Genomic DNA, 55,844 nt, shown 5'->3' on the forward strand with positions numbered 1-55,844 from the left:
GCCCGGGTGCAGGCGAGCAGCCCCTCGACGTTGGTCTGGATCATCGTGTGCCAGTCGGCGGGGTCGCCGTCGTCGAACGGGCCGAGGCCCAGCGACAACCCGGCGTTGTTGACCAGCAGGTCGATGGCCGACCCGTCGGCGGTCAGCGCACCGGCGGCGGCGGCGACGGCGGCCGGGTCCCGGACGTCGACCGCGGTGGCGCGCACCAGGTCGCCGTGCCGGTCCGCGAGCTCCGCGAGCCGGTCCTCACGGCGTGCCCAGACGGCCACGCGGTGCCCCTCCTTGAGGAGCCGGTCGGCGACCGCCCGGCCGATGCCGGCGGAGGCGCCGGTCACCACGGCCCATCCCGCGGTCATCGCACGGCCCCCTCGGTCATACCGGCGTGTCGTCCGGTCATTTCGGCGTGCGGCCGGAAAGGGCATTTCCAGCCGGCGTCGACGGCCCGGCCCGAGTACTGCGCCGCTTCCGAGAACTCACCGAACTCCGCGAGATTGGGATTGACCGAACCCTGGATCTCGATCTCTCGGGCCCGTGTCTCCTGTTGCAGACGCTGGTAGATGCCGCGTTCTTTGAGACGTTCGAACTGCACGTGCGAATTGAACGCCAGGGCCGGGAACGGAAAACGCCGGGTGATCCGTTCCGCGTTCGGGTGAAGTCCCACGACGAAGAACGGATGGCCTCCCACGCTGAAACCGAAACGCGGCGAGGACGGGTCCGGATCGACCTCGTCCGACCATGCGCAGAGGTCCGAATCGAGGTCGTGCAGCCGTTGCAGCTGGTGCCAGAGTTCCTCCTCGAACTCCATCTCGCTCAGTTCCGCCGGCCCGTCGAAGGTCGCCACGAACGACGCCAGCAGAAGATCGATCTCGTCCTTGCGGCCGGCGAACCCGGCCAGGTCGGCGTGCAGGGTCTCGGTGGTGCCCTCGTCCCCCATCACGCCGTAGTGGCGGTGCACGATGGTGCCCCGCCGCCATGCGGTCTTGGCGGCGACGCACGAGAACGACCCGCCCGTCACCTTGCCGCCGAACGACCTCAAGACGTCGTCGTCCCCCGGTCTCCTGTCCCTGCTCTCCACGAACTCCCCCGTCGCAGTAGTGGTGCTCACGCTCGAATCCCGTCGGTGGTCCCCCATGGATCGGCCGTGGCCCCCCTCGGGTGGCCACGGCCGATCGACCGGTCTCAGATCTCGGCGAGCGCGCGCTCCGCCGTCGCCCCCGCGGCGTCCCGGCGTCCCGCGGTCGCCTCGTACAACTCCGCGAAGTAGTCGCCGATCAGGTCGATGTAGGTCGCCAGGTCCCGGTAGGCCTGCTCGGAGCTGCCGAAGCCCTCGACCGCGAGCGACACCGTCTTGAACATCAGCTCGTCGTGGTCGTGGTCCTCGTCGAAGTCCAGATGGGACTGCGAGCCGCGGGTGTTCTCACGCCCGAACTCGGCGGTGGCCCGGTCGAGGATCGTCTGGTTGTAGCGGTCGGAGTACCACTCGACGAACCAGTCCCACACCGTCGTCGGCGCCGGGCCGCGCGAGTCGGCGGCGAGCCGCAGGTACCCCATCAGCTTCGCGGTCGACGGGAACACCGGCGTGGCGTTCAGGGCCTCGAGGCTGAGCCCGAACTTGACCAGGTCGCGCGTGAACATGTTCTCGTGGCCGTACTCCTCGGCCAGGTACTGCGCGAGCTTGGCCGCGAGGGCGTCGTCCTTGGAGCCCACCTTGAACAGGGCGTAGGAGTCGACCTCGTTGTTGAGGCGGATCCGCAGCACCGTCTCGGTCTTGTGCCGGATGAAGTACTCCCGGTCGGTCCATTCTCCGGCGTGGAAGTCGCGCATCCGCGGAACGCGTGCGAACTGCCGTTCCATGCATTCCTCGGCGAGGCCCTGGAGGAACTGCCGATCCAGCTTTGCCACCTTTGATCTCCCCTTGCGTTCTGTCGTTCTCGGGTCGTACGGGTCCTACGAACGCATCCTTCGGGAACGCGGGCGGCGGCTGACAGAGCCAATCGGGAGCGCTTGGCCCCATGCCCGCCGGCTGAATGGCCGTATCCGGCCGTCCAACCGCGAGGTGACCCGAAGGGTCGGGAGAAGTGAGAAACCGGGTCGCTCGTGGTGCGAACCACTTCCCGAGCAGCGTGACGGGCATCACATCCGGAGGCCCGACCGCCGTTGGACAGCCGCCGAATCCACCTTGTGAGCCGTGCGGGGGGCTGCGACCCTGTCCAGGTTCTGGCACGGCTCCCGCGCTCCACAAGGGCTGACGGCAGCCGACGCGACAGAGAAGGGAACCCCTCCACCCCATGGCTGGTTCCAGGGTGAATCGATCATTCAACTCGATCAGTGCGGAACAACTCGCCAGGGTCCTCGGCCCCTGGTCACACTCGGGGGCGATCTACGAGGACCTCGCCTCGGCCATCCGTCACGTCATCACCGACGGCCGGCTCCAGCCCGACACCCGCGTGCCCGCCGAACGGGTGCTGGCCCGCCACCTGGGCGTGAGCCGCAACTCGGTGGCGGCGGCGTACGACCTGCTCCGCGAGGAGGGCTACCTGCACAGCCGCCGCGGCGCGGGCAGCTATGTCTCGCTCCCGACGCGGGCGGGCACGCCGCGCGTCGTGACCTGGGCGGCCGACGGCACCCCGGCGGAGATCGACTTCGCCCTGGCCGCCCTCCCGGCGCCGGAGCCGCTGTTCACCGAGGCCATGGTGGGCACCGCCGCCGAGCTGGCGCAGCACACCGGCCAGACCGGCTACGACCTGACCGGCGTGCCCTCGCTGCGCAAGGCCATCGCGGACCGGTACACCCTGCGCGGGCTGCCCACCCGGCCCGAAGAGATCATGGTGACGAACGGGGCGCAGCAGTCCTGGGCACTGCTGCTCCGGCTGCTGTCCGGGAACGGCGACCGGGTCCTGATGGAGTCGCCGGGCCATCCCACCGTCCACAACGCCGTCCGGCTGGCCGGCGGGCGGCCGGTCTCGGTGTCCGTCGGTCCCGCGGGATGGGACGTCGACATGATCCGGACGACCCTCCAGCGTGCCCGGCCGGTGCTGGGCTACCTCATGCCGGACTTCCAGAACCCCACCGGCCACGTGATGCCGGCCGCCGCCCGGCGCGCCGTCGCCGTGGCCGCCCGCGAGGCCGGCACCCGGCTGGTGGTCGAGGACACCGTCGCCGAGCTCGGCATCGGGCCCGGCCTCCTCCCGGCCCCGCTCGCGGCCTACGGCACCCCGGCGCGCGTCATCACGATCGGCTCCATGAGCAAGGTCTGCTGGGGCGGTCTGCGGGTCGGCTGGATCCGCACGACCGCCTCGATGATCGCCCGGCTGGCCCGGGTGCGCGAGTCGATGGACGCGGGTAACCCGATCGTCCAGCAGTTCATGACCGTGCGCCTCCTCGCCGGCTACGACGGGCTGATCGTGGCCCGGCGGCGGCTGCTCGCCGAACGGCTGCGGGTGCTGGCCGGCGCGCTCCGCGACCAGCTCCCCGCCTGGTCGTTCACCGAGCCGCCCGGCGGGCTGGTCCTGTGGGCCCGCCTCGACCGGCCCGTCAGCACGCGCCTGGCGCGGGCGGCGGCCGACCACGGCGTGCGCGTCCCCGCCGGGCCGCGCTTCGGGCTGGGCGGGACGTTCGAGAACTACCTGCGCGTTCCGTTCGTCCAGCCGCCGGAGACGCTGGTCGAGGGCGTGCGGCGGCTCGCCCAGGCCGAGCGCGACCTCGGCGGGCGCGATCCCGGGGACGCTCCGGGGGACGGCCCGGGGGACGGTGCCAAGCCCTCCCGATTGGCCCTGCACTCCGTCTGACGCCGGGTGACACGCTCGGACGCGTGCTCAGCCCTACATATCGAGTCTCAGAGTTGTGGCGTTATCCGGTGAAGTCGATGGGCGGCCAGCGCGTGACCGGCCTGGACCTTGGCCCGCACGGCGCCGCCGGGGACCGCGCCTTCGCCCTGGCCGACGCCCGTACCGGCAAGGTCCTGACCGCCAAGCGCCTGCCCGTGCTGCTGCTCGCCCGCGCCCGCCTCGTCGCGGGCGGCGGGACGGCGCACGGGGAGGCGGACCCGGCGGCGTACGAGGCGGCGTACGAGGCGGAGATCGTCCTGCCCACCGGCGTCCGCGTGCGCAGTTCCGACCCCGCCGTCGACCTGGTGCTGAGCGCCTGGCTGGAACGTCCCGTCCATCTGCTCCGCGCGGCGGCCCGGGACACCCGGGCCGAGGAGTGGGGGAAGGACCGGGTGGAGGACTACGACCAGGACGGGACGCCCGGTTCCTTCGAGCTTCCCGGCTGGGGCCTGGTGGACGAGGCGCCGCTGCACATCGTCAGCCGCGACGTCCTGCGCGCCGCCCGGCGACGGCACCCGGAGGGCGCCTGGGAGGTCCGCCGTTTCCGTCCCAACATCGTCCTGGAGGGGCCGGGCGACCGGCGGCTCATCGGCCACGACCTGGCCCTGGGCACCGCCCGCGTCCAGGTGACCGGGGACTGCCGGCGCTGCGTCATGATCACTCAGCCGCAGCACGGCCTGGCGGCCGACCGCGGGCTGCTCCGGGCGGTCACCGCCGGCTTCGCCGCCGCCCTCGGCGTCTATGCCGACGTCACCCGCCAGGGCACGGTCTCCCTGGGCGACCCCACGGCCCCGGACGCACCTGCCCAGAACACGGCGGCCCAGAACACGGCGGGGGCGGCCGGTCCCGCTCTCGCGGAGCCGGCCGCCCCCGTCACGTGACCCGCGGGCCTGCCCGCCGGTGCGATCAGAACCCGGTGGGCTTCTTGAACTCGCCGGCCTCGCCGGCGGACAGGCCGTCCGCCTTCTCGAAGTCGGACAGCCCGCTGACCTCCACGTGGGTGGGATCGAGGACGCGCCGCAGGAAGAGCTTGGTGCGCTCGTTCTGCGGGTCGCCGATGACCTGGTCCGGCGGGCCCTCCTCGACGATGACGCCGTCGTCCATGAAGACGACGTGGTCGGCCACGTCGCGGGCGAACGCCATCTCGTGCGTGACCACGAGCATGGTCATGCCGTCCTGGGCGAGCTTGCGCATGACCGTGAGCACGTCGCCGACCAGTTCGGGGTCGAGCGCCGAGGTGGGCTCGTCGAACAACATCAGCGCCGGGTCCATGGCCAGGGCACGCGCGATGGCCACCCGCTGCTGCTGCCCGCCCGACAGCTGCGCCGGGTAGCTGGTCTCCTTCTCGGCGAGCCCGACGCGCTCGAGGTTGGCCCGCGCGGTCTTCTCCGCCTCGCCCTTGCCGCGCTTGAGGACGCGCCGCTGGGCGATCGTGATGTTGTCCAGCACCTTCAGGTGCGGGAACAGGTTGAACTGCTGGAAGACCATGCCGACCTTGCGGCGGGCCTTGTCGATGTCGACGTCGGTGTCGGTGACCTCCTCGCCCTCGACGAAGACCTTGCCGCTGGTGGGCTCCTCCAGCAGGTTGACGCAGCGCAGCAGCGTGGACTTGCCGGAGCCGGACGGGCCGATGATGCAGATGACCTGGCCGCGCTCGACGGTGAAGTCGATGCCCTTGAGGACCTCGTTGTCGCCGAACGACTTGTACAGGTCGCGGATCTCCACCATGTGGGTCATCGGATCACCGTGCCTTCGCCTGCCGCGCTTCCAGGCGGCGCACCAGGAAGCCCAGCGGGATCGTGATGGTCAGGTACGCGGCGCCGGCGACGATGTACGGCGTGGAGTTGGCGGTGGTGTTGGACAGGCTCTCGCCGAACTTGGTCAGCTCGTACTGGTCGGCGGTGAAGCCGAGGATGAAGACCAGCGAGGAGTCCTTGAACAGCAGCACCAGCTCGTTGGTCATCGGCGGGATCACGATCCGGAACGCCTGCGGGATGACGATCGAGATCATCGCGCGGGACCGTGACATGCCGAGCGAGCGCGCGGCCTCCAGCTGCCCCTTGGGCACGGCCTGGATGCCCGCCCTGATCGTCTCCGCCATGTAGGCGGCGGCGACCAGGCCGAGCCCGACCGAGACGTTGAAGAACACCCCGCCCGGCGGGTTGGCCATGTCGGGGAACGCGATCGGCACGCCGAAGCCGACCAGCAGCAGGATCAGCAGGGCCGGCAGGCCCCGGAAGATCTCGATGAAGACCAGGGCGAACCAGCGGTACGGCAGCACCGACGACAACCGCATCAGGCCGACGATCAGACCGAGCGCCAAGCCGACCACGTAGGCGGCCAGGGTGTAGAGGATGGTGTTGACCAGGGCGGTGCCGAACAGCCTCCCCCACTGGCCGTCCATCTTGCTGAAATCGAGGAAGTACTTGCTGATCGCGGCCCAGTCGGCGCCCAGGATCACGGCCAGCGCGAGCAGTACGAAGATCACGTACTGCGCGTAGAGGGTGACCTGGCGCTTCCGGCGGGGGCTGAGCCCGGTCCTGGCAGGGGCGCCGCCCCCGGCAGGACCGGGCTCTTGCAGGGTTGTCGTCATCGCGACGTATCAGCTCTCTGCGGGCTTGGACTTCGGCTCGGACCCGACCCACTGCTTGTAGAGCGCGGCCCACTGGCCGTTCCCCACCGTCTCAGTGATCGTCTCGTTGATGGTCTTCAGCAGGACCGGGTTGCCGCCCTTCTTGACCGCGAAGCCGTACTGGGCGCCGGTCGCGATGTCGGCCGCGATGGCGAACCCGTTGGAGACGTCGCTCTTCTTCAGCCAGTCGTTGACGACCGGGGTGTCCTGGAGGACGGCGTCGATCTGGCCGGAGACCAGGGCGAGGCGCTGCTTCTCGGAGTCCTTGTACTCGCGGGGCTTGAGGCCCTTGGCCTTGGCCATCTCCAGGCTCGTGGTGTCGGCCTGGACGCCCAGCTTGAGGTTCTGCGACTTGACGTCGTCGAGCGACTTGGCCGTGCCGCCCTTCTTGATCAGCAGGGTGATGTACTCGGGGAAGTAGGGCCGGGAGAAGTCCAGGCTCGCCTTGCGCTCGTCGGTGATCGTCATGCCGGCCGCGGCCACGTCGCAGCGGCCCGCGTTCAGCGCCGAGCCGCCCTTGATCGCGGCGAAGTCGATGTTGACGATCTCCTGGGTCACGTTGAGCTTCTTCGCCACCAGGTCGATCATGGAAACGTCGAACCCGACCGTCTTGCCGCCCTGGTCGAACTGGAACGGCGGGTACGGCAGGTTGGTGCAGACGGAGATCTTGCCGGCCTTGACCGGCTTGAACGCGGCGGCACCGCCCGCGTTGTTTCCGTCACCCTTCTCGTCGGCCGACTCGCCACAGGCGCTCAGCGCCAGGAGACCGGTCAGGGCAAGCGCAGCCGTGGCGACGACGCCACGACGCAGAGAACCAGTGATCACGGGTCCCCCTCCAGTTCAGATCTTGTTCGGACCCTGTACAGATCCAAAGGTCAAAGGCACATTTTGGCCTACACCGGGCGCGATCTGGATTAAGGCTCCGAAACAATCGGACAACAAGGCAGCCCGGCCTGGCGGATCGCCGGATTTCCAGTGACGATGAGTAAGATTGTTATCACGTTCCGGGGTGGACGTGATGCCTGCCACCTCACAGCCCCGGAGTCGGCGTCGTCAGATGTGGCACAATCGGACAACGGGTGACCCCCGTACGTCGCGAGATGCCCAACAAGGTGACGGCCAACAGACCGCACCTACGCGGCGGCATCGCCCGCAAACCCAATTCTCTGACAGGGGTCGCTGTGGCTGCTGAGCCCATTCCCAACGAACCACTCTCCTTCGACGACGATCCGGCCTTCCCGCTGCACCGCGGCGGCAAGCTCGAGGTGCGCTCGACCATTCCGGTGCGCGACAAGGACGACCTTTCCCTTGCGTACACTCCCGGAGTCGCGCGGGTCTGCACCGCCATCGCCGACAACCCCGAACTGGCCTACGACTACACCTGGACCTCCAGGGTGGTGGCGGTCGTCACCGACGGCACCGCGGTGCTCGGTCTCGGCGACATCGGCCCCGCCGCCTCCATGCCGGTCATGGAGGGCAAGTCGCTGCTGTTCAAGGAGTTCGCCGGAGTGGACTCGGTGCCGATCGCACTGAGCACGACCGACGTCGACGAGATCGTCGACACCGTCATCCGGATGGCCCCGAGCTTCGGCGGCATCAACCTCGAGGACATCAGCGCGCCGCGCTGCTTCGAGATCGAGGACCGGCTGCGCGAGGCCCTGGACATCCCGGTCTTCCACGACGACCAGCACGGCACCGCCATCGTGGCGCTGGCGGCGCTGACCAACGCGGCGCGGCTGATCGGCAAGCCGCTGAGCAGCCTGCGCGCGGTCGTGGCCGGCGCCGGCGCCTCGGGCATCGCCGTCTCGCAGATCCTGATCAACGCCGGCATCGGCGACATCGCGCTGTCGGACAGCAAGGGCCTGATCTACGAGGGCCGCGACGGCCTCAACCCGATCAAGGAGCGGATCGCCGCGATCACCAACCGGTCGCACCTCAAGGGCTCGACCGAGGAGGCGCTGCGCGGGGCCGACGTGTTCATCGGGCTGTCGGGCAGCACGGTCCAGGAGTCGTGCATCGCGACGATGAGCGAGGACGCGATCGTGTTCGCGCTCTCCAACCCGACGCCCGAGGTGCACCCCGACATCGCCCGCCGGCACGCCCGGGTGGTCGCGACCGGCCGCAGCGACTTCCCCAACCAGATCAACAACGTGCTGGCGTTCCCCGGCATCTTCAAGGGCGCGTTCGACGTGCGCGCGCACTCGATCACCGAGAACATGAAGCTGGCCGCGGCCGACGCGATCGCCGGCATCGTCGGTGACGCCCTGTCCCCCGACTACGTGATCCCGAGCCCGTTCGACGACCGGGTGGCCCCGGCCGTCACCGCCGCGGTGGCCGCGCGGGCGCGCGAGGACGGCGTCGCCCGCCTCTGACCCGAGGCACCCGAGCCGCACGGCCCGTGGTCCCCGATCCGGGATCACGGGCCGTCATCGTCCGCGGGGCCGGCTGACGACCTTGAAAACTCCGCCCGGAACGCACCAAAGCCAGCAAATTGCCTGTGATCAGTTCCGAGTACCGCACAATATTTCATGTTCCGTCATGACCGCTTCTGTCGAGACGGCCGCCGAAGGTGTAATACTCGGCGTGGGGGAATCACACACAGACGATTCATACGATCAGGTCGACTCCGTCAGGAGCGAACGTGGACCTCGCCTCTTACGCGGACCTGGCGATCGAACTCGTGAACACGCAGGGCCCGAACGGCGACAGGCTGCGTGATCTCGACGGGTTGCGCGATCTGCTGGAGATCCGGCCCCACCTGGGCGGCCGGCTCGCCCACCGCGACCTCGACGCCATGCGCGATCTGCGCGCCCAGCTTCGCGCGATCTTCGTCTCCGCCGCGACCGGAGACGACGAGGACGCGATCGAACGCATCAACTCCCTGCTGATCCAGCATCCGGTGCATCCGCAGCTGACCGACCACGACGCCCAGCGCTGGCATCTGCATCTCAACGAGGGCGGCTCGATCTACGACCGTTACGCGGCGTGGGCGGCGATGGGCCTGGCCGTCAAGATCAGTGACCGGGGCCTGGACCGGCTGGGGATCTGCCGTGCGGACGACTGCGCGCGGGTGTTCTTCGACGCCACCGCCAACCACTCGCAGCGCTACTGCTCCGACCGTTGCGCCGGGCGCCCCAGCAGCGTGGCCGCGGCCCAGCATCCGCCGCGGACGACCGCCAGCGCGACGCTCGGGCCCGACACGCCCGTCGCGGCCCGGATCGGGGCTCAGGAGGGCGGCCTGCCGCGGCGCGCGGCGAAGACCGAGACCCGCGAGGGCGGCCAGTAGCGGGCGACGACCCGCCCGAGCACCAGCTCGTCCGGCACCGCGCCCCAGTTCCAGCTGTCCTGGCGCCCGCGCGCCTCCTGGTTGTCGCTCTCCAGCCACCAGCCGTCGCCGTCCCTGAACGCGACGCGCTTCACGACCACGGTCCCGCTCTCGCGCGGGTGCCGCGCGACGACGACGTCGCCGACCGCGACCCGGCCGCCCCTGCGCACGACCAGCGCGTCTCCCGGCCGCAGCGCGGGCGTCATCGAGTCGCCGGCCACGGCGACGGCGCGCCACGGAATCCGGATCACACTTTTGCCCTTCGCTGTGCAACGACCCGCATGACCCGCTCCTTGGCGGATATGACAGCCCTGGGAGAACGCTTCACGGGCGATATCGGGCGATTCGCCAGGATCCGGTCCTAGGGCCAAAGTCCGAGTGCCCTGCCCGTACGCCCTCCTGGCCACAAGAGTAATGTCGATGACCTGAGCATGATCCGAAACGAGGGAAGGGAAACGCAGGTGCTCCGCAACCTTCTGCGTCCGAAGACCACGGTCTCCGCGCACTGCGACCTGCCGTGCGGTGTCTACGACCCGGCGCAGGCCCGGATCGAGGCCGAGTCGGTCAAGGCGATCATTGAGAAGTACGAGGCCAACGAGGACCCGGCCTTCCGGGCCCGCGCGATCGTCATCAAGGAGCAGCGCTCCAACCTGGTGAAGGAGCACCTGTGGGTGCTCTGGACCGACTACTTCAAGCCGCCGCACTTCGAGAAGTACCCGCAGCTGCACCAGCTGTTCAACGAGGCGACCAAGCTGGCCGGCGCGGCCGGCACCAAGGGCAGCCTCGACGTCAAGGTGGCCGAGGACCTGCTCGGCAAGATCGCCGAGATCGACAAGATCTTCTGGGAGACCAAGCAGGGCTGACCGCCCACGGCCCGCGCCCGGCAGGGCGCGGCGCGGCTCGACCAGCATGCGGGGGCCGGCCGGACGCACGACGTCCGCCCGGCCCCCGGCACGTTCCGGCGCCTCGCTAGCCTGTCAGGCATGATCCGCCCTGCGACTCCTGACGACGTTCCCTCGATCCTGCGCCTCGTCCACGACCTCGCGGCCTACGAGAAGGCCCCCGACGAGGTGAAGGCCACCGAGGACGACCTGCGCACCGCCCTCTTCGGCGCGGACCCGAAGGCCTTCGCCCACGTGGCCGAGCACGAGGGCGAGGTCGTCGGCTTCGCGTTGTGGTTCCTCAACTTCTCCACCTGGCTCGGCAAGCACGGCATCTACCTCGAAGACCTCTACGTCGATCCCGCGATGCGCGGCCACGGCTACGGCAGGGCACTGCTCACCCGGCTGGCGCGGATCGCCGTCGAGCGCGGGTACGGCCGGGTGGAGTGGTCGGTCCTCGACTGGAACACCCCGGCCATCGGCTTCTACGAGTCGCTCGGCGCGGGGGCGCAGGACGAGTGGACCGTCCACCGCCTCACCGGTGACGCGCTGCGCCGCCTCGGCGCGGAGAGCGCCTGACGGCCGCGGCTCAGAGAGCGCCCAGCGGCACGGCGGGGTCGGCCCAGCGTTCGTTCGGCACGAGCGGATACCAGCCGGGCCGGCCCGGGTCGCGGTCGTAGGGGTAGCCGCCCAGCTCGCGGTAGAGCTCGACGTACTCGGCGACCTTGTCACGGTCCAGCCTCACGCCGAGGCCCGGCCCGGACGGCACCGCGATCCGCCCGCCGTCGTAGGGCAGCTTCCCGCCCTCGATCACGTCGCCCGCGAGGTGGTGGTAGTGGGCGTCGGCGGCGTACGTGAGGTTCGGCAGCACCGCGCCCAGGTGCAACATCGTGGCAAGCTGGATGCCGAGCTCGCCGGACGAGTGCACCGAGACCCCCACCTGGAACGTCTCGCAGATCCCTGCCGCCTTGACGCACGCCCGGATGCCGCCCCAGAACGTGGTGTCGAGCAGGACGACGTCCGCGCTGCGCCGCAGCACGTTGGCGGCGAGCTGCTCGAAGTTGACCACGACGGTGTTGGTGGCGAGCGGCACGTCCACCCGTTCCCGGACGAGCCGCAGCCCCTCCAGCCCCCAGACGGGGTCCTCGAGGTAGTCGTTGGCGACGTGCTCGATCGCCTTCCCGAACCGCACGCCCTCGTCCATGCTCAGCACGGCGTTCGGGTCGTACCGCAGCCGGTCGCCGGGGAACGCCTCGGCCAGGGCCAGGTAACACTCCAGCTCGTAGTCCGGCGGGAACACCCCGCCCTTGAGCTTGTGGACCGTGAACCCGTGCTCGGCCTTGAGCGCGCGGGCGTGCTCGACGAGCTGCCCGGGCGTGCGCACCTCCGGGACACCGCTGGCGCCCGGATACCGGTAGAAGAGGTACGAGGCGAACGGCACCGAGTCGCGGATCCTGCCGCCGAGCAGGTCGTACGCGGGGACGCCGAGGTGCTGCCCGAGCAGGTCGATGCAGGCGAACTCGATGGCCGCCAGCATCTGCGTGCGGTTGTTGTAGAGGCTGGCCGTCGGGTTGGCGATCTTGAACCGGAGCGCCTCCAGCTCGAAGGGGTCGTGCCCCTCCAGGTAGGGCGCCAGCGCGCGGAACGCGGCCTCGGCGCTCTCGCCCCCGCCGCCCATCTCGCCCAGGCCGACCAGCCCGTTGTCGGCCTCGACCTCGACGATCGTGCGGACGAACCGCCCCCAGTGCGCCCCGTTGCTGTGCAGCAGCGGGGCTTCGAGCGGCACCGCGACGGTGGTCGCCCGGATGTCGGTGATCTTCATCTACTGGTTCCCCTTCACCGTGACGGCGACGATCCCGCACGCGGGCAGGCGGACGATCGCGGCGCCGTCCCGGACGGGCGCCTCCTCGGCGTCGCGGCCGAGACCGGAGTCGACGACGGCGCCGCGCAGCCCGGGCGCCCGCAGCCCGGCCTCCACCGGCCCGTCGGCCAGTGACCGCAGCCGGACGACCAGATCACCGTCCGGATCCCGCCCGATCGAGCTGATCAGCACGTCCGGGTCGTCCACGCTGACGAACGTCGAGGTCGCGGGGGCCGCGCCCGCAGCCGCCGTCCCGTCGCCGGTCAGCAGGGTCGCGACGAACGTGTCGGTGAGCCCGGCCGCGGTGGCCGCGCCGAGCCGCCGCCCGGGCACGCCGCCCGCCGCGGACCCGACGGCGTAGTGGAACGTGGTCTCGCCCGACTGCTGCGACGGGAAGTTGGTGTCCCAGATGTTGTTGAGCGCCCACGAGTAGACCGTGGCGGGCTCGACGTCCAGCGTCGGCGGGAACGGCGCGTACGGCATGTGGATCGAGCCGAACTGCACCAGCGGCGCCTCCAGCGTCGCCCACGCCACCGTCAGGCCGGCGTCCTCGAACGCGGTCCAGTGCCTGATCGGCCGCATGTGCTCGGCCGAGCCCGGCACGCTGGGCACGTGGGTGCCGCCGACGCCGCCGGTCAGCTCCCAGACCGAGGGCGGACCGCCGACCGCGAACGGGAAGGAGAAGAACACCGCCTCCTTGGCCGCCGTCGGCTGCTTGCCCAGCTGGAAGCGGATGTCCAGGCGGGGCACGCCCGCGTACAGGTCGATCGTGGTCCGCAGCCAGTCGACGCCCTTGCCGGTCAGCTCCACGACCAGCCGCTCCCCCGCCGGGGTGCGTTCACACCTCACCACTCCGGCGTGCCGGCCGATGGCCCGGTCGCCCAGCAGCGTCTTGTCGTGCACGAGCATGTGCCCGGACAGGTGGTTGAAGTGCGGGGCGGTCGCGTAGCGGTCGTAGATGTACTGCCCGAATCCCGCCGCGGCGTCGGCGTTGACGAGCTCGCGCCCGGCGTTCTTGTCGAAGACCGAGCTGATGTGGCCCTCGGCGAGGTCGTAGGTCACCCGGTAGTACTCGTTCTCGATGACGCCGTCGCGGCCGAGGTCCTCCGGCTCGGGGACGGGCGCGTCGCCGCGCACCACGTCCAGCCGCACCTGGCCGTGGCCGGGAACGTCCGCGACGATCGCCTCGATGTGCCGGCCGATCGGCCGGGTCGGCCACTCCTCCGGGTCGACCTCGTCCTCGCGGTGCGGCACCGGCTCGCCGGTCCGCGCGTCCACCAGCCGGATCGGCACGTCCACCGCGACCACGTCGCGCGGCAGGAAGGCGCGCGCCACGTCGGTGCGGGCGAACGTGCCGGGGTTGACCACCGCGAACGAGGCGAGCGCGTCCGGCGCGGGACCCTGGAACGCGCCGAACCGCCGCGCGCCCGCCTGGAGCAGGTCGAGGGCGTCGTCGTACGCCTGGTAGCCGACGCCCGACTTGCGGGTCCACTGCAACCCGCCGGAGTCGGTGCCCTCCTCGGCGTCCTCCCACGGGTTGGCGGCGCCCCAGGTGTGCTCGTCGAAGAGCGCGGCCTTGTCGTAGGCCTCGTCGAAACCGGCGGCGAAGCCGCTCCCGGGAGCGGGTGGGCCCGCCTCCCCGCCGGCGGCACCGGCACCGGCCAGCGAGTGCAACGTCTCGGCGGTGCGCAGCACGTTCTGCGCGCGGCGCACGTACCCGAGCGGGCGGGCGCCCGAACCGAGCCCGTCGGCCCACCAGTCGGTCCAGTCGCCCTCGTGCACCTGGAGCTCGCCGAGGTGGTGCTCCTCCACGTGCTCGAAGAAGTCGGCGTTGGTCGCCATCCGCAACCGCGGGTAGGCCCAGGTCTGGTTCCAGCGGCGCGCGATCTCGGCGGGCATGATCGACGGCCCGGCGTTGTCGGCGTGCGCGCCCTGCACGCGCAGGTGCACGGCGTCCAGGACGTCGGGCGCCTTGGCCGCGCCGACCTGGCCGGGCGCCGCGTACCAGCCGAACGTGCCCGGCCCGTACGGGTAGGGCCGGTCGGCGAGCGAGCCGAGGTAGCGCGGCAGCAGGTCCTCGGCGAGGTCGTAGCCGTCGACCAGGCCGACCGTGTTGCCCTCCATGTAGGCCATGCCGTGCGGGGTGTCGGTGAACCACACCAGCAGCTCGCGGCCGCTGGGCGCGCGCCAGCGGAACGGCCGGCCGAGCTTGTCGCCGCCGGTGATGTACGGAACGGAGCGGCCGGCCCAGTTGTGGGCGGCCGCCAGGTAGCGCACCCCGGCCGCGTTCAGCGCGTCGACCACGCCGACGACGGCGCCCGGGATGTCGGTGTGCATCGCCGACCGCACGTCGATGCCGTACGCCGAGCGCAGCTGCTCGACGAAGCGCAGCTGGCGGTACAGCTCCTCGACCGAGCAGGCCTCGGTGTGCAGCTGCATCGGGAACGCGGTGACCTCGATCTGGCCCGCCCGCGACGCGTGCACGAAGTCGGCGACCATGTCCTCGGGCCGGGCGGCGAGCCAGCGCAGCGCCGGCATCGACGACTCCACCGACCAGCGGAACCGGGCGTCGTCCGGCCAGTCGGCGGTCTCCTTCGACAACCGGAGGGCCGCGTCCAGGTAGTCGAGGTGGTGCCGCAGCACCGTGCCCTGCGTGTCGGTGTAGCCGATGTCCAGGTGGGAGTGGTGCACGACGAAGACGTTCCACTTGCGCTGCGGCGTCACGTCCAGCGGCGCCGCCCCGACCAGGCCGGCGGCGTCGCGCACCCGCAGGGTCAGCCGCCGCGTCCCCGCGACCTCCGGGACGAGCAGCGTCGCCCGGCCGTCGTCGCCGGTGCGCCCCTCGGCGACGTTCGCCCCGTCCCCGTCCTCCAGGGCCAGGTCGAGACCGGCGGCGGCCTCGCCGGTCACGTCGATCCGCACGACCTGCCGCAGCGCGTCGCCGTCCCGCCGGAACAGCGGCGGCACGGCGGCCCGCACGGTGAGCCCGCGCACGGCGATGACCTCGGCCGAGGAGTCCTGGCGCAGTGCCTCGCGGATCCCGTCGTAGTCGGGCGATCCGAGGCTGGCCTGCAACAGACGGCTCGTCATATGTGTGATTCCCCTTGAGAGCGTGAGGAGGTGTGGAGCATCTAGAGCTGGGCGATGGACAGACCCCGGGCGAAGAGCCGCTGGGTCGCCAGGAAGAGCACGACGGTCGGCAGCGAGACCAGGAGCCCGGCGGCCAGCGCGACCGGCACCGGGGTGCCCGCGTAGACGTCGGAGGTCAGGGCCGCCAGCTCGGCCATCACCGGCCGGGCACTCTCCGACTGCGTCAGCGTCAGCCCGAACAGCAGGTCGTTCCAGGTGAACGTGAACTCGAAGATGAACACCGCGGCCAGCGCCGGCCAGGAGACCGGCAGGAAGATCCTGAAGAAGACGCTCAGCGTGGACGCGCCGTCCATGCGCGCCGCCTCGTAGATCGAGGTCGCCACGCCGCCGAAGAAGTTGCGCATCACCAGCGCCGCGAACGGGATGTTGATGGCCAGGTGGATGAGGACCATCCCCATCCGGGTGTCGTACAGCGGGGTCTTGCTGTAGCCGACGAACAGCGGCACCAGCAACATCTGGAACGGGAAGATCGTCCCGCCGTAGATGAGCATGAACCAGGCGAAGCCGTGCTTCAGCCGCAACACCACGATCGCGTAGCCGGCGAGCGCGCCGAGCAGCACCGCGAGCGCGGGCGACACCACCGCGTAGAGCAGCGTCTGCCCCACGCTCTGCAGGATGTCGGTCGACTCCCAGACCTGCGTGACGTTGTCGAAGAACCCGAACCCGCCGGACGGCTTCATCGCCTCGGACGGCTTGTAGGCGTCGGACGGGCGGATCGCGTTGACCACGATCAGGTACGTCGGGAACAGCCAGATCAGCCCGAGCACCACCAGCACGCCGCGGCGCGCCACCTCGTAGGGGCGCATCAGATCTCCTCCTTTCCGATCTGACGGCGCATGTAGGCGTACGACGCGAGGCCGGTGACCGTGGTCAGCAACACCGCGACCGCCGAGCCGTAGCCGTACTCGTCGGCGACGAACACGTCGCGGTACATGGTCACCGCGAGCGTCTCGGAGGTCCGGCCGGGACCGCCCTGGGTCATCGTCCAGACGATGTCGAACGTCTTGAGGCTCGCCACCAGCGCCAGCCCGACCACGACCGTGGTCAGCGGGCGCATCTGCGGCCACAGGATGTGCCGGAACAACCGCCAGCCGGAGGCGCCGTCGATCCGGGCGGCCTCGATCGGGGCGCGCGGGATCGACTGGAGGCCGACGACGAAGAGCAGCATGTTGACGCCGAGCTGCTGCCAGGTCCACACCATCAGCATCGCGATGGTGTTCTCCGGGCCGTCGTTGAGGAACGACATGTCGCCGCCCGGCATCCCGAAGAAGGAGAGCACCTGGTTGGCGACGCCCTCCGGCTGGAGGATGAAGCCCCAGACCAGGCCGAGCCCCGCGCCGGACATCGCGTACGGCAGCAGGAACGGCAGGCGGTACCACGGCCCGCCCTTCACGTCGTACGACAGGACGGCGACCATCAGCCCGAGGCCGACCGGCAGCACGGTGGTCCCGACCACCCACACCAGCGTGTTGCGGATCGAGGTCAGCAACGCCGGGTCGTCGAGCATCCGGGTGTAGTTGTCGATGCCGATGAACTCCGGCGAGCCGAGCCCGTCGTAGCGGGTCAGGCTCAGCCAGGCCGTCCACACGAACGGCAGGTAGAGCAGCACCGCGACGACGAGCAGCGCGGGCGACACGTACCCGTACCGGAAACGGCCATAGAGGGCGAACGGAGCGCCGCCGACGCGGTCACCACCCGACCGGCGGCGTCCGTTCCCCGAGCCGCGGCGCCTCGTGGCGCGCGCCGCGGCCGTCTTTGTGTCGGAAGACTGCAAGGTCATAAGCCCGGCTCAGTCCCTTCTGGGGGGCGACCCCCAGGCCCCCGAGAGCTGATGGACCATCCTCGCTTCGCTGCGGTGGTCCATCAGTTCCCAGCCGTCTTCCAGTACTGCTCGTTGGCCTTCTGGATGGTCTCCAGCACCTTCATGTAGGTGTCCGGCTTGACCGTGAAACCGCTGAGCCCGTCCAGCGCGGCGGTGAGCACCGGCGGCGGGGCCGCCTCGAAGTAGCGCTGCACCAGCCGGTACTGGCCGTTGGCCGCGTCCTTGGTGATCTGGCCGAGCTCCGGCTGGGCGATCTTCACCCGGGGGTTGCCGGACACGTCGCCGCGCGAGTTGGCCCACTTCTCCTGGGCGGCGGGGGTGACCCACCACTTCAGGAACTTGGTGCTGGCCTCGGCGTCGGGCGCCTTCTTCAGCGAGCAGAGCGGGCCGCTCTCGAAGACGAGGGAGGTCTTGGGCAGCGCCGGGTTGACGTTCGGGATGAAGAAGAACCCGTAGTCCTTGCCGAGCTCCAGCTTGCGCTGGGTCATGCTGGTGTTGAACCAGGTGCCGGACGAGACCATGGCGGCCTTGCCGCTCTTGAAGTGGTCGGCCGGGTCGGCCTTGTCGCCGGGGTTGCTGAACCAGCCCGCGTCGATCATGGTCTTCCAGCGCTTCATGACGTCCACCACGCCGGGGTCGGTGTAGGACGCCTGGCCGGTGCCGAGCTTCTCGTACAGGTCCGGGTTCGTCCCGGCGAGCAGCTGCTCGAACCACACGAACGAGAACAGCGACGTCGGGGTGGTGTGGTTGAACGGCGTCTGCCCCTCGGCCTTGAGCGTCCGGGCGATGTTCTCCAGGTCGGCCCAGGTCTTCGGCGGCTCGAGCTCGTACTTCGCGAAGATCTTCTTGTCGTAGAACATGCCCCAGTAGGCGGTGTTCAGCGGGACGCAGTACTGCTTGCCGTCGATCGTGTAGTACTTCGACAGGTCGGCGGACAGGTCGCCGGTCTTGATGGCGGCCTGCCAGATGTCGCTGGTGTCGGCGACCTGGTTCTGCTTCACGATCTCGGCGAGCCGGCCGCCGGTCGACCAGGTGAACAGGTCGGGCTTGACCTTGGTGCGGAACGACGCCTTGATGAACGCGGTGTAGGTCGGCTCGTCGGTGTAGCCGACCGGCTTCATGCCGAGCCCGATCTCCTGCTTCGACTGGGCCCCCATCTGGTCGAAGAACTGCGACCAGGCTCCCTTGTCGTTGTAGAGCTTGATCTCGGACTTGGACTCGCCGGAGTCGTTACCGGACGAGCAGCTCGCCAGGGCCAGCATCGCCGCGCCCGTCGCGAGCGCGGTCACCCGCAGACGCATCGACGGCATCATGGGGGCCTCCTAGATGTGGGGTGGGGTCGCCAGGAGTCGGATTCGGTGTCGGTGATCGGTGCCGAAGAACTCGATGACCTCGTGGAACGGTGCGAACGAGGGGTCGGCGTGGGGACCGCCGGTCCTCGCGGACGGGCGGCCGAAGGGTGGGTCGGGGGTTTCGGGTCAGGCGAGCCGGGCTTCGATGACCCTCTTGACGTCCAGCAGGTGCGCGCGCATGAGCTCCTCCGCGCGCTCGGCGTCCCCGGCCTCGATGGCGCCGAGGATCCCCCGGTGCTCGTCGTGGTCGCGGGCCCGGTCGTCGAAGATGCGCAGTATCTCCCGCTGCTCGGCGGCGTGCACCGAGAGCAGCGAGTCGATGACCTCGTTGAGCACCTCGTTGCCCGCGGCCTTGGCGGTCGCCCGGTGGAACGACCGGTTGGCCTGGTCGAGCTCGGCGTCCGCGCCGTCCAGGTGGCAGCCGGCCTGGTCGAGGACGGCGCGGAGGGTGGCGAGGTCGGAGGGGTCGGCCCGGCGGGCGGCCATCGCCGCCACCGGGGGTTCGATGAGCAGCCGGGCGTCCAGCAGCTGCAGCAGCTGGTCGGCCTTGAGCTCGCGGAAATTGGGGTTGGGGATGACGACGCGTTCGAGGTCGGCGCCCACGTAGATGCCCGAGCCGTGCCGCATCTGCACGGCCCCGGTGGCCTCCAGCCGGCGCAGCGCCTCGCGCAGCGTCGGGGTGGTCACCGCGAACCGTTCGGACAGCTCGCGGGCCGAGGGCAACCGGTCGCCGGGCCGCAGCCCGCCGGCGCGGATCAGCTCCAGCACGCGCTCGGTGAGCGCGTCGGAGAGACTGGGCCGGGCGACATCCTGAGCCATCGGTACCTCTACCTCGGTCATCCTGAAGAAGTTAAGTCATCTAATCACTTGATGTACTGCACTGTCCAGGGTCCGGAGGAAATGCCCGCCGGAGCGCCGCGCGCTGACCTGCGAGGGCCTCCCGCGCGACCGCGGCCTGGAGCACGCCGTCGAACCCGTGGTAGACGCCCGGCACGTGCCGCAGCTCGGTCGGCACGCCCGTACGGATGAGCCGCAGCGCGTATTCGAGGTCCTCGTCGCGCAGCGGGTCGACCTCGGCGGCGAGCACGTACGCGGGCGGCAGCCCCGTGAGGTCCGCCGCGCGCGCCGGCGCCGCGTACACAGGCGCGTTCCCGTGGTGCGGGCCCAGGTAGTGCCGCCACATGTGCCCCGCGTCCGTGCGGTTGAACAGCGGCGGCTCGGTGTACGCGCGCATCGAGGGCGTGTCCATGCGGTCGTCCAGCACCGGGTAGACGAGGAGCTGGAACACCAGCGGCGGCCCGTTCTCGTCGCGGGCCTTCAGCGCGACCCCGGCGGCCAGGCCGCCGCCCGCGCTGCCGCCGCCGACGCCGATCCGCGCGGGATCGACGCCGAGCTCCGCCGCGTTCTCGTGCACCCACACGGTCGCCGCGTAGGCGTCGTCGAACGGCGCGGGATACGGGTGCTCGGGCGCCAGCCGGTAGTCCACGGACACGACGACGAGCCCGGCCTCGGCGGCGAAGTCGAGGCAGCGGACGTGCTCGTTCTCCAGGTCGCCCGTGACGAAGCCGCCGCCGTGGAAGTAGACGAGCGCCGGGAGCGGCCCGGCCGCCTCCTTCGGCCGGTAGATCCGGACGGGGACCGGGATCTCGCGGTCCTCCCAGCCGGCGCGGTCGTCGGACACCGGCTCCGACAGAACGTCCACCAGGGCCCGCATCGCGTCCCGCGCCTTCACCGGGTCGGCCAGCCCGACGGGCGGCATGCCCGCGAGGGCCTCCATCAGCTCGGGATCCATGCCGGAGGCTCTCATCCGGAGACCGGGACGTTGATGAAGCGCGGCCGGTAGACGGTCACGTCCTGGTAGTTCTCGTTCTGCTCGCCCGTGGTGTCGTCCAGGGTGTTGTGGTTGTACGACACGACGAGGTTGTTCGCGGTCGTCAGCGAGGCGTGGACGTGCGAGTTGTAGCTGTAGTGGAGCGGCTCGGCCTGCGGCGCCGTGTAGACCGTGCGCTCGTCGGTGAACGGCCCGGCGGGCGAGCACGACAGGTAGGTGTCGATCTGGGCGCTGAACGCCTCCTTGGTGTCGTGCGTCAGCAGGATGTAGAAGTTCCCGCGCTTGGTGACGCTGAACTCGTTGGAGATCCCGCTGAGCACCCGGACCGCCGACGACTCCGTCTCCGGCCACGTGCCGTCCGACGCCAGGTAGGTCCACTTCCCGCGCAGGTCGGTGCCGAGGACGCGGGCGACGTACAGGTGCTTGCCGCCCGTCCCCAGGTCCTCGGTGCCGTAGATGTAGGTGTAGCCGCCGTCCTTGAGGAGCGCGGAGCCCCACATCACGCCCTTGCTGGACGGGAGGTCGGTCACCGAGACGGGCTGGTTGAGGTTGGCGGTCGAGAAGCGCGCGAGGACGTTGCGCTCGAACTTGAGGTCCCAGGCCGTGGTGCCGTGCCAGTACTCGCGGTAGGGCTGCTGGACCTCGCCGCCGTTCACGGTCAGGTCGGCGGCCCAGTAGAGGTGGGAGCCGTCGCGCGGGGGCAGGAGCGCGGTGGGGGCCGCGGCCGTCCCGCCGTGCGCGGTGGTCATGGAGCCGTTCGTGGCCCGGACGACGAAGGTGTTGTTGGGGAACGGCGTGGTCCCGCCGTCGGCGATGGTCATCGGGCGGGAGCCGTTCGACCTGACCTCGCCGAGGAAGGTGTCGGAGAACCCGAAGACGATCCGGTTGTCGGGGAGCTTCACCGAGTAGGTGCTGTCGGCGCCCGTCCAGTCGTCGAGGCGGGTGTTGTCGTTGCCGTACGCGGTGAACGCGTTGTTGAGCGAGGTGTTCGGCGAGGCGGTGCCGAAGGTCGGCGCCGCGCTGCCGTTGCAGGTCGGCGCGGCGGCGGAGGCGGAGGCCGCCGGGGCTGCGAGGAAGGCCGCCAGGAAGGCCGAGGCGGCCGTGATGCGGGCAGCACGAAGGGCGAGGGGACGCATGCGAAGACTCCTTGCTGGGGGGTGAAAAGGAGAGATCGGTGCTGGGGGCGGACGGGGAGATCGGTACCGGGGCTGGGAGATCGGTTAGATGTCGAACGTGCTGATGTGCCAGCGGCCGAGGTTCGCCACGTACGCGGTGGTGCCGTTGAACGCGAGGTTGGTCGGGTGGCAGAGGAGGTGGGCGGTGGGGTCGTGCACGACGGTCTCGACCCGTCCATCGGGCCGGATCCGCAGTACCTGGCTGGGCTCGTAGCAGGCGACGTACAGCAGGCCGTCGGGGCCGAAGGCGATCCCGTCGGGCACCGTCCCGGGCAGCTCGGCGACCAGGCTCCGCTCCCCCGCGCTCCCGTCGGGGCCGATCTCCACCCGGGTCACGCCGGGCCGGAACGACTCGACGACGTAGAGGGCCGACTCGTCCGGAGCCATCGCGAGCCCGTTGGCGAAGTCCACCGGGCGCTCGTCCCAGGCCTCGCCCATCCCGTCCATCGTGTACCGGAACACGGCCGGTCCCGGATCGTCGACGCGGCGGCTGTCGGAGACGTACATCCGCCCGTGCCGGTCGAACACCGCGTAGTTGGGGTTGGCGAACCGGTGGCCGCCCGCCCCGTCGGCGAACAGCTCCACCTCGCCCGAGGCCAGGTCGAGCCGGAACACCCCGGGATGGACGATGTCGCAGATGAAGAGGAACGAGGCCGAGGGGTCGAACGCGATGCCGAGCACGAAGCCGTTGGTCGTGGCCACCTGCTCGATCCGCGTGCCGCCGGGGTCGAGGCGGTAGATCTGCCCGGCCTCGCCGCCGCACCAGACGCTGCCGTCGCGCGGATGCACGGCGACGCCCTCGGGGTGGTCCAGCCGCGGGCTGGTGAACAGCCCGTCGAAGAAGACGCGGGCGGTGGTGAGCGGGGCGGGCATCAGACCTCCGGGAGGGCGGCGGGGTTGCGGGCGAGCAGGCCGCCGTCGACGCGGTGCTCGGCCCCGGTGATGAACGAGGAGCGCGGCCCGGCCAGGAACGCCACCAGCTCGGCGACCTCGGCGGCTTGCGCGACCCGGCCCAGCGGATGGGCCCGTCCCCATTCGGCGACCTGGTCGTCCTGTCCGGTGTCGCCGCGGAACAGGTCGGCGGCCCAGCGCAGCATGGGGGTGTCGACCGAGCCCGGGCAGACCACGTTCGCCCGGATCCCGTCGGCGGCGTGGTCCAGCGCCATCGCCCGGGTCAGCCCGTTGATCGCCGACTTGCTCGCGGTGTAGGCGGCGACCCGGTCCTGGGAGGCGAACGCCTGGACCGACGACATCGTGACGATCGTGCCGCCGCCGCGCCGCCTAAGCTCGGGGACCGCGGCCTTGCACACCAGGAAGACGCCCTTGAGGTTGACCCCGAGCACCTGGTCCCAGAGCTCCTCGGTGGTGTCCTCGACCGTGCCGTACCGCTGGATCCCGGCACAGGTGACCACGGTGTCGAGCCCGCCGTGCCGTTCCACCGCCGCCCCGACCAGGTCGCGCATCGCCGCGGCGTCGGTCACGTCGGCGACGACGCCGGTCACGTCGAGGCCCTTGCCCCGCAGCTCGCCCTCGGTGTCCCGCACGGACTCGCCGATGCCGCAGAAGACGACCGCCGCGCCGTCCCCGGCCAGCCGCTCGACCACCGCGCGGCCGATGCCGAGCGACCCTCCGGTCACGACGGCGACCCTGCCGCCGAACTCCCCGCTCACGCGTTCTCCTTGTCATCGTCATCCATGACGCTCGCCCGCAGCCACAGCGGCCTGGTCTCCCGCGGGCGCAGGGTCAGCGCCGATCCGTTCCGCACCGCCTCGGCCAGGCCCTCGGTCGGGTAACCGGCGAACGGCTCGAGCCCGACCACGTACGCCCGGCCCCACCAGGGGTACTCGCCGATGGAGCCGAGCTCCCGCCACAACCACAGGTGCTCCAGGACGGTGGCGTCCCAGGCCACCCGCAGCCCGAGCGCGGACTCAGGGTCGGTGATCTCGTACCAGCCTTCCGGGCCGAAGCCCGTCAGGTAGTGGATGTCGCTCGGTGCGCCGTGGTCGGGGACCACGGTCAGGTCCTCGCCCGCCTCGACCCCGTCCGGCAGCCGGATGCGGTGCCCGGGACGCAGGAACGGGGTGCCGAAGACGATGTGGTGGCCCCACATGACGTCCACCGCGACGTCGGCCTCGTTCGTCAGCTCCTCGTCGATGCTCAGCTCGGCGCTCCCCGAGACCAGGCGGAACGTCTTGACGACGCGCAGCGGCATGCGCCGGGCGCGCACGGTCAGCCGCACCGCGACCTCGTTCGGATAGTCCGCGACGATGTCGACGTCCCAGGGCAGCCCGGCGACCTCGCCGTGCTGCGCGAACGCCACGCCCTGGTGGATGCTCGGCATGCCGCCGTTGGGCAGCACCTCCTGCCAGCCGCCCTCGTAGTGGTCGAGGAAGGCGGCCACGTCGTCGGAGGCACCGCCCGCGACGTCGCGCGGGTTGCGGACGCCGTCCGGCGACAACCAGACGAAGTCCATGTCCCGCCGCTTGTAGCAGAACTCGGCGACGTCACCGCCCTTGTCCGCGAGCACGGTGACGCGCAGGAGCTCGTTCTCCAGCACGACGGCGCGCATGCCGAACCAGGTGGTCTCGTGCAGCCGGGCGCCCCAGTTGCGGGCCGGGCGGTGACGTCGGTAGGTCATCGGCGGTCACTCATCTCTCAGCGGAACCTCACGTCCACGAAGCGGGGCCGGTAGATGCTGGTGTCCTTGTAGTGGTCGGTGTTGACCAGGGTGTTCACGTTGTACGACACCACGAACCGGTTCCCGGAGCCCAGCTCGGGGTGGGCGTGGGCGTTGTAGGTGAACACGTTGGGGTTGCCGTAGCTGCCGGTCGCGCCCGTCTCCGGCGTGGTGTAGATCGTGGTCTTGCCGGTGAACGGCCCGTCCTGGTCGCAGGAGTAGTACGCGACGATCCTGGTGCTGAACAGCTCGGTGGTGTCCTGGGTGATGAGGACGTAGCCGCGGCCGAGCCTGCTGACGCTGTACTCGTTGGCGACGCCGTCCATGATGCGGGCCGAGTCGGCCTCCTTCCTGGACCAGGTGCCGTCGCCCTTGGCGAACTCCCAGGTGCCCTTGAGGCTGTTGCCGCGCACCCGGGCCAGGTGCATGTACTTGGTGTTGCCCTTGTCCTCGACGCCGTAGACGTAGATCGTGCGCCCGGCGCGCTCGATCCAGGACGCCCAGGAGATGCCCTTGGACGAGGGCAGCTGCGTCACGCTGGTGGGCTTGTTCAGCCTCTTGGGCGAGAACTGCGCCAGCACGTTGCGCGACCAGCGCCAGTCCCAGATGCCGGGGCCGAAGCGTTCGTACTCCTGGTAGGTCGCCTGGACCTTGCCGCCCGCGGTGACCGCGTCGCCGGCCCAGTACCAGTGGTCCTTGTCCCGCGGCGGCATGATCGCCTTGGGCGCGTCCTTGGTGCCGCCGGTGACGGTGGTGAGCTTCCCGCCGTCCTTGATGACGAACGTGTTGTTGAGGAACGGGGTGGTGCCGCCCTCCTCGATGACCGGCGACCGCGAGCCGTCCGCGTTCACCTTGCCGAGGAAGGTGTCGGAGAAGACGAACGCGAGCCGGCCGTCGGGCAGCCGCGTGGAGTAGGTGCCGTCCGCGCCGGTCCAGTCGTCGACCCGGCCGTTGTCGGTGGCGTACCGGGTGAAGAGGCCGTTGAGCTCGGCGTGCGGCGCGGAGCTCGCGAACTCCGGCATCGGCTTGCCGTCGCACACCAGCGGCGCCTGGGCCGCGACCGTCGTCCGCGGTTGGGCGGCGGACGACGGGGCGGAGGCTCGGGCGGGGGCGAAGGCGGTCGTGGTGAGGACGAGGGCGGCCAGCGCACCGGCCGTCAGGGTGGTTCGTCTGCACGATTCCATGGGCCAGAAGTCTGGTCATTAGATGACTTGTTGTCTAGATGTATCGTGCTGCCCATGACGACGCGCGTGACCCGGGCGCCCCGGGTGGCCCTCATCGGCGAATGCATGATCGAGCTCCGGCACCTGTCGGCGGACCGGCTCGCGCTGGGCTACGCCGGCGACGTCTTCAACACGGCCGCCTACCTCGCGCGCAGCGCCGCCCCCGGCACGGTCGACGTGCAGTTCGTCTCGGTCACCGGCGACGACCCCTACAGCCTGGCGATGCGCGAGCACTGGCACGCGTACGGCGTGCGCGACACGTACGCGCGCGTCCTGCCCGGCGGCAAGGCTGGCCTCTATCTCATCCGCACCGACGAGCGCGGCGAACGCACGTTCCAGCACTACCGGCGCGGCTCGGCGGCGCGCGACCTCTTCGGCCCGGACCAGCCCGCCGGGATCGACGACGCCATCGCCGGCCACGACCTGGTCTACCTGTCGGGCATCACGCTCTCGATCCTGACCGAGGCGGCCCGCGCACGGCTGGTGGACGTCCTCGCCGAGACCCGCCGCCGCGGCGGGCGCGTCGCCTACGACGGCAACTACCGGCCGAGTGGCTGGTCCTCGCCGCGGGAGGCCGCCGGCGCCGCGAACGCCGTCCTCGCGCACACCGACATCGCGCTGCCGAGCCTGGACGACGACCGGCTCGTGCACGGCGACGGCGACGTCGGCGCGTGCGTCGCGCGCCTGCGCGCCGCCGGGGTCGGCGAGATCGTGGTCAAACTCGGCGAACGGGGCTGCGTCATCGCCGGCGAACGTTCCCTGGAGGCGGTGCCGGCCGTCGCGGGCGCCGCCGTCGTCGACACCACCTCGGCGGGCGACGCGTTCAACGGCGCCTACCTGGCCGCGCGCCTCGCCGGCGTCGCCGCGCGCCCGGCCGCCGAGGCGGGGGCGCTCCTGGCCGCCGAGGTCATCGGTCACCCCGGCGCCCTCCTCCCCCTCCAGCCCGTCCAGGACCAGCCCGTCTAGGAGCGGCCCGTCCAGGACCAGCCCGTCTGAGAACATCCGGGCCAGGAGCATCCGGGCCAGGCGGCGTGCCGGGGCGGGCCGGCACGCCGCGGGCCGGTGATCAGGTCCAGGCGGGGGCGGCGGCGAACGGGAAGTGCTCGCCCTCGAGGTAACGCGGCAGGGGCTGGTAGGCGTTGACGCCGGCCTCGCCGCGCAGGTGCAGGGCACTCGGGAACGGCTGCGGCTCGGCGGTGATCCGGGTCGACGTCGGGATGTACCGGATGGTCAGCCCGCAGCGGCGGTGCGGCGAGGTGTTGGCGTTGCTGCCGTGCATGATCCCCGGGTGGTGCACCTCCACGTCCCCGGGACGCAGCACCATGTCCACCGCCTGCGACTCGTCCACCGCCACGTCGCTCTCGACGTTGAAGACCGCGTCGTCGGTGGCGAGCTCCCGGACGGCGTGCAGCTCGCCGCGGTGCGAGCCGGGGATGACGCGCAGGCAGCCGTTCTCCGGGGTGGAGTGGTCGATCGCGAGCCAGAGCGTGACGACGCGCATCGGGTCGAGCGGCCAGAACGCGCCGTCCTGGTGCCACAGCACGGCCTTGCCGGTGTGCGGCGGCTTGGAGATGTAGTGCGAGGCGAACAGTGCGATGTCCGGGCCGATGAACCGTTCGGCGATGTCCAGGAGACGGTCGTCGGAGACGAGCCGCACCCAGAACGGGTCGCGGGCGACGAGCTCGGTGGACAGGTCCTCGCCGCTGCGTCCCGGATAACGCTCCTGGAGCCATCTGACGTGCTGGTCGGCCTCGGCGACCAGGTCGGCGTCCAGCACGTTCCGGAAGATCGCGTAACCGTCCGTGTCGTACTTCTCCATGAGATCCATGAGCCGCAAGATATCTAGAGACCAAGTCATCTAGTCAATAGTTCGGCAGGCTCCAACGTGATCCTTTCCTCTCGGAAGTCACGTTTGGAGAGAGAAGCACCGGGTCCTGCCGCGAATCCGTGGGAAAGCCACGCGCGGCGGTGTCTCGCTGGAGGCCCTGTAAGCGGTAGTTTCGAAGGCAGCGGGACTACCCAGATAGGGAGTGACGTGACCGAGGAAACCGCTGCGATGCCGGCCAGTACGAAGTTGTCCCTGCGCGACGTGGTGACGGTGAAGCTGCCGGCCGCAAGTGCTTACCTGTCCGTATTGAGGACCGCCACGGCGGGACTCGCGGCCAGGCTGGACTTCACGCTGGACGAGATCGAGGACCTGCGCATCGCCGTAGACGAGGCCTGCGCCATGTTGCTCGCCCAGGCGGTCCCAGGGACCGACCTGACGTGCGAGTTCGAGCTGACCGGGGACGCGATGCGCATCTCCGTGTCGGTGCTGACGGTCGAAGGCAGGGAGCCCAGCCGCGACACCTTCGCGTGGACGGTTCTCTCGTCGCTGGCCGGCGAGGTCGACTCACGCGTGGGTGCCGACGACCGGGTGACCGTGACGCTGCAGAAGCGCCGCGGCGCGGCGGGGGCCCCGTGACGGAAAAAACTACTCAGGTGGCCGGGAGCACCGGCGGCGAGCGCTCCGAGAGCAGCGGGGTCCCGGACCGCGCGCGTGCCAGGGCGCTGTTCGAGCGGCTGGCCGAGCTGCCGGAAGGTGACCCGGAGCGCCAGCGCATCCGCGACCAGCTGGTGGAGCTGCACCTGCCGCTGGTCGAATATCTCGCCCGCCGCTTCCGCAACCGCGGCGAGTGGCTCGACGACCTGATCCAGGTCGCCACGATCGGGCTCATCAAGTCGATCGACCGTTTCGACCTGAGCCGTGGCGTGGAGTTCTCCACGTACGCGACGCCCACGATCGTCGGCGAGATCAAGCGGCACTTCCGCGACAAGGGCTGGGCCGTGCGCGTGCCGCGCCGGCTGCAGGAGCTCAAGCTGTCGCTCACCAAGGCGATCAGCGACCTCGCCCAGCGCGAGGGCCGGGCGCCGACGGTGAGCGAGCTCGCCGCGCACCTGCAGATGAGCGAGGAGGAGGTGCTCGAGGGCCTGGAGTCGGCCAACGCCTACTCCACCGTGTCGCTCGACGCCCCCGACTCCGGCGACGAGGACGCGCCCGCGGTGGCCGACTCGCTCGGCATGATCGACGAGTCGCTGGAGGGCGTGGAATACCGCGAGTCCCTCAAGCCCCTGCTGGAAAAGCTTCCCGCGCGCGAGAAGCGGATCCTGCTGCTGCGGTTCTTCGGCAACATGACCCAGTCGCAGATCGCCGCCGAGCTCGGCATCTCCCAGATGCACGTGTCGCGGCTGCTCGCCCGCACCCTCGCCCAGCTGCGCGAAGGCCTCACCGCCGACGAGTGACCCCCGGGCCCGGCAGCGGGACGTCAGGCATCGGAGCGTGGACGCCGGTCCGCGCTCCCGTTGCCGTCCCCGGTCTCTGACGTCCCGTCGTTCCCGCCGTCCTCGTCCTCGTCCTGGTCCTCGTCGTTCGCGTCGCGGACCAGCCAGGCGGTGCTCGGCGGGCTGAGGGCGGCGACCAGCGCCAGGACGGCGACGACGGCGAGCGGCACGCCGATCAGGTACTGCTCGCTCTGCCACAACGACCAGGCGATCGGCAGCGCGAAGAGCTGGGTCAGCACGGTCGGCGCGCGGCTCCAGGGCTCGGCGCGCAGCAGGCCCCGGGCGCACCCGAGCATCCCGGCGCCCCCGGCCAGGGCCAGGACGGTCACCGCGATCGCGGTCGCGGGGTCGACCGCCTCGCCGAGAAGGGTCTCCACCCCGACGAAGAGCCCGAATCCGATCGCGGCGGCACCCTCCGCGGCCTCGAGGGCGGCTGCGGCGTTCACGGTCATGGGACGCTGGGACACAACCCGAAACCCTACCCGGCACCCCGCCGGACCCGGGCATGAGGCGGCGCGCCCGGCCCGGACCCGGGGACCTCGCCCGGCTCGGGCCTGAGGACGGGGTCACGATGGATACGCTGGCGCCGTGCGCGCCATGCTCATCGCCAACCCCAAGGCGACCTCCACGTCACGGCGAGCCCGCGACATCCTCGTCCGGGCCTTCACCGGCGACCTCGACCTGCACCTCGCCGAGACCGGCCACCGCGGCCACGCGACCGAACTCGCCCGGCAGGCCGCCGTGGAGGGGTACGACGTCGTGGTGGCCATGGGCGGCGACGGCACGGTCAACGAGGCGGTCAACGGGCTGCTGGCCGAGGGCCCGTCCCCCGACCTGCCCGCGCTGGCCGTCCTCCCCTGCGGAAGCGCCAACGTCTTCGCCCGCGCGATCGGCCTGCCCAACGACCCGCTCGCCGCGACGCGGCCGGTGCTCGAGGCGCTCCGGGCGGGCCGCCACCGCAGCGTCGGCCTCGGCACCGCCCGCCTGCCCGACGGCTCCGAGCGCTACTTCACGTTCTGCGCGGGGGTCGGGCTGGACGCCGAGGTCGTCCGGGAGGTCGAGCGCCGCCGCGTCACCGGGGCGAAGGCCGACCCGTCGTTGTACGTGCGCACCGCCATCCGGCACTTCTTCGCCGGCACCGACCGCCGCCGGCCCGCGCTCACCCTCGAACAGCCCGGCCGCCCCGCCAAATCCGGCCTCTTCTTCGCGTTCGTCTCCAACACCTCGCCGTGGACGTTCATGGGCCGGCGTCCGCTGAATCCGAGTCCGCGCGCGAACTTCAACCGCGGGCTGGATGTGTTCGGAATGCGTTCGATGGACGTATTCCCCATGGCGGGCGCGCTGGCGCAGTTGTTGCTCGGGGGTGAGCGGCCCGTTCAGGGCAGGCGCGTGCTCAACGTGCACGACGCGGCGGAGGTCACGCTCGCCGCGGAGCGTCCCGTGGCGTTCCAGCTGGACGGCGACTACCTTGGTGAGCAGGAGAACATCACGTTCCGATCGGCGCCCAAGGCGATACGCATTGTCATATGAGGCTGATCACAGCCACTGTTAACGACAAAGCAACAAGCCCGACTCACTGATGTGACACATACGACACCCATACCTTGAGAAACCTTTCTCAAAGGTCTTGCGTCTGCCCTGGCGGCCCTGAAACGCTCAAAGTGCGCCAGCCGACAGGGGCCCAGTGCTGTCAGCCTCCTGATCGCAGCGCCGCAGCACCATCACCCCTGGACACAAGCCCTCGCGGCTCGGGGTGTTCGCGACATGTGAAACCGTTCACAAGTGGAGGCTCATCATCTCCACGCTGACGAAGGAGTGGACCGCATGGACTGGCGCCACCGCGCAGCCTGCCGTGACGTGGACCCCGAGCTGTTCTTCCCGATCGGCAACACCGGGCCCGCGATCCTGCAGATCGAAGAGGCCAAGCAGGTATGCCGCAAGTGCGACGTCACCGACGCCTGTCTCCGCTGGGCCCTCGAGTCCGGCCAGGACTCCGGCGTCTGGGGCGGCATGGGAGAGGACGAGCGCCGCGCCCTCAAGCGCCGCAACGCCCGCGCCCGGGCCCGCGCCAACGCGAACGCCAACCTCTGAGCCGTACGCGGCCGCTCCGCATGCACGCGAACAACTGAAGACAGCGCACGACCCAAGGCGCGCCTCCGAACCCCTCGGCCGGAGAGCGAACAAGCGCCCTCCCAAGCGCCCGCGGCCCCGCCGCGGGCGCTTGGTACGTTCCAGATCATGGAATTCCTCTGCTACCACCGCGACCGGCCCTGCTCCCTCACCCTGCGCGAAGAGCTGCTGGAGGCGCACTGGTCCTACATGGACGGGTACTCGGCAGAGATGATCGCCCGCGGCCCCACGTTCGCCGACGACGGCGAGACCCCCACCGGCAGCCTGCACATCGTCGACCTCCCCGGCCCCGCCGCCGCCCGCGCGTTCGCCTTCGACGAGCCCGGCTACCAGGCCGGCGCCTACCGGGACGTCCTGCTCCGCCGCTGGCGCGACCTGCTGGGCCGCACCATGTGGGACGTCCCCGGCCTCCGCGAGGACGGTGCCCGCTTCCTCGTGCTCGGCCTGGGCCGCGGAGAGCCCGCCGACCTCGACGTCCCGACGCTCGGCGACGCCCTGATCGCCTACGGCCCGCTGCTCTCCGACGACGGCGCCGCCTGGCTGGGCACGGCGGCGCTGCTCCGCGCACCGACCCCGGATGCCGCCCGCGCCGTCCTCACCGAAGCCCGCTACGCCACCATCGAGACCCACCCCTGGGAACCCGGCGGCCGCCGCTGACCCTGCGACCTGGACCTTGGTCGCCTGGCTGGGCGACCGGACGTCGCCGTAGGGCGTCAGCGGGGCGGGCCGGGGCGTTTGTGGGCGGTCAGCGGGATGTTGACGACGACCTCGGTGCCGCCGCCGGGGCGGCCGTGGAAGTCCAGGATGCCGCCCAGCTCGCCGACGATGAGGGTGCGGACGATCTGCAGGCCCAGGCTGTTGCTGCTCTCCACGTCGAAGTCCGCGGGCAGGCCCACGCCGTCGTCGGCGACGGTGACCACCAGGCGGGGCTCCCCGCCCTCCTCGGAACGGTGCGCGAGGACCTCCAGGGTGCCGTCGCGGTGCGCGGGAAGCCCGTGCTCCAGGGCGTTCTGCAGCAGCTCGGTGAGGGCCATCGCCAGCGGGGTGGCGATCTCGGCGGGCAGGACGCCGAAGCTGCCCGTACGTTTGGGCGTGACCCGGGTCTCCGGCGTGGAGACCTCCCCGGCCATCATGATCACCCGGTCGGTGATGTCGTCGAAGTCGATCAGCTCGTCCGGTGTCAGCGAGAGCGTCTCGTGCACGATCGCGATCGAGCCGACGCGGCGGACGGCCTCGTCCAGAGCGGCGCGGCCCTCGGGGATGCGGAGCCGGCGGGCCTGGAGGCGGAGAAGGGCCGCCACGGTCTGCAGGTTGTTCTTGACCCGGTGGTGGATCTCCCGGATGGTCGCGTCCTTGGTCATCAGCTCCCGGTCTCGCCAGCGCAGCTCGGTGACGTCGCGCACCAGCACGATCGCCCCGATCCTGGCGCCGCCCACGACCAGCGGGATCGTGCGCAGTTGCATGATCGAGCCGTTCGACTCGACCTCGACCTCGCGCGGCGCGCGCCCGCTGAGGATCGCCGACAGCGCCTCCTCCATCGGCTCGCCGGTGTCGCACATCGACGCGGTGACCGTGCCGAGCGACTCCCCCACCAGGTCGGTCGCCAGCCCGAGCCGCCGGTAGGCCGACTGCGCGTTCGGGCTCGCGTAGGTGACCCGCCCGGTCCGGTCGATGCGGATCAGGCCGTCGCCCACCCGCGGCGAACGCAGCAGGTTGGGCTCCTCCCCCGGCACCGGGAACCGGCCCTCGGAGATCATCTGGGCGAGGTCGCTGGCGCTCTGCAGGTAGGTCAGCTCGAGCCGGCTCGGCGTGCGGGCCGAGCTCAGGTTGGTGCTGCGCTGGATCACCCCGAGGAGCTTGGCGCCGCGCCGGACCGGGATCGACTCCTCCCGCACCGGGATGCCGCTCCCCCACTCCGGGTCGCCCTCGCGCACGATGCGCCGTTCCCGCCAGGCCACGTCGATCAGCCCGCGACGGCCGGTACGGACGATCTTGCCGACCAGGTCCTCCGGGTAGGCCGTCGGCCCGGTCGTCGGCCGCATCTGGGCGACCGCCACCCAGCCCGGGACCGGGCTGTCGGCCGCCGGACGCGGCCGCACCCCCACCTCGGCCGGCAGTGCCTCGGCCGAACGGAGCGGGACCCACAGCAGGAGATCGGCGAACGAGAGGTCGGCCAGCAGCTGCCAGTCCGACACCAGGGCGTGCAGCCACTCCAGATCGGTCTCGTTCAGCTCGGTGTGGTCACGGACCAGATCGGTCAAGGTAGGCACCCGCCCATCATCCCGCATGCCCCCGCGTGCCCGTCCCCGCCCACCTGGCAGGATGCTGGCCATGACCCCAGGACAGGACCCCCTGGCCAGGTTCCGGGCCGCCGCCGAACGCCGCGCCGAGGCCGGTCTCCGCCGCCGCCTCCGTCCCCGCACGGCCGACCACGACGGGCTGATCGACCTCGCCTCGAACGACTACCTGGGCCTGTCCCGGGACCCCCGGCTGGTCGAGGGCGCGATGGCGGCCGCCCGCGAGTGGGGCACCGGCTCCACCGGGTCGCGCCTGGTCACCGGCACCACCGAGCTGCACGCCGAGCTCGACCGCCGCCTCGCCGCGTTCACCGGCAGCCCCGCGGGCCTGACCTTCTCCTCCGGCTACCTGGCCAACCTCGGCGCCGTCGCGGCCCTCTCGGGGCCCGGCACCCTCGTCGTCTCCGACCAGGTCAACCACGCCTCCATCGTCGACGCCTGCCGCCTCTCCCGGGCCCGCGTGGTGATCACCCCGCACCGGGACACGGCCGCCGTCAAGGAGGCCCTGGCCGGACGTGACGAAGAGCACGCGCTCGTCGTCACCGACGCCGTCTTCTCGGTCGACGGCGACCTCGCCCCGCTGCACGACCTCCACGCCACCGCCCGCGCCCACGGCGCCCTCCTGGTGATCGACGAGGCGCACGCCCTCGGCGTCGTCGGCCCCGGCGGCCGTGGCGCCGCCCACGCCGCCGGCCTCACCGCCGAGCCCGACGTCGTCCTCACCCTCACGCTCTCCAAGTCCCTCGCCTCCCAGGGCGGCGCGGTCCTGGCCGCCCCGGAGCTGATCGACACGCTGGTCGACACCGGCCGCTCGTTCATCTTCGACACCGGCCTCAATCCGCCGGCCGCCGGAGCCGCCCTGGCCGCCCTCGACGCCGTCGAGGCCGACCCGGGCCTCCCCGCCCGCGCCCGCGAGGTCGCCCGCCGCATGATGACCATCGCCACCGATCTCGGCCTCGAGACCGCCGTCCCCGCCGCCGCGGTCGTCCCGGTCGTCCTCGGCGAGCCGCACGCGGCCCTCCGCGCCGCCGAGATCTGTGCCGAGCACGGCGCGCGGGTGGGCTGTTTCCGCCCGCCGTCGGTCCCCAAGGGCCGCGCCTGCCTGCGCCTGACGGCCCGCGCGTCCCTGAGCGAGTCCGACCTCACAACCCTCCGGGGGGCCCTTACGGCGGTGGCGGGCTCTACCGGCCGTAGTCTTCACACGTAACATCGGGGACAACCGGTGGTGAACGTGAGGAGTGTCCGTGACGGAGGTCAGGGGCGGGCCCCGGCCCGGATTCGGCACCGAGCGCGTCCCGATGCCTGAGATCGGGCGCCGCCATTCGGCGTCCAATCCCCGGATCCCCAAGTACTACAAGCTCAAGGAGCTGCTGGTCGAGCTGATCCAGCAGCTCCCGCCGGGCAGCCCGCTGCCGCCCGAGCGCACCCTGGCCGAGAAGTACGAGACCTCGCGGACCACGGTCCGCCAGGCCCTGGCCGAGCTGGTCGTCGAGGGCCGCCTCCAGCGCATCCAGGGCAAGGGCACCTTCGTCGCCAAGCCCAAGGTCGCCCAGAACCTCCAGCTGGTCTCCTACACCGAGGACATGCGCCACCACGGCCTGCACCCGGAGACCCGCATCCTGGAGATCGGCTACGTCAGCGCCGACGAGCGCCTGGCCACCCTGCTGGGCATCCGCCCCGGCGGCCGTGTCCTGCGCATCCACCGGCTCCGCCTGGCCGACGGCGAGTCCATGTCGATCGACACCTCGCACCTGCCGGCCCGCCGCTTCCCCGGCCTGCGCCGCGAGCTGCCCCGGCACCGCTCCCTGTACGAGACCCTCGCCACGGCCTACGACGTCCACCTGACCGAGGCCGAGGAGACCATCGAGACGGTCCTGGCCACCCCGCACGACGCCCAGCTCCTCGGCGTCGACGTGGGCCTGCCCATGCTCCTGCTCTCCCGGCACGCCTTCGACACCACCGGCCAGCCCGTCGAGTGGGCCCAGTCCCTCTACCGCGGCGACCGCTACAAGTTCATCACCCGCCTCCGCCGCGACTAGAAGTCCCCGGCGTCACCCCCGTGTTGCACCCCGGTTACGCCACGCCCGGCGACCCGACCTGGCCGCATCCGGCCACGCGCACCCCTTCGTCACTCTCGGCGACCAGATCACTCGATCTGGGTACGCTCTGACCACACCTTCCCCACGATGACCGGAGCAGATCGTGAACGAAAGGTCGCCGAACGTGACTCTCATCCACCACACGGGCCCGATGGGACACCTGACCAGCGCGTGACGTTCATGCTTCTGACGCCACCCGGCGCTCCGGTCAGAGGGTCTGGGAGAGGGCCTTGATGGGCATCTGGAGTTCAGTGAGGAGCTCCAGGTCCTTTTCGGCGGGGCGGCCGAGGGTGGTGAGGTAGTTGCCGACGATCATGGCGTTGATGCCGCCGAGCATGCCGTCGCGGGTGCCGAGGTCGCCGAGGGTGAGCTCACGGCCGCCGGCGTAGCGGAGGATCGTGCGGGGCAGGGCCAGCCGGAAGGTGGCGATGGTCTTGAGGGCCTCGGGGCCCTCGACCAGGGAGAAGTTCTCGAACGGGGTGCCCGGGCGCGGGGTGAGGAAGTTGAGGGGGACCTCGTCGGGCTCCAGCTCGGCGAGCTGGCCGGCGAACTCGGCGCGCTGCTCGACGGTCTCGCCCATGCCGATGATGCCGCCGCAGCACACCTCCATGCCGGCCTCCTTGACCATGCGGAGGGTGTCCCAGCGCTCCTCCCAGCTGTGGGTGCTGACCACGCTGGAGAAGTGGGAACGGGCCGTCTCGAGGTTGTGGTTGTAGCGGTGCACGCCCATCGCGGTCAGCTCGTCGACCTGGGCCTGGGTGAGCATGCCGAGCGAGCAGGCGATGTTGATCTCGACGGCCTCGTTGATGGCCTTGATGCCCTCGCGGACCTGCCTCATGAGGCGCTCGTCGGGGCCGCGGACGGCGGCGACGATGCAGAACTCGGTCGCGCCGGTCTTGGCGGTCTCCTTGGCGGCCTCGACCAGCTCGGGGATGTTGAGCCAGACCGAGCGGACCGGCGAGGTGAACTGGCCGGACTGGGAGCAGAAGTGGCAGTCCTCCGGGCAGCCGCCGGTCTTGAGGGAGATGATCCCCTCGACCTCGACCTCCGGGCCGCACCAGCGCATCCGGACCTCGTGGGCGAGGGCCAGCAGCTCTTCGAGGCGGTCGTCGGGGAGGGTGAGGCACTCCAGCGCCTGCTCGGCGGAGAGGCCCCTGCCCTCTTCGAGGACCTGTTCGCGAGCCACCTCGAGGATGTCTGTCACGGATTCTCCTTTGTGAGGCCGAAGCTATCGCGGAAGGTAGCAGCGTCGAACGCGCCGCCGAACGCCGGGGCCAGCCCGCGGTGGGCGGCGACGAGGAACTCGGCGGCGTCGAGCGCGCCCGAGCCGGCCGGCATCGCGCCCGCCAGGGGGCGGGCCGAGATCGTCTCCAGGTCGCGGATGTTGCTGCGCATGGCGAGGTCGGGCTCGTCCGGCCATTCGCCGAGCACCACGCCGGCGAGCTGGATGCCGCGGTGCGCCATGGCCTCCAGGGTGAGCGCGGTGTGGTTGAGGGTGCCGAGATCGGGGCGGGCCACCACCACGACGGCCGCGCCGAGCCAGCGGGCCAGGTCGGCGACCGTGGCGCCCTCGTCGTCGTAGCGGACCAGGAGGCCGCCGGCCCCCTCGACCAGGACGAGGCGGTGGGTCTCGGCCAGCTCGCGGACGCGGTCGACGACGGTGGGCAGGCTGACCGGCGGGACGCCGGCGTGGCGGGCGGCCGCGGCGGGCGAGAGCGGGTCGGGAAAACGCGCGAACTCGTGGACGTCGTCGATGCCGGCCAGACGCCGGACGTCGTCCAGGTCGCCGGGCTCGTCCGGGCCGACCCCGGTCTGCCCGGGCTTGACCACGGCCACGGGCGTGCCGCGGGTCGCCGCCAGCGCCGCCAGCGCCGCGGTGACGATCGTCTTGCCGACACCGGTGCAGGTCCCGGTCACCACGAGCACACTCACCAGCCGCACACTAGCGTGCGATCTTCCGGGGGGCGTTCGCCGAATCCCACAGTCTTGGGCGCACGGATTTTGTACGGACGGAACCCGCGGGCCCGGCCGCGCGTCCAAGCCCCATGGCGGCTCCCTCCGTACGATCCCGGAGAGTGATCGATCGGAGCATCGCGGCGATGCTGATCAGCGTGGGGGCCCTGACCGGCTGCTCGATGTGGGAAGGCGACGTCGACTGCGCGTCGTCGGATCCGTGCGACAAGGCCACGGGACCGCGCTTGACGACCTCGAGCCCCGCCTCGCCCGGGACCGCCGCGCCGCGGGATCTGCCGGCGGCCGGCACGCTGGTCCTGCGCTGGCGGATGACCGGAGGGTTCGCGGGGGTGGGCGGGCCCGGCACGGTTCCCGAGTTCTCCCTGTACGGCGACGGCCGCGCGATCGCCCGGGACGGGGCGCGGCTGAACGAGTACCGGCTCACGCGGGACGGGGTGCGACGGCTCACCGCCGAGGCCGAGGCCGCGGGCCTCGACCGGCCGCGGACCATCGGCCCGGAGGACGTCGCCGACGCGATGATCCTGGAGATCACGCTGAACGGCGTCCGGACCCGGGTCGTCCAGCCCGAGGGGCAGACCACACCGGTCACCCGGTTCTGGAAGCGGCTCGACCCCGAGGGCTGGCCCCCGGCCGAGCGGCGCGGCCCGGACGGGCCCTACCGGCCGCTCACGGTCGCGGTGATCGCAGGCGAGGCCACGACGGGCGGCGAGGTCAGGACCTGGCCGTTCAAGCGTGCCCTCGGCGGCGGCGAGCCGGCCGCGGGCGGCATCTGCTCGGTCCTGTCCGGCGCCGACGGCCGCAAGGCGGAGGGTATGGCCGCCTCCGCCGAGCCCGGCGTGCGCTGGCGCGATCACGGCAGGACGTACTCGGTCCGCTTCCGGCCGCTGCTGCCGGACGAGTCCACCTGCGCGGACGTGGCGAGGGCCTGACGTCCGTCCGCGTTCGGCGGGCCGGCTCCGCGACGTGCCTCCGCGGGGCCGGCCCGCCGGTCCCTCAAGCCCTCAGCCGAGGCCCGCGGCCACCTCGCGGGCCACGGCGGCCAGCTCCGGATCCAGCTGATCGAGGCGCTCGTCGAGATCGTCGGCGAACGCCAGCCGGTCGATGTCGCGGGACGCGGGACGCACCTCGGGCATCCAGGCCGAGTGGATGAGGAACGGGACCGTCGTGCCGTGCGGCGGCGCGAGGACGGCGATCGGGCCGCGCGAGACGTCGGCGGCGTCGAACAGCTCGACCCGGAACCGGTCGTCGTTGTGCACGGCCAGGACGATGTAGCCGTCGTGGCCGCCCGGGTCGGCGCCCGCGTACGTGGACCGGCCGGGCGCGCCGAGGCCGCGCGGCACGAACGTGGGCGAGGTCGGGTAGTCGTCCAGGGCGAACGTCCACTCGGCGAGCGGCTTGAGGCCCTCCCGTTCGAAGCTGACCAGCGTCGCGGGGGTCTCGCCGTCCGGGAACAACGACGTGTCGACGCGGTCGCCGTAGTTGCGCAGGGCGCGCTGGTTGATCGCCTCGGGGTGGAAGCCGAGGAAGACCAGGTGGTGCCGGGTGGGCTCGTTCTGCCCCTCGAAGCTCCAGTCGATCGCCGACAGCTCGGCCTGCCACCAGCGCGCCGGGTCGTACGCCCTGGCCCGCTCGCGCACCAGCCCCGACTCGGGGTCGAACTGCAGGACGGTCGTCAGCGCGGGCGTCATGCCGTGGCAGTACATGCCGCGCAGGGCGGGGTCGACGGGCCGGCCGTGCACGTCCACGTCGTCCTCGCGCAGGTACATGCCGATGTCCACGCCGGGCGTGTGCTCCATGACGACCTGGATGCCGTCGGAGTCGTCGTGGCGGGCGTAGAAGTGGTTGACCTCGGGCGCGATCCGGAACTGCGAGCAGGGCACCGAGGGACGGCCCGGGACGAGCTCGTCCTTGCGGATCAGGAGCACCGGCCCGTCGGGGTTGTTGGCCACGGTCCGGTCGCCGCCGAAGATCTCGGCGGTGTCGACCTTGTACGCGGTGTCGGCGAGCACCAGCCAGTCCCGGGTCTGGGTGATCGTGTGGGTGGCCTGCGGCAGCAGCGCGCCCTCCACGGTCCAGCGGTGCACGTGCTTGCCGGCCCCGTCGTACCGGATCACGGACGTGACGCCGCTGAGCACGTCCCGGCTGACGCTCCACAGGCAGTCGCGTTCGGGGTCGATGACCGGGTGCGCGGTCGAGGAGATCAGCGGCAGCACGGCCTGGTCGATGCTCGGCTTCCAGTCGTCGCGGTGCCCGACCTCGGCGACGAACTCCAGCGTGACCGGGTCGACCTCGACCGGCCGCCCGGCGTCCCAGGTGGCGAAGAGCCGGTCGCCCCACGGCAGCGGCGCGGTGTTGGCGGCGTTCACGAACCCCCAGGGCGAGTTCGTGCCGACCGGGCCGGCCGTGAAGAGGTCGGGGCGCGCGCGGCGCAGCCGTACCGACGGGGTGTCCACGACGCGCGGCCGCCACGCGAAGCGGCCCCCTGCGTCCGGGCGGAGCGCGAGCCGCGCCATGATCCCGTCGCCGAAGAACGCGTGGATCGGATGGGTGCGCTGGTCGGAGGTACTGACCACGAAGTGGCCCGCGACGTCGTCCGGCCAGGTCCCGGCGACCACGGTCAGGTCGAGGTCGGTGACGTCGTCCTTGCTGAGGATGGAACGGGGTACCGGCATACGGCCAATCAAGCGCGCCGGACCTTGCGTCGTCAAGATGCTAACGACTATTCACCGAGCGACCGCTTGTTACCTTTTCGTTCATGGAACCTCGGCACGGTGGCGACGCGGCGCTGGCGGTGGTCCGGCGGTACGGCGTCGAGACGATGTTCACGCTCTCCGGCGGGCACGTGTTCCCGCTGTACGACGCCGCCGTGAAGACCGACCCCCACCTGCGCATCCTGGACGTCCGGCACGAACAGACCGCCGTGTTCGCCGCCGAGGGCACCGCCCGCCTCACCCGGGGCCCCGGGCTCGCGGTGCTCACCGCGGGCCCCGGCGTCACCAACGGCGTCAGCGGCATCGCCACCGCGCACTTCAACGGCTCGCCGGTCGTCGTGCTCGGCGGCCGGGCGCCGCACGGCCGCTGGGGTTCGGGCGCGCTCCAGGAGCTCGACCATCCGCCGCTGGTCGCGCCGATCACCAAGCTGGCGGCGACCGCGAACGGCCCCGGGACCCTCGTCGCGGACGTCGAACGCGCCTTCACGACCGCCCTCACGCCGCACCGCGGGCCGGTGTTCCTCGACGTGCACATGGACCATCTCTTCGGCCCCGCCGCCGGCCCGGTCCCCGACGTGCCTCCCCCGCCGGTCGAACGCCCCGAGCCCGAGCCCGGGGCGCTGGCCGCGATCGCCGGGCTCCTGCGCGGCTCCCGCCATCCCGTCCTGGTGCTCGGGTCGGACGTGTGGACGGACGGCGCGGAGGACGCCGCCCGCGCGTTCGCCGAGGAGGCACGGCTGCCGGTGGTGACCAACGGCCAGGGGCGCGGCATCCTGCCCGCCGGGCACGACCTGCTCGTCACGCGCGCCCGGTCGAAGGCCTTCCGGGAGGCCGACCTGGTCATCGTGGCCGGCACGCCGCTCGACTTCAGGCTCGGGTACGGGTCGTTCGCCGGCGGCACGGCCCAGGTCGTCCACCTGGCGGACGCGCCCGCCCAGCTCGCCGGGCACGTCCCCACCGCCGGGGCGGCCTCCGGCGACCTCACGCGGGTCTTCACCGGGCTCGCCGCGGCCTGCTCGAAGGCGGGCGTCTCCCCGTCCGCCCACGAGGCGTGGGCCGGCGACCTGCGCGACACCGCCCGCGCCGCCATCGCCGGCGACGCGGGCCTGCTCGCCGCCGACCGCGACCCGATCCATCCGCTGCGCGTCTACGGCGAACTCGCCAAGGTCCTCGACGACGACGCGGTGGTGATCGGCGACGGGGGCGACTTCGTCTCCTACGCCGGCAAGTACGTCGAGCCCGCACGGCCCGGCGGCTGGCTCGACCCCGGCCCGTACGGCTGCCTCGGCACCGGCCTCGGCTACGCCATCGCGGCCCGCGTCGCGCGCCCCTCGTCCCAGGTGGTCCTGATGCTCGGCGACGGGGCGGCCGGGTTCTCGCTCATGGACGCCGACACCCTCGTCCGGCACAATCTGCCCGTGGTCATGATCGTGGGCAACAACGGCGCGTGGGGGTTGGAGAAGCACCCGATGCGCGGCCTGTACGGATACGACGTCGCGGCCGAGCTCCAGCCCGAGTGCCGCTACGACGAGGTCGTGCGCGCGCTGGGCGGCGTCGGCGAGCTGGTGACGCGGCCGGAGGAGATCGGCCCGGCGCTGCGCCGCGCGTTCGGCTCGGGCGCCCCGTACCTGGTCAACATCGCGACCGACCCCGAGATCGCCTACCCCCGCAGCACCACCGGTGTCTGAGCCCGAAGTCGTGGTCCGGCCCGCCCGCGCCTCGGAGTACACGGCGGCGGGCGAGCTGACCGTCGAGGCCTACGTCGGCGGCGGCTTCTTCTCCCCCGCCTCCAGCTACGTGCCCATCCTGCGCGACGCCGCCGACCGCGCCGAGAAGGCCGAGCTGCTGGTGGCCGAGCTCGGCGGAACCCTGGTCGGCGTGGTGGCCTACTGCCCGCCCGGCAGCCCGTACCGCAACTTCGCCCCCGGCCCCGCCGAGGCCGAGTTCCGGATGCTCGCCGTGGCCGAACGAGCCCGTGGCAGGGGCGTCGGCGAGAGCCTGGTGCGTGCCTGCGTCGCCCGGGCCCGCGAGACCGGCATGACCGCCCTGCGCCTGGCCACGCAGCAGGACATGCGGGCGGCCCAGCGCATGTACGAACGTATGGGTTTCGTCCGGACGCCGGATCTGGACTGGAGCGTGCGCCCCGGCCACGAGAAGATGTGGACGTACGCCCTCACCCTCTGAAACACGAGATCACCCTCAGTAATATCTCCCGCACATGCGGGCTTCATCCAGGGGGACACATGAACGCACCGACGGCGATGACGATGCTGCTCACCGCCACGCTCACCGCGATGCTGGCGGGCTGCGGCGGGGACGAGGCCACGGCGCCCACTCCGAGCACCCCGACCGGGCAGCGGATGGCCCCCGGCTCCGGCTCCGCGGCGCCGATGGCGCCGACGGGCACGCCGACCGGCACGATCGATCCGTCCATGGCCGCCTACCGGACGGCCTGCAACTTCCTCGCCAACAAGGTCACGGCGGCCCTGCACGATCCCGTCGCCAGGGGTGACGACCGCGAGTACCCGATCGTCCTCACCGAGGAGTCCGCGACGCCCTGCTCGCTGACCAAGGTGGCGGTGGTGACGCTGCTCGACGCCGCGGGCAGGACCGTGGCCACCGCCAAGCCCGGCATCGAGCGCACGCCGGTCGTGGTGACCAGCTCGGCGCCCGCCCAGTTCACGCTGACGACGCCGGCCGGCGGCACGGTCGCCACCGCGAAGATCCGGATCAAGCTGCCGAACGACGGCGGCACGACCGAGATCGGCTCGCGCGGCCTCAAGGTCACCCCGTCGGACGTCACCGTCGACGGATTCGCCAAGCGGGCCTGACGCCCGCCGGTGCCGGCCCGTGCGGATCAGGTGGACGCCGTCAGGTGGAGGCCGGCTCGCCGTGCTCCGAGCAGCGGGCGGTCCAGCCGGCAGGGGTCACCTGGACGACCATCCGGCGGCGGCACCGGGAGCAGTAGCGCGGCGGTTCCATCCGCCGGGCGGTGCGGCACGCGGCGTGGTCGCCCTGCCCGGCAGGGTCGCCGCAACGGTCGCAGTACGTCGTTTCCACGAGCGGCACAGTACTCCTCACGAAGATCTCGCCCTGATCCCGCCTAGGAGGCGCGCATCCTGTCGACGAGGCCGGTGTCGTAGGTCCCGTCCGCGAACTCCGGGCGGTCCAGCAGTTCGAGCAGGAACGGCAGGTTGGTCTTCAGCCCCTCGATCCGGAACGCGCCCAGCGCGGCCCGTGCCCGCCGCAGCGCGTCGGCGCGGTCGGCGCCCTGCACGCACAGCTTGGCCAGCAGGGGGTCGTAGAACGGGGTGACGACGTTGCCCTCGGCGTATCCGGCGTCGATGCGGATGCCCTCGCCGACCGGCTCCTCCCAGATCTTGATCTCGCCGGGATTCGGCATGAAGCGCAGCGGGTCCTCGGCGTAGACCCGGAACTCGATCGCGTGCCCGCGGGGCGCCACCGGCCCGAGGGCGACCGTCTCGCCGGCCGCCACCCGGAACTGCAGCTCGACCAGGTCGAGGCCGGTGACCAGCTCGGTGACCGGATGCTCGACCTGGAGCCGGGTGTTCATCTCCAGGAAGAAGAACTCCCGGGCGCGGAGATCTCCGTCGGCCGCGCCCACCAGGAACTCGACCGTCCCGGCGCCGCGGTAGTCGATCGCCTCGCCCGCCCGGACCGCCGCGGCCAGCATGCGCTCGCGCAGCTCCGGGCCGATGCCGGGCGACGGGGCCTCCTCGACGACCTTCTGGTGGCGGCGCTGGACGGAGCAGTCCCGCTCGCCCAGCGGGACCACGGTGCCGTCGGGCAGCCCGAGGATCTGCACCTCGACGTGCCGCGCCGCCTCGACGTACTTCTCGACGAGGATGTCGGCGCTGCCGAAGTACTGTTCGGCCCGGGAGCGCGCGGTCTCGTACGCCCGGCGGAGCCCCTCCTCGTCGTAGGCGGCGCCCAGGTCGATGCCGCCTCCGCCGCCGGCGGCCTTGACCATCACCGGGTAGCCGATGCGCTCGGCCTCCTCGACCGCGGTGGCCGCGTCAGGGACGGGCTCCCAGGCGCCGGGCGCGACGGGCACGCCCGCGTCCTTCATGAGGTTGCGCGCGTTGATCTTGTCGCCCATCCGGCCGATCGCCAGCGGCGCCGGACCGACCCAGACCAGCCCGGCGTCGATCACCCGCCGGGCGAACTCGGCGCTCTCGGCGAGGAACCCGTAGCCGGGGTGGATCGCCTGCGCGTTGGTGCGTTCGGCGGCCTCCAGGACCGCCGGCGCGTTCAGGTAGCTGGCGGCGGGCCGCGGCGGCCCGATGAGGATGGCCTCGTCGGCCTCGGCGACGAACGGCAGGTCGGCGTCGGCCTCCGAGTAGACGGCGATCGCCTTGACGCCCATCCTGCGCGCGGTGTGGATGATCCGGCTGGCGATCTCAGCACGGTTCGCCACGAGCACGGACTCGAACACCGGCGGACACTCCCTCAACAGCTTGATCGACACGCGACGCCTGCGAGGCAGAGACTAGTGGGGCGGCGCTCTCCCGTCCGGCCATGCCGCCGACAAAATACCGACTCGTAGCTTTGTCAGGCCGCGGATCGGGCGGGCCGGGGGCTCGCTCTCAGGATCGGCCTGGGGAAGCGGACGGGCTCAGCGGCGGACGTAGCGGTCGACGACGCGGCTGAGGGCCTCGACGACGGTGGGGTCGTACTCGGAGGCCGAGTCGAGCCGCAGGCGTTCGAGGACGGCGGCGCCGCGGTCGCGGTCGCCGGAGTCGCCGACCAGGTCGTCGTAGGCGTTGGCGACCTTGATGATGCGGCTGGCCAGCGGCGGCGGGACGGGCCGGTCGGCGCCGTTCTGCGTCTCGCCGTGGCCGGTGCGGTAGGGGTGGGACGACAGGTGCACGATGCCGGCGACCCGGTCGAGCACCCCGGTCTGCTTGATCACCTCGGAGCCGAGCTCGGCGATGCGGCGCTGCTCGGTGGGCGAGGCCAGCACGGTGGCGCCGCCGGGGATCGGGTCGGCCAGCGACAGCTGCCCGATGTCGTGCATCAGCGCCGCGTATTCGAGCTCGAGCAGCGCCTCCTCGCGCATGCCGAGCTCGCGCCCCATCGAGACGGCCATCCGGGAGACCCTGCGCGAGTGCCCGGCCTCGACGTAGCCGCCGACCTCGGTGACCCGCGACAGCGCGCGCACGGTCTGCAGGTAGGTGGCCCGGACGCCGGCGTAGCGGCGGAACGCGAATTGGGTGACCAGGATCGGCGCAGTGAAGATCAGCAGCGCGGCGGGGCCGAGCACGGTGGTGGAGACGGCGACGAGCATGGCGGTCGCGGAGGTGGCGGCGCAGAGCGCCACCTTGGCGCGGATCTCGTCCCGGAACGCGATGCCGAACCGGGTCCGCACCGTCTCGGCCCGGATCATCGCCGCGATCAGCACGTCGCTGAAGCAGGCGAAGCAGGCGATCAGGCACATGAGCACCAGCTGCAGCCACCAGTCGATCCCGGCCGAGACGATCGGCCGGAAGCACAACGCCACGACCGAGACCGTGAACAGCCGGCGGGCCATCGCGTCCAGGCCGAGCGAGCGCCCGACCGCGATGTGCGGCAGCGAGCCGACGAGCATGCCGACCGCGGTGACCGCGACGACCTGCAACGGCGAGTGCGCGGCGGGAACGACGGCGAGCCCGGCGTCCGGCCCGGCGCCCCCGGCACCGCCCTCCGGGCCGACGCCGATCAGCAGCGCGTAGCCGATCGCGCCCGCGCTGGCGATCGGGGCGACCTCCCGGTTGCCGGGCATCACCATGCGGAACAGCTCGCCGAGCGCGATGAGCACGCCGAAGATGATCGCGACGTCCGGCTGGACGAGGCCGACGGCGCCCACCTGGGTGACCGCGGCGATGACGAAGAGCCCCGCGGAGGCGATCAGCAGCAGCTGGCCCGAGTCGAGCGTCTGCCACGCGGCGCGTTCCTGGTCCGCCACCGGTTACCGCCGGACCTCGTCGCCGGCGACGCGGATCGGCACGGTCGGATCGTCGTGGTCCTGGAGGGTGATCTCCACGACGTCGTCCTCGGGCAGCACGACGGGTTTGGGCGGCTCCCAGCCGTCACGTTCCAACGCGCACAGGAACGCGTCGACCATCTCCTGGTCGAAGTGGTCGCCGGCGCACTTGCGCAGCTCGGCCACCGCCTCCTCGATCGTGCGCGCGGCACGGTAGGAGCGGGTGGAGGTCATCGAGTCGAACGCGTCGGCGACGCCGATGATGCGGGCGAACTCGGGGATCTCGTCGCCGGCCAGGCCCATCGGGTAGCCGCGGCCGTTCATCTTCTCGTGGTGGTGCATGATCCCGGCGAGCGCCTCGTCGAGGAACCCGATCTCGCGGACGATCTCCAGCCCGCGCATCGGATGCAGCTGGATCGCGGCGAACTCCTCCTCGGTGAGCGAGCCGGACTTCTGCAGCACCTTGGTCGGCACGCCGAGCTTGCCGACGTCGTGCAGCATGCCGGCGTAGCGGATCGCCTCGACCCGGTCGGACCGCATGCCGATCTCCTGCGCGATCATCACCGAGCCGCGCGACACCCGTTCGGAGTGGCCGCGGGTGTAGTAGTCCTTGGTCTCGACCGCCTGGCAGAGCGCGGCGAGCGTGGCGGCGTGCGCCTGCTGCTGGGCGCGCGTCTGCTCCAGCGCCCACCGGGCCAGGAACAGCGGCAGCAGCACCAGCACGGCGGCGAACGGGCCGACCGTCTTCCACAGGCCGGCGATCAGCAGGCCGAACATGCCGTAGCCGAGGCAGCCGAACGCCAGCCCGCCGCTCTCGCGCAGCAGCTCGCGCAGCGTGGCCTGCTTGCTGAGCAGCAGGATGCCCGCCACCAGCAGCAGGTTGACGAGCACGAACGTGACGAGCGCGCCGAGGAACGGTCCGATGACGTTCTCGACCCACTGGGCCCGGCCGGGCTCGACGCCCTCGCCGGACAGGCCGTTGAAGACGACCCCGGCCGCGTAGCCGCACAGCGCGAACTGCGCGCCGTTGAAGAGCCGCTTGACCGGGGCGAACAGCCGCTGCCCGGTGACCACCGCGCAGAAGCCGAGCAGGGCCGCGCCGGCCGGGCCGAGGAGGACGACCGACGCCAGGCTGGCGGCGAAGCTGAGGGAGACGCGGGCCCGTTCGATGTTGAGCAGCGCGGGCGCCGAGTCGCAGATGAGGAAGAGCACGGCCAGCACGGCCAGCGTGGGCCAGTTGAGGCCCTCGAACGAGGACGTCGCGATGAGACCGGTCGCCAGCGCGACCACCCCGCAGACGTACGCCCATGCCGCGAGAGGGAGTCCACGCATTGCCGCCCCCTTGGAGGTCGACGCGGCCGAAGCCGGCAGGCCTACACCCAGGAAACGCCCCTGGGCTCCAGCTTGGCGGGCATCGCCGTCATCGCATGCTCAGGCATGGCTCCTTGCCTCCCCCCGTGCACCCGGGGCATGGCGGACCTGACCGATCCGGCCACCCGACCCTCCGGGGTACGGGCCGCCCGGGCGAGCATGACTCCCCGGTCACCCGGGCAGGTGATGCTCCCGTCGCTGATTTCGGGCACAAGCCTAACCTGGGCGGCCCAGGTCACACAGGCATGCGGCGAATCGTGAGCAAAGCGTGAACCAATCGTCACCTTGGGTGATCAAATGTCCTGGGAACGTGCCCAGGCAACGGTCGCGGTCAGCCCCTCGGGCAGGCCCACCCGCGGCGCCCAGCCGAGCGCCTCGCGGGTCGGCTCGGCGTCGACGGACATCGCCGGGAGGTCGCCGAGCCGCGGCGGCGCGAACTCCGGCTCGTCCGGCGCCTCGGCCGCGATCGCGACGAGCGTGTGCAGGTCGCGGTCGGTCGTCTGGAGGCCCGTCCCGACGTTGAAGCGCCGCCCGCCGCCCTGGTCGCCCGCGGATCGCAGGAACGCGTCCACGACGTCCGCGACGTACACGTAGTCGCGGGTCTGCTTGCCGTCGCCGAACACGCGCGTCGGCCTCCCGGCGAGCAGCGCGTCGGTGAAGATCGAGATGACCCCGGCCTCCCCCTCGGGGGTCTGCCGCGGCCCGTAGACGTTCGCCAGCGTGAGCGTGGTGAAGTCGAGCCCGTGCAGCGCCCGGTACATCTGCGCGTAGACCTCACCGGCGACCTTGGACGCCGCGTACGGCGACGCCGGCCGGAGCCGCGCGCCGGGCGGCACCGGCAGCGCGTCGGGCACGCCGTAGACCGCGCAGCTGGAGGTGAACACCACCTTGCGGCTGCCCGCCGCGCGCGCCGCCTCCAGCACGTTGGCCGTGCCGACGACGTTGATCTCGGCGTCGCGGAGCGGGTCGCCGACGCTCACCCGCACGCTCACCTGCGCGGCGAGATGGAACACCACCTCGGGGGCCCAGCCGGCGACACGCCCGCCGAGCGCCGGATCGGCGACGTCCATCTCCCAGATGTCGATGTCGTCCCGGGTGTTGCGGCCCGTCGACAGGTCGTCCACGCCGGCGACCTCATGGCCTTCGGCGAGCAGGCGGTCGACGAGATGGGAACCGATGAACCCGGCAGCGCCGGTCACGAGTACGCGCACGTGGAGCACGATACCGAGACCGGCGCGCCCGCACGCGGAACGCCGGACGCGGAACGTCAGGAGGAGTCGGCCGTGGTCGCGGACTCGGCGGACTTGATCTCGCCGCAGATCTGCTCGATCCGGCCGAGCACCTTGGACCTCAGGTCGTCGGGCACCGGCTCGCAGCCGCACGACTTGTTGACGAGCTTCTTGACGGCCTCCTCGAGGCCGTACTCCTGAAGGCAGGGACCGCACTCGTCGAGGTGCTCGCGCACCTCGCTGCAGCCGCCCTGGTCGAGCTCGCCGTCGAGGTAGGTGTAGACCCGGGCGAGCACCTCGGTACAGGGCGTCTCGTGGTGGTTGCCGCAGCTCATGCCGATCCCTCCCTCGCACGGGTGAGGCCGCGCTCCTGAGCGTAGTCCTCGAGCATGCCGCGCAGCTGCCTGCGGCCGCGGTGTAGACGTGACATCACCGTACCGATCGGCGTGCCCATGATGTCGGCGATCTCCTTGTACGCGAAACCCTCGACATCGGCGAGATAGACCGCGATCCGGAATTCCTCGGGGAGCTCCTGCAGCGCCCGCTTCACGTCGGAGTCGGGCAGGTGCTCGAGGGCCTCGGCCTCGGCGGACTTGAGCCCGCTGGAGGTGTGCGACTCGGCCCTGGCGAGCTGCCAGTCCTCGATCTCCTCGGTCGCCGCCTGCTGCGGCTGGCGCTGCTTCTTGCGGTAGGAGTTGATGAACGTGTTGGTCAGGATCCGGTAGAGCCAGGCCTTGAGGTTCGTGCCTTCCTTGAACTGGTGGAAGGACGCGAAGGCCTTCGCGAAGGTCTCCTGTACGAGATCCTCGGCGTCCGCGGGGTTGCGCGTCATGCGCAGCGCCGCCGAGTACAGCTGGTCCAAGAACGGGAGCACATCGCGCTGGAACCGCTCCTGGCGCTGCTCCACGGTCTCCGTGGTGCCCGGGACCTGACCCACCCCCTCCGTCGTGGCGACGACACCGGTGTCGTCGTACCTCACAGACGATATCGGTCGGCGCCGCCGCACGACGTCGGCGGGGCCCTGTGGCGACGGCACCGCGATGCCGTCAGGCCGCTCGACGACTGTTGTGGTCATGGACTGCACCTCCGGGGACGATCCGCGTCAGACCCCGCCCACGCTGCGCCTACGGCCCTCCGAAACCGGTTCCGGTCCGTAGGCCGCGAGCGTGCGGACGGTCATGTTCCCGTGCAACACCTCCGGCCGGTGAACGATTCCCTTACGCCGATCGTCTTTTTGGGCGGGTCCTGCACGGCTCAGGTCAGGTCACCTCTACCTACACGGAGGGTGAAGTCGGGGCCCCTGCGGGGAAGAAGTCACATACGCGGCTAGAACAGGAGCAAACCCTTGCTACCGGTGCCGGCACGACCCCCGGAGCCCTCCATCGCCAGCCTGCGGAACACCCCTGGTGACGGAGAGTCACTGTCCCTCTACTGGGCGTTCTACTGGGCCGTCGCGGCGGCCCAGCTCGCCCGCTGGCTGCCCCGCCGCCCGGCCCGGATCCTGGACATGTCCGGCGGGCACGCGCACAGCGCGGCGCAGGCGGCGGCGGCCGGGCACACCGTCCTGGAGGTACGAGATCCCAGCCTGGCCGCGCCGCCCGTCCCCCTGGCCTCCAACGGCAACGGCCACCATCCGCCGGGCACCCTGCACCAGGTGATCGCCGACACCGCCGCGCTGCCCTTCGTCGCCGACGGCTCGATCGACGCCGTGATCGCCGAGGACCGCACCCTGTCGCGCCACCTGGCCACCGAGGTGACGGTCGCCGAGATCTCCCGCGTGCTCCGCCCGGGCGGCCGCGTCCTGCTCTCGGTCGACTCGCTGACGTTCGGCATGGCGGTGCTGGCCGAGCAGAACCGCTGGGCCCACCTCTCCGACGTGCCGAGCGCCGAGGTCGTGCTGATCCCCTGGCAGGACGGCACCATGAGCCGCTGCTTCTGGGCCGACCAGCTGCGCGAGCTCCTCACCGAGGCCGGCCTGGAGGTGGAGTGGATCCGGCCCCGGACGATCATCTCCCCGTCGACCGTGCAGCACGTGCTGTCCGACGCTCCCCGCGACCTCCCCCGCCTCGTCCGCGCCGAACTGACCGCTCCCCTGCGCGACGAGGCCCTCGGCATCCACCTCCTCGCCAGCGCCGTCCGGACGACCTGAGCGCCCCGTTCCGAGGCCGCGGAACCTGGAGGCCGCGGAACCTATCTGTACGCGCGGTCGTGCTTGGACTGGCAGGTGACGCAGCGGGCGGCGTCGGGACGGGCCTCCAGGCGGCCCTCAGGGACCTCCTTGCCGCAGCCGACGCACTGGCCGTAGGTGCCCTCGTCGATGCGGCCGAGGGCCGCCTGGACGGCACCGCGATGGCGTTCGAGCGACTCGAGGGCGGCCTCCACGCGGTCGCTGTCGGTGAGGCCCGCGCCGGCGTCGGCCGCCGAGTTGTCGCGTCCGGGGTGCTCGCCCTTGAGGATCGCGATCGAACGGTCGAGGTCGGTGAGCATGCCCTCAAGTCGGGTGCGGGCGGTCGCGGCGTCCACGTGCTCCGAGCTCCTCCCGGTATGCCCCGGGCAAGGGGGGTGGGCCTCGCCTCCGACTACCGGGGACGGCGGTCAGTACAAGGTGTCGGAATGTTTGCCAGAACTATCCCCATTTGTCGAGGGTTTTATGAGTTCCGGTCCGTTGTTCTTCACGCTGTTGACCGCCTTTGACACCGGGAAGGCCTCGAAGTTGCCGGCCATCGCGGGGGTCAGGAGGCCGCGAACCTCCTCGGTGTCGTTGAGCGCCGGATCGAGCCAGGCGTCCCAGCGGTCCGGGGTGACGATCATCGGCATGCGGTCGTGGATGCGGCCGAGCTCGTCGGGCGCCTCGGTGGTGATGACCGTGCAGGTCCAGACCCACTCGTCCTCGGGCGACTTCCACAGCTCGTAGAGGCCGGCCATCGCCATGACCGCGCCGTCCTTGGGGTGGATGTAGAACGGCTGCTTCTGCGGCTTCTTCTTGGCCTTCTTCTCGCCCTCGGCGGGGTCGTCGGTGCGCGAGTCCTCCAGGACGTACCACTCGAAGTAGCCGTCGGCGGGCAGCAGGCAGCGCCGCTTGGCGAAGGCGCGGCGGTAGGCGGGCTTCTCGTGCACCGTCTCGAACCGCGCGTTGATCATCCGGCTGCCGATGGAGAGGTCCTTGGCCCACGCGGGCACCAGCCCCCAGCGCACCGTGCGCAGCGTGCGCCGGGCGGCCTCGTCGGGCTCGTCCTTGGGCGCGCGGTTGAGCACCGCCGGCACCTGCTTGGTCGGGGCGACGTTGTAGTCGGGCTGGAGATCCTTTTCGACGGCGTCGACCTGCACCTGGAACTCGTCGAGCAACTCCTGGCGCGCCCGGGCCGTGGCATAGCGTCCACACATGTGCCCCATCCTGCCCGGTGTGTCCGACAGGCGGCCAGCACGGCCCGCCGGGGCCGTATCCGGTCGGTCAGGTCCGGGTCATGGAAGCTTGACCATGAAAGGGGCGGGCATAGAGGGCCCATGCGACCCATCACGACTCTGGCCCGCCCCCTCGTGGCGGCCCCGTACATCATCACCGGCCTCGAGACACTCCGCGACCCGCGTCCGCGCGCCGAGCAGGTCGCACCGACCGTCAAGCCCATCGCCGACCGGCTGGAGTGGCTCCCCACCAAGGACCCCGAGACGCTCGTCCGCATCGAGGGCGCGCTCAGCCTCGGCACGGGCGTGCTGCTGCTGACCGGCAGGTTCCGGCGCCTGACCACCCTGGCCATGGCCGCCCAGCTGGTCCCGTCACTGGCCAGCGAGCACCGCTACTGGACCGAGGACGACCCGGAACGCCGCGTCAGCGAGCGGTCCCACCTCCTCAAGAACGCCAGCCTCTTCGGCGCCCTCCTCATGGTGGCGACCGAACCGCGCCGTTCTCCCCGCGTCGCGGAGCTGAAGCGGCAGATCCACGACGCCCGGATCGAGGCCGCCATGGAGTCCCGCGTGCTGCGCAAGGTGGCCAAGAACGAGGTCAAGAACGCGCGCCGCGAGGCGAAGCGGCAGATCAAGGAGGTCCGCAGGAACACCGGCCACGGGACCGCGGCGACCGTCGGCGAGGCCGCCAAGGCCGCGGCCGGGGCGACCGCCAGGACCACCACCGCGGCCGCGTCGAAGGCCGGCACGGGTGCCGCGAAGGCGGGCTCGGGCGTGGCCAAGGCCGGTTCGGGCGTGGCCAAGGCGGGATCGAAGGCCGCCTCGAAGGTCAAGCGCTGACCGGCTTCCTGAAGCCAACCATAAGAAAACCTCAAATCCGTTGAACCACCCGCGCCGACACCCCCGTACTGCCCTCTGACCGCCCGTTCTTCCAGGGACTCCCCCTCCAACCCGACGGAGACGCCCGGCCATGGCACTGCCCGGAACAGTCGGCCGCCCCACCGGTGGCGGGTTGCGGAACATCCTCCGCCGCCCGAGACCGGCGCGGGAGTCCGACGGAGAGAGGCTCGTCGCGGAGTTGTACCGCGAGTACCACCGCCCGCTGCTGACGTTCGTCCTGCGGCTGACCGCCGGCGACCGGCAGTGGGCGGAGGACGTCGTCCAGGAGACGATGGTGCGCGCGTGGCGCAGCGCCGACCGTCTCGATGCCACAACGGCATCGTTGATGCCCTGGCTCGCAACAGTGGCCAGACGTATCGTCATCGACAATCGACGGCACCGCGACGTCCGGCCGCCGGAGGTCGGCGACGGGGCCCTGGAGAACATCCCGATGGCGGACGAGATGGACGGCCTTCTGCACAAGGTGGTCGTGGCCGAGGCGTTGAACGCGCTGTCGCCGGCACATCGCGAGGTCCTGACCGAGACGGTCCTCCGCGACCGGACGGTCAACCAGGCCGCACAGGCACTCGGAATTCCCGTAGGGACGGTCAAGTCCCGAGTTTATTACGCACTTCGCGCATTGCGCGTCGCATTGGAAGAGAGGGGGGTGACGGCATGACTTCACAGGTCGAGCACACCGATGTCGGCGCCTACGCCCTGGGCCTTTTGGAAGAGGACGATCGAAGGGCCTTCGAGGCGCATCTCCGAGAATGCGAGCCATGCTCCGCGGAGCTCGCCGAAATGAGCGGAATGGCCGAGGCCCTCAGCGGCATCGGCCCTTTCAGTGATGCCCTCCAGGACGACGCGGCCAACGACGCCGCCCTTCCTCCGCCCGCCATGAAGCCCACCGCAGAGCCCACCCCAGAGCCCACCCCAGAGCCCATCACCGCGCCCACCACCGCGCCCGCCGCCGGCCCCACGACGGCGCCCGCCGACGCGGGGTCGGACGTGCCGCCGCCCGGGGTCATCGACATGCTCCAGCGCCGCCGCCTGGCCGACAGGCGCCGGCGGCGCGGCACGTACGTCATCGGCTCGGTGGCCGCCGCCGCGGTGCTCGCCGCCGGCGTCACCCTCGGCGCCGCCATCACCGGCGACGGCGGCGCCGGGGAGCCCGGCCACAACCACGGGCCCGCGCAGGCCCTGGTCATCTGGGGCGAGCGCCACAGCGGCAGCGACGCCAGGAGCGGCGCGTCCGGCGTGGTCGGCCTGGAGAACAAGGCCTGGGGCACGCACGTCGGCCTGGAACTGCGCAACGTGCGCGGTCCGTTGAAGTGTCGTCTGGAGGCGGTCTCCCGCACCGGCGAACGCACGGTCGTCACCGGCTGGCGGGTGCCCGACAAGGGCTACGGCGTGCCCGGCTCGCCGGCGCCGCTGATCACCCACGGCGGCACGTCGATCCCGCGCGCCGAGCTCGACCGCTTCGAGGTACGGATCGAGGGCGGCGGCACGCTGCTGACGATCCCGCTGTAGACCCGACGGGCGACCGTCGCACCTGAAAGCCGCCCGGCGAATTGATCGCCGGGCGGCTTTCGCGTGTCCAGGAAAAGACGCCGATTGATAAGCACGTCACATCGGAATGATAAGAGAAGAAATCCGCAACCTATTGAACCCCGGTCGCCGGCCGTCCCGTGCTTTGGAGTGAACGGCAAATAAAGAAATGCCCTCCCAGGAGACCAGGGGTTCTTCATGTCCATTCGTAAGATCGCGCTGCCCGCGTTCGCCGCCACCGCGATTCTCGCCTCCGGGGCGGGCGTCGCCGCCGCGACGGGGGTGACCGCCGGGCTCACGGCCCCGGCCCCGGCCGACCAGGGCGGCGAGATCACCTACCTGGCGGCGAGCCTGCTCGGCCGCAACGAGGTCCCCGCCGCCGACGGCAAGGCCGTGGGCGACCGCGACGGCGCCGCCACCGCGGTGATCCGCATCCAGGGCGACCGGCTCTGGTACGCGCTGCGCTGGAGCGACGTCGCGCCGCCCACCGCCGGGCACATCCACCTCGGCACCAGGGGCGCGAACGGCGCGGTCAAGGTGCCGTTCTTCGCGGGGACCCTCCCCGCCACCTCCCGCGCGGTCGCCGGCGTCGTCCAGGTCGACCAGGCCACGCTGGAGCAGCTCAAGAACGACCCGAACGGCTTCTACGCCAACCTGCACACCGCCGAGTTCCCCGGCGGCGCCGTGCGCGGCCAGTTCCACAAGCTGGCCAAGCCCGCCGACCTCAACGGCGTGCTGACCGGCGCCGTCCCGGCGACGATCCAGTCCACCGCCGACGGCGCGCAGGAGATCCCGAGCGCCGAGGGCAAGAAGACCGGCGACCCCGACGGCCGGGGCACCGCGTTCGCCCGCCCGCACGGCGCCATGATCACGTGGGGCTTCACCTGGTCGGCCATCGCGCAGCCGACCGTCGGGCACATCCACAAGGCGCCGCGCGGCGCCAACGGCCCGGTCGCCGCCGACCTGTTCGCCGCGCCGAACGGCCTGCCCGCCGGCGTGACCGGCCTGGCCGGGATGACGCCGGTGCCGGGCGCCGTCGCCGACCGGATCATGCGCAACCCGGAGAACCACTACTCCAACCTGCACACCGCCGAGTTCCCGGGCGGCGCGATCCGCGGCCAGTTCGCGCCGGTCACCGGACGCC

The 55,844-nt window shown here is 71.5% G+C and carries 57 protein-coding genes (2 of these 57 running past the window's edge); 23 read left to right on the forward strand and 34 right to left on the reverse strand.

What is annotated here, in order from left to right:
• The 3 genes in view from ABZ810_RS30655 to ABZ810_RS30665 are tightly spaced (at most 47 nt apart) and all read right to left on the reverse strand, a layout consistent with a single transcriptional unit that may run on beyond the window.
• On the reverse strand, window positions 1–356 hold the 5' portion of the coding sequence (locus tag ABZ810_RS30655; protein WP_358409260.1) for an SDR family NAD(P)-dependent oxidoreductase. Its footprint begins 406 nt before the window's first position; 356 of the gene's 762 nt are visible here — the first part of the coding sequence; the start codon lies at window positions 354–356; the stop codon falls past the left edge of the window.
• Window positions 353–1,132 carry a guanitoxin biosynthesis heme-dependent pre-guanitoxin N-hydroxylase GntA gene (gene gntA, locus ABZ810_RS30660; protein WP_358409262.1) on the reverse strand — a complete coding sequence of 260 codons (780 nt, stop codon included), beginning with the start codon at window positions 1,130–1,132 and terminating at the stop codon, window positions 353–355. Before gntA ends, ABZ810_RS30655 begins: the two co-directional genes overlap by 4 nt.
• Window positions 1,133–1,179: 47 nt before the next feature.
• The gene (locus tag ABZ810_RS30665) at window positions 1,180–1,902 is read right to left on the reverse strand and encodes an iron-containing redox enzyme family protein (RefSeq protein ID WP_358409264.1); all 723 of its coding nucleotides are present in this window, start codon (window positions 1,900–1,902) and stop codon (window positions 1,180–1,182) included.
• A 401-nt stretch (window positions 1,903–2,303) separates the two neighbouring features.
• Here ABZ810_RS30665 and ABZ810_RS30670 point away from each other — a divergent pair, with 401 nt between their 5' ends.
• Window positions 2,304–3,788 (forward strand): PLP-dependent aminotransferase family protein, encoded by a 1,485-nt coding sequence (locus tag ABZ810_RS30670; RefSeq protein ID WP_358409265.1) that lies wholly within the window; start codon window positions 2,304–2,306, stop codon window positions 3,786–3,788.
• Window positions 3,789–3,841: 53 nt separating this feature from the next.
• Window positions 3,842–4,708, forward strand: coding sequence for an MOSC N-terminal beta barrel domain-containing protein (locus ABZ810_RS30675; RefSeq protein ID WP_358409266.1), 867 nt, complete (start codon window positions 3,842–3,844; stop codon window positions 4,706–4,708).
• A gap of 25 nt (window positions 4,709–4,733) precedes the next feature.
• Here the strand turns inward: ABZ810_RS30675 and ABZ810_RS30680 are convergent, their stop codons facing one another.
• The 3 genes from ABZ810_RS30680 to ABZ810_RS30690 are packed head-to-tail and all read right to left on the reverse strand — an operon-like array spanning window position 4,734 to window position 7,284.
• A complete protein-coding gene (locus ABZ810_RS30680; RefSeq protein WP_358409267.1) occupies window positions 4,734–5,564 on the reverse strand; it encodes an amino acid ABC transporter ATP-binding protein in 831 nt (276 codons plus the stop codon).
• 4 nt (window positions 5,565–5,568) lie between these two features.
• Window positions 5,569–6,420 (reverse strand): amino acid ABC transporter permease, encoded by an 852-nt coding sequence (locus ABZ810_RS30685; RefSeq protein WP_358409269.1) that lies wholly within the window; start codon window positions 6,418–6,420, stop codon window positions 5,569–5,571.
• Window positions 6,421–6,429: 9 nt separating this feature from the next.
• Window positions 6,430–7,284: an ABC transporter substrate-binding protein gene (locus ABZ810_RS30690; protein ID WP_358409270.1), complete on the reverse strand. Its 855-nt coding sequence runs from the start codon at window positions 7,282–7,284 to the stop codon at window positions 6,430–6,432.
• A 356-nt stretch (window positions 7,285–7,640) separates the two neighbouring features.
• On the opposite strand from ABZ810_RS30690, the gene ABZ810_RS30695 reads away from it, so the two are divergent.
• A complete protein-coding gene (locus ABZ810_RS30695; protein WP_358409271.1) occupies window positions 7,641–8,831 on the forward strand; it encodes an NADP-dependent malic enzyme in 1,191 nt (396 codons plus the stop codon).
• Window positions 8,832–9,100: 269 nt separating this feature from the next.
• Window positions 9,101–9,745, forward strand: coding sequence for a CGNR zinc finger domain-containing protein (locus ABZ810_RS30700; protein ID WP_358409272.1), 645 nt, complete (start codon window positions 9,101–9,103; stop codon window positions 9,743–9,745).
• Here the strand turns inward: ABZ810_RS30700 and sodX are convergent.
• Window positions 9,685–10,035: a nickel-type superoxide dismutase maturation protease gene (sodX, locus tag ABZ810_RS30705; RefSeq protein ID WP_358409273.1), complete on the reverse strand. Its 351-nt coding sequence runs from the start codon at window positions 10,033–10,035 to the stop codon at window positions 9,685–9,687. The two genes, ABZ810_RS30700 and sodX, sit on opposite strands and share 61 nt — an antisense overlap.
• A gap of 210 nt (window positions 10,036–10,245) precedes the next feature.
• Here sodX and sodN point away from each other — a divergent pair, with 210 nt between their 5' ends.
• Complete coding sequence (gene sodN / locus ABZ810_RS30710) at window positions 10,246–10,647, forward strand: superoxide dismutase, Ni (protein ID WP_358409274.1); 402 nt, start codon at window positions 10,246–10,248, stop codon at window positions 10,645–10,647.
• 120 nt (window positions 10,648–10,767) lie between these two features.
• Window positions 10,768–11,244, forward strand: coding sequence for a GNAT family N-acetyltransferase (locus ABZ810_RS30715; protein WP_358409275.1), 477 nt, complete (start codon window positions 10,768–10,770; stop codon window positions 11,242–11,244).
• A 10-nt stretch (window positions 11,245–11,254) separates the two neighbouring features.
• On the opposite strand, the gene ABZ810_RS30720 is transcribed toward ABZ810_RS30715, so the two are convergent.
• From ABZ810_RS30720 to ABZ810_RS30775, 12 genes are all read right to left on the reverse strand, one after another.
• Window positions 11,255–12,487, reverse strand: coding sequence for an enolase C-terminal domain-like protein (locus ABZ810_RS30720; RefSeq protein ID WP_358409277.1), 1,233 nt, complete (start codon window positions 12,485–12,487; stop codon window positions 11,255–11,257).
• The gene (locus ABZ810_RS30725; protein WP_358409278.1) at window positions 12,488–15,616 is read right to left on the reverse strand and encodes a glycoside hydrolase family 38 C-terminal domain-containing protein; all 3,129 of its coding nucleotides are present in this window, start codon (window positions 15,614–15,616) and stop codon (window positions 12,488–12,490) included.
• A 41-nt stretch (window positions 15,617–15,657) separates the two neighbouring features.
• A complete protein-coding gene (locus ABZ810_RS30730; protein ID WP_358409280.1) occupies window positions 15,658–16,482 on the reverse strand; it encodes a carbohydrate ABC transporter permease in 825 nt (274 codons plus the stop codon).
• Window positions 16,482–17,456: a sugar ABC transporter permease gene (locus ABZ810_RS30735; RefSeq protein WP_358409281.1), complete on the reverse strand. Its 975-nt coding sequence runs from the start codon at window positions 17,454–17,456 to the stop codon at window positions 16,482–16,484. Before ABZ810_RS30735 ends, ABZ810_RS30730 begins: the two co-directional genes overlap by 1 nt.
• 83 nt (window positions 17,457–17,539) lie before the next feature.
• Window positions 17,540–18,799: an ABC transporter substrate-binding protein gene (locus tag ABZ810_RS30740; RefSeq protein ID WP_358409282.1), complete on the reverse strand. Its 1,260-nt coding sequence runs from the start codon at window positions 18,797–18,799 to the stop codon at window positions 17,540–17,542.
• A 177-nt stretch (window positions 18,800–18,976) separates the two neighbouring features.
• On the reverse strand, window positions 18,977–19,690 hold the full coding sequence (locus ABZ810_RS30745; RefSeq protein WP_358409284.1) for an FCD domain-containing protein: 714 nt from the start codon (window positions 19,688–19,690) through the stop codon (window positions 18,977–18,979).
• A gap of 19 nt (window positions 19,691–19,709) precedes the next feature.
• Window positions 19,710–20,642 (reverse strand): alpha/beta hydrolase, encoded by a 933-nt coding sequence (locus tag ABZ810_RS30750; RefSeq protein ID WP_358409286.1) that lies wholly within the window; start codon window positions 20,640–20,642, stop codon window positions 19,710–19,712.
• Between the two features lie 11 nt (window positions 20,643–20,653).
• Window positions 20,654–21,817: a DUF4185 domain-containing protein gene (locus ABZ810_RS30755; RefSeq protein WP_358409287.1), complete on the reverse strand. Its 1,164-nt coding sequence runs from the start codon at window positions 21,815–21,817 to the stop codon at window positions 20,654–20,656.
• 84 nt (window positions 21,818–21,901) lie between these two features.
• Window positions 21,902–22,729 (reverse strand): SMP-30/gluconolactonase/LRE family protein, encoded by an 828-nt coding sequence (locus tag ABZ810_RS30760; protein ID WP_358409289.1) that lies wholly within the window; start codon window positions 22,727–22,729, stop codon window positions 21,902–21,904.
• The gene (locus tag ABZ810_RS30765) at window positions 22,729–23,526 is read right to left on the reverse strand and encodes an SDR family oxidoreductase (protein WP_358409291.1); all 798 of its coding nucleotides are present in this window, start codon (window positions 23,524–23,526) and stop codon (window positions 22,729–22,731) included. Before ABZ810_RS30765 ends, ABZ810_RS30760 begins: the two co-directional genes overlap by 1 nt.
• Complete coding sequence (locus tag ABZ810_RS30770) at window positions 23,523–24,494, reverse strand: DUF4432 family protein (protein WP_358409292.1); 972 nt, start codon at window positions 24,492–24,494, stop codon at window positions 23,523–23,525. The genes ABZ810_RS30765 and ABZ810_RS30770 overlap by 4 nt, the downstream gene beginning before the upstream one ends.
• 17 nt (window positions 24,495–24,511) lie before the next feature.
• Window positions 24,512–25,717 carry a DUF4185 domain-containing protein gene (locus ABZ810_RS30775; RefSeq protein ID WP_358409294.1) on the reverse strand — a complete coding sequence of 402 codons (1,206 nt, stop codon included), beginning with the start codon at window positions 25,715–25,717 and terminating at the stop codon, window positions 24,512–24,514.
• Between the two features lie 54 nt (window positions 25,718–25,771).
• On the opposite strand from ABZ810_RS30775, the gene ABZ810_RS30780 reads away from it, so the two are divergent.
• Entirely contained in the window at window positions 25,772–26,722 is a 951-nt protein-coding gene (locus ABZ810_RS30780; RefSeq protein ID WP_358409295.1) for a sugar kinase, read from the forward strand.
• Window positions 26,723–26,822: 100 nt separating this feature from the next.
• Here the strand turns inward: ABZ810_RS30780 and ABZ810_RS30785 are convergent, their stop codons facing one another.
• The gene (locus ABZ810_RS30785; RefSeq protein ID WP_358409296.1) at window positions 26,823–27,584 is read right to left on the reverse strand and encodes a phytanoyl-CoA dioxygenase family protein; all 762 of its coding nucleotides are present in this window, start codon (window positions 27,582–27,584) and stop codon (window positions 26,823–26,825) included.
• 207 nt (window positions 27,585–27,791) lie between these two features.
• Between ABZ810_RS30785 and ABZ810_RS30790 the strand changes: the two genes are divergently transcribed.
• Together ABZ810_RS30790 and ABZ810_RS30795 are read left to right on the forward strand one after the other, a co-directional pair.
• A complete protein-coding gene (locus ABZ810_RS30790; RefSeq protein WP_358409298.1) occupies window positions 27,792–28,220 on the forward strand; it encodes an anti-sigma factor in 429 nt (142 codons plus the stop codon).
• Between the two features lie 17 nt (window positions 28,221–28,237).
• Window positions 28,238–29,038, forward strand: coding sequence for an RNA polymerase sigma factor SigF (locus ABZ810_RS30795; RefSeq protein ID WP_358409300.1), 801 nt, complete (start codon window positions 28,238–28,240; stop codon window positions 29,036–29,038).
• A gap of 23 nt (window positions 29,039–29,061) precedes the next feature.
• Here ABZ810_RS30795 and ABZ810_RS30800 read toward each other — a convergent pair whose 3' ends face one another.
• On the reverse strand, window positions 29,062–29,544 hold the full coding sequence (locus ABZ810_RS30800; protein ID WP_358409302.1) for a hypothetical protein: 483 nt from the start codon (window positions 29,542–29,544) through the stop codon (window positions 29,062–29,064).
• 121 nt (window positions 29,545–29,665) lie between these two features.
• Between ABZ810_RS30800 and ABZ810_RS30805 the strand changes: the two genes are divergently transcribed.
• The 3 genes from ABZ810_RS30805 to ABZ810_RS30815 all read left to right on the forward strand — a co-directional run bounded on the left by ABZ810_RS30805 (window position 29,666) and on the right by ABZ810_RS30815 (window position 31,864).
• Complete coding sequence (locus tag ABZ810_RS30805; protein WP_358409303.1) at window positions 29,666–30,607, forward strand: diacylglycerol kinase family protein; 942 nt, start codon at window positions 29,666–29,668, stop codon at window positions 30,605–30,607.
• Between the two features lie 294 nt (window positions 30,608–30,901).
• Window positions 30,902–31,168 (forward strand): WhiB family transcriptional regulator, encoded by a 267-nt coding sequence (locus ABZ810_RS30810; RefSeq protein ID WP_358409304.1) that lies wholly within the window; start codon window positions 30,902–30,904, stop codon window positions 31,166–31,168.
• A gap of 147 nt (window positions 31,169–31,315) precedes the next feature.
• On the forward strand, window positions 31,316–31,864 hold the full coding sequence (locus ABZ810_RS30815) for a YciI family protein (protein ID WP_358409305.1): 549 nt from the start codon (window positions 31,316–31,318) through the stop codon (window positions 31,862–31,864).
• 56 nt (window positions 31,865–31,920) lie between these two features.
• On the opposite strand, the gene ABZ810_RS30820 is transcribed toward ABZ810_RS30815, so the two are convergent.
• Window positions 31,921–33,477, reverse strand: a complete 1,557-nt coding sequence (locus ABZ810_RS30820) for a histidine kinase N-terminal domain-containing protein (RefSeq protein ID WP_358409307.1) — start codon at window positions 33,475–33,477, stop codon at window positions 31,921–31,923.
• Window positions 33,478–33,538: 61 nt separating this feature from the next.
• On the opposite strand from ABZ810_RS30820, the gene ABZ810_RS30825 reads away from it, so the two are divergent.
• Window positions 33,539–34,711, forward strand: a complete 1,173-nt coding sequence (locus ABZ810_RS30825; RefSeq protein WP_358409309.1) for an 8-amino-7-oxononanoate synthase — start codon at window positions 33,539–33,541, stop codon at window positions 34,709–34,711.
• A 91-nt stretch (window positions 34,712–34,802) separates the two neighbouring features.
• Window positions 34,803–35,543, forward strand: a complete 741-nt coding sequence (locus ABZ810_RS30830) for a GntR family transcriptional regulator (protein WP_358409532.1) — start codon at window positions 34,803–34,805, stop codon at window positions 35,541–35,543.
• A 268-nt stretch (window positions 35,544–35,811) separates the two neighbouring features.
• On the opposite strand, the gene bioB is transcribed toward ABZ810_RS30830, so the two are convergent.
• Together bioB and bioD are read right to left on the reverse strand one after the other, a co-directional pair.
• Entirely contained in the window at window positions 35,812–36,807 is a 996-nt protein-coding gene (gene bioB, locus ABZ810_RS30835) for a biotin synthase BioB (protein WP_358409310.1), read from the reverse strand.
• Window positions 36,804–37,535, reverse strand: coding sequence for a dethiobiotin synthase (bioD, locus tag ABZ810_RS30840; protein ID WP_358409312.1), 732 nt, complete (start codon window positions 37,533–37,535; stop codon window positions 36,804–36,806). Before bioD ends, bioB begins: the two co-directional genes overlap by 4 nt.
• A 143-nt stretch (window positions 37,536–37,678) precedes the next feature.
• Here bioD and ABZ810_RS30845 point away from each other — a divergent pair, with 143 nt between their 5' ends.
• A complete protein-coding gene (locus ABZ810_RS30845; RefSeq protein WP_358409313.1) occupies window positions 37,679–38,506 on the forward strand; it encodes a hypothetical protein in 828 nt (275 codons plus the stop codon).
• A gap of 72 nt (window positions 38,507–38,578) precedes the next feature.
• Here ABZ810_RS30845 and ABZ810_RS30850 read toward each other — a convergent pair whose 3' ends face one another.
• The gene (locus ABZ810_RS30850) at window positions 38,579–40,249 is read right to left on the reverse strand and encodes a carotenoid oxygenase family protein (protein ID WP_358409314.1); all 1,671 of its coding nucleotides are present in this window, start codon (window positions 40,247–40,249) and stop codon (window positions 38,579–38,581) included.
• Between the two features lie 83 nt (window positions 40,250–40,332).
• On the opposite strand from ABZ810_RS30850, the gene ABZ810_RS30855 reads away from it, so the two are divergent.
• Genes ABZ810_RS30855 through ABZ810_RS30865 form a run of 3 tightly spaced genes read left to right on the forward strand, consistent with a single transcriptional unit; the run spans window position 40,333 to window position 43,119 of the window.
• Entirely contained in the window at window positions 40,333–41,976 is a 1,644-nt protein-coding gene (locus ABZ810_RS30855; RefSeq protein ID WP_358409315.1) for an acetolactate synthase, read from the forward strand.
• The gene (locus ABZ810_RS30860; RefSeq protein ID WP_358409317.1) at window positions 41,969–42,472 is read left to right on the forward strand and encodes a GNAT family N-acetyltransferase; all 504 of its coding nucleotides are present in this window, start codon (window positions 41,969–41,971) and stop codon (window positions 42,470–42,472) included. Before ABZ810_RS30855 ends, ABZ810_RS30860 begins: the two co-directional genes overlap by 8 nt.
• Window positions 42,473–42,531: 59 nt before the next feature.
• Complete coding sequence (locus ABZ810_RS30865) at window positions 42,532–43,119, forward strand: DUF4232 domain-containing protein (RefSeq protein ID WP_358409318.1); 588 nt, start codon at window positions 42,532–42,534, stop codon at window positions 43,117–43,119.
• Window positions 43,120–43,159: 40 nt separating this feature from the next.
• Here the strand turns inward: ABZ810_RS30865 and ABZ810_RS30870 are convergent, their stop codons facing one another.
• The 7 genes from ABZ810_RS30870 to ABZ810_RS30900 form a co-directional block, all read right to left on the reverse strand.
• Window positions 43,160–43,348 (reverse strand): hypothetical protein, encoded by a 189-nt coding sequence (locus ABZ810_RS30870; RefSeq protein ID WP_358409320.1) that lies wholly within the window; start codon window positions 43,346–43,348, stop codon window positions 43,160–43,162.
• Window positions 43,349–43,391: 43 nt separating this feature from the next.
• On the reverse strand, window positions 43,392–44,744 hold the full coding sequence (locus ABZ810_RS30875; protein ID WP_358409322.1) for a biotin carboxylase N-terminal domain-containing protein: 1,353 nt from the start codon (window positions 44,742–44,744) through the stop codon (window positions 43,392–43,394).
• 180 nt (window positions 44,745–44,924) lie between these two features.
• Window positions 44,925–46,253 (reverse strand): HD domain-containing phosphohydrolase, encoded by a 1,329-nt coding sequence (locus ABZ810_RS30880; RefSeq protein WP_358409323.1) that lies wholly within the window; start codon window positions 46,251–46,253, stop codon window positions 44,925–44,927.
• A 3-nt stretch (window positions 46,254–46,256) separates the two neighbouring features.
• Window positions 46,257–47,603, reverse strand: a complete 1,347-nt coding sequence (locus ABZ810_RS30885; protein WP_358409324.1) for an HD-GYP domain-containing protein — start codon at window positions 47,601–47,603, stop codon at window positions 46,257–46,259.
• A gap of 332 nt (window positions 47,604–47,935) precedes the next feature.
• Window positions 47,936–48,853 carry an NAD-dependent epimerase/dehydratase family protein gene (locus tag ABZ810_RS30890; protein WP_358409326.1) on the reverse strand — a complete coding sequence of 306 codons (918 nt, stop codon included), beginning with the start codon at window positions 48,851–48,853 and terminating at the stop codon, window positions 47,936–47,938.
• A gap of 56 nt (window positions 48,854–48,909) precedes the next feature.
• Window positions 48,910–49,206 carry a mycothiol system anti-sigma-R factor gene (gene rsrA, locus ABZ810_RS30895; protein ID WP_358409328.1) on the reverse strand — a complete coding sequence of 99 codons (297 nt, stop codon included), beginning with the start codon at window positions 49,204–49,206 and terminating at the stop codon, window positions 48,910–48,912.
• Window positions 49,203–49,946: a sigma-70 family RNA polymerase sigma factor gene (locus ABZ810_RS30900; RefSeq protein WP_358409330.1), complete on the reverse strand. Its 744-nt coding sequence runs from the start codon at window positions 49,944–49,946 to the stop codon at window positions 49,203–49,205. The genes rsrA and ABZ810_RS30900 overlap by 4 nt, the downstream gene beginning before the upstream one ends.
• A gap of 279 nt (window positions 49,947–50,225) precedes the next feature.
• Here ABZ810_RS30900 and ABZ810_RS30905 point away from each other — a divergent pair, with 279 nt between their 5' ends.
• Entirely contained in the window at window positions 50,226–51,020 is a 795-nt protein-coding gene (locus ABZ810_RS30905) for a methyltransferase domain-containing protein (RefSeq protein ID WP_358409331.1), read from the forward strand.
• A 41-nt stretch (window positions 51,021–51,061) separates the two neighbouring features.
• Here ABZ810_RS30905 and ABZ810_RS30910 read toward each other — a convergent pair whose 3' ends face one another.
• Both ABZ810_RS30910 and ABZ810_RS30915 read right to left on the reverse strand, forming a co-directional pair.
• Window positions 51,062–51,394, reverse strand: a complete 333-nt coding sequence (locus tag ABZ810_RS30910; protein ID WP_358409332.1) for a TraR/DksA C4-type zinc finger protein — start codon at window positions 51,392–51,394, stop codon at window positions 51,062–51,064.
• Window positions 51,395–51,466: 72 nt separating this feature from the next.
• A complete protein-coding gene (locus ABZ810_RS30915; protein ID WP_358409333.1) occupies window positions 51,467–52,255 on the reverse strand; it encodes an SOS response-associated peptidase in 789 nt (262 codons plus the stop codon).
• 120 nt (window positions 52,256–52,375) lie between these two features.
• On the opposite strand from ABZ810_RS30915, the gene ABZ810_RS30920 reads away from it, so the two are divergent.
• The 4 genes from ABZ810_RS30920 to ABZ810_RS30935 form a co-directional block, all read left to right on the forward strand.
• Complete coding sequence (locus ABZ810_RS30920; protein ID WP_358409335.1) at window positions 52,376–53,113, forward strand: DoxX family membrane protein; 738 nt, start codon at window positions 52,376–52,378, stop codon at window positions 53,111–53,113.
• Window positions 53,114–53,243: 130 nt separating this feature from the next.
• Window positions 53,244–53,831, forward strand: coding sequence for a sigma-70 family RNA polymerase sigma factor (locus ABZ810_RS30925; protein ID WP_358409337.1), 588 nt, complete (start codon window positions 53,244–53,246; stop codon window positions 53,829–53,831).
• Window positions 53,828–54,682 (forward strand): zf-HC2 domain-containing protein, encoded by an 855-nt coding sequence (locus ABZ810_RS30930; protein ID WP_358409339.1) that lies wholly within the window; start codon window positions 53,828–53,830, stop codon window positions 54,680–54,682. The genes ABZ810_RS30925 and ABZ810_RS30930 overlap by 4 nt, the downstream gene beginning before the upstream one ends.
• 216 nt (window positions 54,683–54,898) lie before the next feature.
• On the forward strand, window positions 54,899–55,844 hold the 5' portion of the coding sequence (locus tag ABZ810_RS30935) for a CHRD domain-containing protein (RefSeq protein ID WP_358409340.1). The gene runs 407 nt beyond the window's last position; 946 of the gene's 1,353 nt are visible here — the first part of the coding sequence; it begins with the start codon at window positions 54,899–54,901; its stop codon lies beyond the right edge, outside the window.

The sequence above is a fragment of the Spirillospora sp. NPDC047279 genome (assembly GCF_040643285.1).
Lineage (GTDB): Bacteria > Actinomycetota > Actinomycetes > Streptosporangiales > Streptosporangiaceae > Spirillospora.

Excerpts from the sequence above, each read along its gene's own strand:
- gntA (WP_358409262.1), bottom strand. The coding sequence starts at position 1,132 with ATGGGGGACCACCGACGGGATTCGAGCGTGAGCACCACTACTGCGACG.
- ABZ810_RS30680 (WP_358409267.1), bottom strand. The coding sequence starts at position 5,564 with ATGACCCACATGGTGGAGATCCGCGACCTGTACAAGTCGTTCGGCGAC.
- ABZ810_RS30685 (WP_358409269.1), bottom strand. The coding sequence starts at position 6,420 with ATGACGACAACCCTGCAAGAGCCCGGTCCTGCCGGGGGCGGCGCCCCT.
- ABZ810_RS30715 (WP_358409275.1), top strand. The coding sequence starts at position 10,768 with ATGATCCGCCCTGCGACTCCTGACGACGTTCCCTCGATCCTGCGCCTC.
- ABZ810_RS30720 (WP_358409277.1), bottom strand. The coding sequence starts at position 12,487 with ATGAAGATCACCGACATCCGGGCGACCACCGTCGCGGTGCCGCTCGAA.
- ABZ810_RS30725 (WP_358409278.1), bottom strand. The coding sequence starts at position 15,616 with ATGACGAGCCGTCTGTTGCAGGCCAGCCTCGGATCGCCCGACTACGAC.
- ABZ810_RS30730 (WP_358409280.1), bottom strand. The coding sequence starts at position 16,482 with ATGCGCCCCTACGAGGTGGCGCGCCGCGGCGTGCTGGTGGTGCTCGGG.
- ABZ810_RS30735 (WP_358409281.1), bottom strand. The coding sequence starts at position 17,456 with ATGACCTTGCAGTCTTCCGACACAAAGACGGCCGCGGCGCGCGCCACG.
- ABZ810_RS30740 (WP_358409282.1), bottom strand. The coding sequence starts at position 18,799 with ATGCGTCTGCGGGTGACCGCGCTCGCGACGGGCGCGGCGATGCTGGCC.
- ABZ810_RS30745 (WP_358409284.1), bottom strand. The coding sequence starts at position 19,690 with ATGACCGAGGTAGAGGTACCGATGGCTCAGGATGTCGCCCGGCCCAGT.
- ABZ810_RS30750 (WP_358409286.1), bottom strand. The coding sequence starts at position 20,642 with ATGGATCCCGAGCTGATGGAGGCCCTCGCGGGCATGCCGCCCGTCGGG.
- ABZ810_RS30755 (WP_358409287.1), bottom strand. The coding sequence starts at position 21,817 with ATGCGTCCCCTCGCCCTTCGTGCTGCCCGCATCACGGCCGCCTCGGCC.
- ABZ810_RS30760 (WP_358409289.1), bottom strand. The coding sequence starts at position 22,729 with ATGCCCGCCCCGCTCACCACCGCCCGCGTCTTCTTCGACGGGCTGTTC.
- ABZ810_RS30770 (WP_358409292.1), bottom strand. The coding sequence starts at position 24,494 with ATGACCTACCGACGTCACCGCCCGGCCCGCAACTGGGGCGCCCGGCTG.
- ABZ810_RS30775 (WP_358409294.1), bottom strand. The coding sequence starts at position 25,717 with ATGGAATCGTGCAGACGAACCACCCTGACGGCCGGTGCGCTGGCCGCC.
- ABZ810_RS30780 (WP_358409295.1), top strand. The coding sequence starts at position 25,772 with ATGACGACGCGCGTGACCCGGGCGCCCCGGGTGGCCCTCATCGGCGAA.
- ABZ810_RS30785 (WP_358409296.1), bottom strand. The coding sequence starts at position 27,584 with ATGGATCTCATGGAGAAGTACGACACGGACGGTTACGCGATCTTCCGG.
- ABZ810_RS30810 (WP_358409304.1), top strand. The coding sequence starts at position 30,902 with ATGGACTGGCGCCACCGCGCAGCCTGCCGTGACGTGGACCCCGAGCTG.
- ABZ810_RS30815 (WP_358409305.1), top strand. The coding sequence starts at position 31,316 with ATGGAATTCCTCTGCTACCACCGCGACCGGCCCTGCTCCCTCACCCTG.
- ABZ810_RS30825 (WP_358409309.1), top strand. The coding sequence starts at position 33,539 with ATGACCCCAGGACAGGACCCCCTGGCCAGGTTCCGGGCCGCCGCCGAA.
- ABZ810_RS30830 (WP_358409532.1), top strand. The coding sequence starts at position 34,803 with ATGCCTGAGATCGGGCGCCGCCATTCGGCGTCCAATCCCCGGATCCCC.
- ABZ810_RS30850 (WP_358409314.1), bottom strand. The coding sequence starts at position 40,249 with ATGCCGGTACCCCGTTCCATCCTCAGCAAGGACGACGTCACCGACCTC.
- ABZ810_RS30855 (WP_358409315.1), top strand. The coding sequence starts at position 40,333 with ATGGAACCTCGGCACGGTGGCGACGCGGCGCTGGCGGTGGTCCGGCGG.
- ABZ810_RS30865 (WP_358409318.1), top strand. The coding sequence starts at position 42,532 with ATGAACGCACCGACGGCGATGACGATGCTGCTCACCGCCACGCTCACC.
- ABZ810_RS30885 (WP_358409324.1), bottom strand. The coding sequence starts at position 47,603 with ATGCGTGGACTCCCTCTCGCGGCATGGGCGTACGTCTGCGGGGTGGTC.
- rsrA (WP_358409328.1), bottom strand. The coding sequence starts at position 49,206 with ATGAGCTGCGGCAACCACCACGAGACGCCCTGTACCGAGGTGCTCGCC.
- ABZ810_RS30900 (WP_358409330.1), bottom strand. The coding sequence starts at position 49,946 with ATGACCACAACAGTCGTCGAGCGGCCTGACGGCATCGCGGTGCCGTCG.
- ABZ810_RS30915 (WP_358409333.1), bottom strand. The coding sequence starts at position 52,255 with ATGTGTGGACGCTATGCCACGGCCCGGGCGCGCCAGGAGTTGCTCGAC.
- ABZ810_RS30920 (WP_358409335.1), top strand. The coding sequence starts at position 52,376 with ATGCGACCCATCACGACTCTGGCCCGCCCCCTCGTGGCGGCCCCGTAC.
- ABZ810_RS30925 (WP_358409337.1), top strand. The coding sequence starts at position 53,244 with ATGGCACTGCCCGGAACAGTCGGCCGCCCCACCGGTGGCGGGTTGCGG.
- ABZ810_RS30930 (WP_358409339.1), top strand. The coding sequence starts at position 53,828 with ATGACTTCACAGGTCGAGCACACCGATGTCGGCGCCTACGCCCTGGGC.